The following is a 55923-nucleotide window of genomic DNA, read 5'->3' as shown; positions in this document are numbered from 1 at the left end:
TCTCCTCATTGAGAAGAGGCAACCGTCACCCGCAGGAGATCGCAAGGCAAGTGAAGTTGCCGTGACGACCTTGCCCTTTCGCAAATCCCAGGGAGATCTCGGCTATCACGCCGTGGGGCCTGGCACGCTTTGCGGATTGACGACATCGTCGACGTCCAGCGCCAGTGGCTCACCTGTGGTGAGGAACGACGACAGCGCCGCTTCGAACGGCGCCGGATCGAGACCGCGTGCGGCGAGCCAAGCGGGCTCGTAATAGGTCTGACGATAGCGCTCGCCGGAATCGCAGATCAGCGTCACCAGTGATCCCGTGACGTTCGCCTGGCGCATCTCCGAGGCGAGCCGGCACAGCGCCAGGAAGTTGGTGCCGGTGGAGCCGCCGACCGGACGACGCAGCCGGCGCGACAGCACGTTCATCGCCGCGATCGTCGCCGCATCCGGGATCTTCATCATGCGGTCGACCACGCCGGGCACGAAGGACGGCTCGCAGCGGGGACGACCGACGCCTTCGATCAGCGACGGGCGGTCGCAGACACGCGAGCGGTCCTGCGTGCGGAAGCAGTCGAAGAAGGCGGAATGCTCGACATCGGCGACGCACAGCCGCGTCGGATATTGCCGATAGCGTAGATAACGTCCGATGGTGGCCGAGGTGCCGCCGGTGCCGGCGCCCATCACGATCCAGTCCGGCAGCGGGCGCGGCTCGCCCTGCAACTGCGTGAAGATCGATTCGGCGATGTTGTTGTTGCCGCGCCAGTCGGTGGCGCGCTCGGCGAAGGTGAACTGGTCCATGTAATGGCCGTCGAGCCGGGCGGCGAGCGCGGCGGCTTCCGCATAGAGCGCGCGGCCATCGTCGATCAAATGGCAATTGCCGCCATAATGCTCGATCGCGGCGATCTTCTCCGCCGACGTCGTGCGCGGCATCACGGCATAGAAGGGCACGCCGATCATCTCTGCGAAATAGGCCTCCGACACCGCCGTCGATCCCGACGAGGCCTCGACCACGGGCGTGCCTTCGCGGATGTGGCCGTTGCAGAGCGCGTACAGAAACAGCGAGCGCGCGAGGCGATGCTTCAGGCTGCCGGTCGGATGCGTGGACTCATCCTTCAGATAGATGTCGATGCCCGATAGCGCCGGCACGATCAGCCGGATCAGATGCGTGTCGGCGGTGCGGCACTGGTCGGCCTCGATCGCGGCCACGGCCTCGTCGACCCAGCCGCGCCGATAGGCCGGCCCGGCCGGATTGTGCTGGCGGAAGGGGAATGTCTGCATCGCATGAATCTCTCATGACACGGATCGCGCATCAAGTGCGCTGAATAACGCTCCTGCTCGAAACTCCAGCGGCGAGGCTCGCGTGTGGTGCGCTAGGCAAGTGAAGCTTCCGGGACGGCCGAGGTGGCTTGGCAGAACGACTGCGATATGCTGACATTGCCGTGATGCTGGGGGGCTCACGGAATGAAATTTGAAGCCTGGATCGCGACGCTGGGCCTACTCTGCGCAACAGTCGGACCAGCATGTGCGATGCAGTTCGATCGAACGGTCCCCTCCGGAGCGATGGTCAGAATGCATCACTACCGCTCGTGGGGACCGAACTGCGAGGGCAATGGCGGCGTGGTGAGGCTGCTGACCAAGCCGCAGCACGGCAAGCTGACGACGCGCACCGTGGACTCGCGCATCGAGATCAACCGCTTCGCCCGCGGCGGCGGCACGCCGTGCACCGGACGGCCGATCAAGGCCTTTGAGGTCAATTACCGATCGAATCCGGGCTACCACGGCCCGGATAGTTTCACCATCGAGATGATCACCGGCAGGGGCAGCCGCGACGTCGATACCTATTCGATCACCGTCCAATAGCGGCACGCCAGCTCAAAATTCCAGCGGCGCATTGTCGACGACTTCCTTCATCACGAAGAAGGTGCGGGTCTGGCGCACGCCGGGGAGCGCAATCAGCTGCTCGCCGTGGATGCGGTTGAAATCCTCCATGTCGCCGACGCGGATCTTGAGGAAGTAGTCGAAGTCGCCAGCGACGAGGTGGCAGTCGAGCACGAATTTCAGTTTTGCGACGGCCTGCTCGAAGGTGGCAAAGCTCTCCGGCGTCGAGCGGTCGAGCACGACCCCGACCATCACCAGCGTGCCTTTTGCCACTTTCTTCGGCGCGACCATGGCGCGGACAGTGGCGATGAAGCCGTCCTCGAACAGGCGCTGGGTGCGACGATGGCAGGTGGCGGGGCTGATCGCCACCGTTTCGGCCAGCTCGGCGTTGCTGAGCCGACCATTATTCTGAAGCAATCTCAAGATCTTAAGGTCGGTGCGATCGAGCCGGGCAGCCATGAAAGAAGCTTTCATAGATACGTGATGTTCCGGAAGGAATATTAGCAGTATGCACCAATCCTGCAAGAAACTACGCAATATAGGTGCAATATTCGAGAGCACATTTTCCCGACGCGATGCTAGGCAGCTGGCAACACCAACGCCAATCGGGATGATCCATGAAGCTGGACAAATTTCCGCGCTATCCGTTGACCTTCGGCCCGACGCCCATCGAGAAGCTGGAGCGGCTGTCAAAACATCTCGGCGGCAATGTCGAGATCTATGCCAAGCGCGAGGACTGCAATTCCGGTCTCGCCTATGGCGGCAACAAGCTGCGCAAGCTCGAATACATCATTCCCGATGCGATCGCCTCCAATGCCGATACGCTGGTCTCGATCGGCGGCGTGCAATCCAACCACACCCGCATGATCGCGGCCGTCGCGGCCAAGCTCGGCATGAAGTGCCGCCTGGTGCAGGAAGCCTGGGTGCCGCACGAGGACGCGGTCTATGACCGCGTCGGCAACATCATGCTCTCGCGCATCATGGGCGCCGACGTGCGCCTGGTCGACGATGGCTTCGACATCGGCATCCGCAAGAGCTGGGAGCAGGCGATCGAGGAAGTAAAGGCCGCAGGCGGCAAGCCCTACGCCATTCCCGCCGGCGCCTCCGTGCACAAATATGGCGGCCTCGGCTATGTCGGCTTCGCCGAGGAGGTGCGCAAGCAGGAAGCCGAACTCGGCTTCAAGTTCGACTACATCATCGTCTGCACCGTCACCGGCTCCACCCACGCCGGCATGCTGGTCGGGTTTGCGGCGGACGGCCGTGCGCGAAAGGTGATCGGCATCGACGGCTCGTTCACGCCGGCGCAGACGAAAGCACAGGTGCTCTCGATCGCGCAGAACACGGCCAAGCTGGTCGAGCTCGGCAAGGAGATCGTCGCGGACGACGTCGTGCTGATCGAGGATTACGCCTATCCCGCCTATGGCGTGCCGTCGGAAGAGACCAAGGAGGCCATCCGCCTCACCGCGCGCCTCGAAGCCATGATCACCGACCCCGTCTACGAGGGCAAGTCGATGCAGGGCCTGATCGATCTCACGAAGAAGGGCTATTTCGAGAAGGGCGCGAAGATCCTCTACGCCCATCTCGGCGGCGCGCCGGCGCTAAACGGCTACGGCTACGCGTTCCGGAACGGCTAGCTCCTCTGTCGTCCCGGGGCGCGACGAAGTCGCGAGCCCCGGGACCCATAGCCCCAGGAAGATGTTTGGCGAAGACTCGTGGTGACTAGCTTGCCGTAGCCACATCCGCTTGTGGTTATGGATTCCGGGCTCGCCACTTCGTCGCGCCCCGGGATGACGGCGGAGTTTTCGTGGCGCGCCCTACCTCGTCCTCACGATCTGCAGCAGCTCGTCGCCGTAATGCTCGAGCTTCTTGTCGCCGATCCCCGGCACGTTGCGAAGCTCGTCCAGCGTCGTCGGCCAGGCCCGGACGATGCCGTCGATCGTTGCATCGTGCAGCACCACATAGGCCGGCACGCCGCGTTCGCGCGCGACCTCTGAGCGCCAGGCGCGCAGGCGCGCGCGCAATTCAGGGTCGACGTCGCCTTGCGGCGCGCTGGCCGCGGGCGCGAGGTCGCCGCGTCGCGACTTCGTGCGGCTGGCACGAACACGCGTGCCGGGCGCCTCCTCGCGCAGCCAGACCTCGGTCTCGCCGCGCAGCACCCCGCGCGAGGACTCCGTCAGCTTCAGCGCGCCGTAGGCTTCGCTGTCGCTCTGCAAATGGCCCATTGCCACCAATTGCCGCAGCACCGTGCGCCACTGCTTCTCGTTGAGCTCGCGGCCAACGCCGAACACCGACAGCTTGTCGTGACCGAACTGCGTGACCTTCTCGGTCAGGCGTCCGATCAGCACGTCGATCAAATGCATGGCGCCAAAGCGTTGCCCGGTGCGATAGACGCAGGACAACAGCTTCTGCGCCAGCACCTTGCCGTCGCGCATCTTCGGCGGCGTCAGGCAATTGTCGCAATTGCCGCAGCTCTCGCCCATCACGATCTCGCCGAAATAAGCGAGCAGGCGCCGGCGCCGGCAATGCGGCGTCTCGGCGAGGCCGACCAGCGCGTCGAGCTTGCCGATCGAGACCCGCTTGAAATCCTCCGATCCCGCCGACTCGTCGATCATGCGGCGCTGCTGCACGATGTCGGAGAGGCCATAGGCCATCCATGCCGCCGACGGCTTGCCGTCACGGCCGGCGCGCCCGGTCTCCTGGTAATAGGCCTCGATGCTCTTGGGCAGGTCGAGATGGGCCACGAAGCGCACGTCGGGTTTGTCGATGCCCATGCCGAAGGCGATGGTCGCGACGATGACGATGCCGTCCTCGTTGAGGAAGCGGTCCTGGTTGCGCGAGCGAACGCTGCCGTCGAGCCCGGCGTGGTAGGGCAGCGCTGCAATGCCGGCCTCGGCAAGCGCGGCGGCGACCTCCTCGACGCGGTTGCGCGACAGGCAATAGACCACGCCCGCATCGCCCATGTGGCGCTCGCGGATGAATTCCTTCAGCTGCGACACCGCGTTGCGCTTGTCGACGATCTCGTAGCGGATGTTGGGCCGATCGAAGCTGGAGACGAACTGCGGCGCGCCCGTCAGCTGAAGCCGCTCGACGATCTCCTTGCGCGTCAGCTCATCGGCGGTCGCGGTCAGCGCGATGCGCGGCACGTCGGGAAAGCGCTCGGCGATGACGGAAAGGCCGACATATTCAGGCCGGAAGTCGTGGCCCCATTGCGAGACGCAATGCGCCTCGTCGATCGCAAACAACGCCACCTTCGCCTGCGCCAGCAGCGACAGGCAGCGCGGCGTGACCAGCCGTTCCGGTGCGACATAGAGCAGGTCGAGATCGCCGGCGAGCAGGCGGCGTTCGATGTCGGACGCCTCCTGCGGCGTCAGCGACGAGTTCAGCGCGGCGGCATTGACGCCGGCCTCGATCAGGCCTGCGACCTGGTCGCGCATCAAGGCGATCAACGGCGAGACCACGATGCCGCAGCCTTCGCGCAGCAGGGATGGAAGCTGATAGCACAGCGATTTGCCGCCGCCGGTCGGCATCAACACCAGGCAATTACCGCCGTCGGTGACGTGGCGGATGATCTCGCCCTGCGCGCCGCGAAATCCCGGCAGGCCGAACACCGAATGCAGCACCGACAGCGCGTCGCGGCCGTTGGTCGGCGCAGGCAGCGGGGCGTTGGACGGAGCAGACATGGGCGGAGCAGATCAGGCCGTGAGATTCGTCACAAGGCCAGTCGCACGCTGGTGTGGCTGTGGCAAGACTGTTTGCGGGGCAACGCTGCTTGTTCTCCCTCTCCCCGTTCTTACGGGGTGAGGGGCCTCTCTCCGCGCATGAGAATGCCGATGGGCCTGTACCCCCTCACCCGGATCGCAAGAGCGATCCGACCTCTCCCCGCAAGCGGGGAGAGGTGAGAAAGCTACGCCCCGATCCGTCGCAGCGCTTCTGCGACGGTCACGATCGGCATGTTGCGCTTGGCGGCGGCTTCGAGCGCGTGACGCATCAGATGCGGCGTGCAGCCATAGGGGCTCGGCCTGTCGGTGACGTCGTGGCCGTAGAAGATCAGCCAGCCGCCGCTCGCGACCGCCTCGTCGAAATAGCGATCGACCCCCGCCTTGTCGATCTCGCAATCGACCAAAGGCGAGGCGCGCAGAAATTGGAGGTCGATGATGCCGCTATTGACGCCGGGAAGAATGCCGCGCGCGGAACGGAAGGCTTTTGCCAGCTGCGGCTTGCGCCACACCGAGGCGATGCCATAGGGATAGGCGAAATTCTGCAGCGTGATCGAGGCATCGATGCCGTGGAGATGGCTGCGGTTTCGTTCGATCTCGCGCGCCATCGCGGCCTCGTCGAGCGTGGCCGAGCTCTGATGCGAGAAGGTGTGGCAGGCGATCTCGTGCCCGGCGCGGTGGAGCCGGACGATGGCGTCATCCGACAGGCCATGCCAATGCTCCGACGGCTGACCGATCAGGCTGCCGGCGAGGTAATAGGTGCCGCGGCCGCCATGTTGCTCCAGAAGGTCGGCGCCCTCGCCTGCGGCGCTATCGGGGGCGTCGTCGAACGTGAAGCTCACCATCGGCGCGTGCGCAGGCAGCCGGTGCGGCGCGGCGCGGAAATGCCGGGCCAGCCGATTGATCATGCGTCCCTGGAGTGCCGACCACACGACTGCGATTCCCGTGATGCCTTCTTGCTCTACTGAAACATTCGTGCGCTGGTCGAGACAAGCCTAACGCCCGGGTAATCCTAACGCCGAACCAAGACCGCTTCGGCTAGCGCACCGACATCGGCGCGTCGGCGTCCGCGCCGAGATAGCGCAACCAATTGCGGAAGAGCACCGCCGCCGCCTCGCCAGCGCCGATATCGCCGCGCAGGTTCAGCGCGGGCAGCTCGTTGCTGAGCGCCGGATGGCGCTGGTGTGCCGCCTTCCTCTCGAAGCGAGCCAGCTTCTCTTCCGTTGCTGCGTCAAAATAACTCACCGGCAGGTGCGGATAGTTCTCCCGCTCGCGCGCGAGATAGCGACCGATGTCACGCAGATATTCGCGCTGGAGCGACAGCGCGTCATATTCGGGGTGGCCCTGGAAGAACACGAAGCGGCTGGCATATTGGCGAACGAAGACGTCGACGCCGGCCTCCTCCGAGCGGGTCAGCACCTGATAACCGGCCTGCACAAGGTCGCTCTCGGCGATCTCGTTCAGACGTGAATGCGAGACCTTGAGCGGCGCAGGCGCAAACCGCGTCAGTGAATCGTCCGCCACGACGTCGCAATCGAAAATGCCGTGACATTTGGCCGGCAGCCGCTGCCGTTCAATGCCGTCGAGGTGCAGCACCGCGGCATGGGCGGCAAGGCAGGACCAGATCGTCGAACGCGTGTTGGCCTTGGCCCAGTCGATCAGGTTGGTGAGGTCGCGCCAGTACGGCTCCCGGTCGAGCTCGGGCGCGATCGGCTCTGCGCCTGTTACGATCAGCCCGTCGAATTTGCCGCGCTCGAGATCGGAAAGGTTGGAATATTCGCTTTCGACATGCCACTTCGCTTCCGGCGACCGCTTCACGCTGGGAAGCGAGAAGCAGTGGAAACGGATACGCCGCGAGCCTGCTGCGGCCTGAAGCAGCTTCATGAACTGCCGCTCGGTCGCCTTCAACGCGGCATCCGGCATGTTGTTGACGAGGCCGATGGTGAGCTCGGGGCCGACATCGCGCGCGAGCTCGTGCGCGGCCGGCACCAGCGTCGGGCCCGCGATGACCTGATCCTTGTCGATCAAGATCGTCATGGACGGCGCCGCCTACTCCGCAGCCTCGCGGCGCGCCGACGGGCAGGCCTTTTCCAGCGCCTGGTCGATATCCGCGATGATGTCGGAGACATGCTCGATGCCGATCGACAGACGGATGGTCTCCGGCAGCACGCCGGCGGCGCGCTGCTGCTCCGCCGACATCTGGCGATGGGTGGTCGACGCCGGGTGGCAGGCGAGCGATTTGGCATCGCCGATATTGACGAGGCGCGTGATCAGCTTCAGCGCGTCGTAAAACGTCTTGCCGGCCTCCATGCCGCCCTCGATGCCGAAGGTGAACAGCGAGGAGGCGTTGCCATTCAAGTATTTCTGCACCAGGGGAAAATAGGGGCTGTCCGGAAAACCGGTGTAGTTGACCCAGGCCACGCGCGGATCGACGCGGAGGAATTCGGCGACCCTGCGGGCGTTCTCGACATGGCGCTCCATGCGCAGCGCCACGGTCTCGATGCCCTGGAGCAGCAGGAAGGCGTTGAACGGCGACAGCACCGAGCCCATGGTGCGCTGATAGACGCTGCGCGCGCGCTCGATATAGGCGGTCTTGCCGAAGCGCTCGGCATAGACCAGGCCGTGATAGGAGGCGTCGGGCTTGTTGTAGGCCGGGAAGCGGTTGGCGTGCTTGGCCCAGGGGAAGTTTCCGGAATCGACGATGGCGCCGCCGAGCGTAGTGCCGTGACCGCCCAAGAACTTGGTCAGGGAATGCACGGCGATGTCGGCGCCGTAGTCGAACGGCTTGAAGAGGATCGGGGTTGCGACGGTGTTGTCGACGATTAGCGGCACACCATGCGCGTGGGCAATTCTCGCCAGCGCCTCGATGTCGCAGACATTGCCAGCGGGATTACCGATGGTCTCGGCGAACACGGCGCGGGTGTTCTCGTCGATCAGCTTCTCGACCGCCTCGGGCTGGTCGCTCTCGGCGAAACGGCCGGTGATGCCCTGGCGCGGCAGGATGTGGGAGAGCAGCGTGTGCGTGGTGCCGTAGAGCTGCGGCACCGAGACGATGTTGCCGCCGTGATCGGCGACGTTGACGAAGGCGAAATGCAGCGCCGCCTGCCCGGTCGCGACCGCGAGCGCGCCGACGCCGCCTTCGAGCTGCGCGATGCGCTTCTCGAGCACCGCGCTGGTCGGATTGGCGATGCGGCTGTAGCGAAAGCCCTCGGCCTCGAGATTGAACAGGGCTGCGCCATGATCGGCGCTGTCGAAGGCGTAGGCCGCGGTCTGGTAGATCGGAACGGCCACTGCGTGCGTGGTGGCTTCAGGCTCGTAGCCGGCGTGAATAGCGATCGTCTCGTTGCGCATCGTGCCACCTCCGCGTGGGGCGGGCCGCACTTATTGGCCTAGAATGAGGCATGTGCGTTGTCCGCCGTCCCTCTGTTAGAGGCGGGTGGTAAAGCGGACAATAATTCGCCTAGAGATCGAGGAAGTAACCCTAATGCTTGCTCGCGAAATGGCTGGAAACCGGGTTAAAGCCGATTAACGAACGCACGGCGCCACCCTCGCCCACGAGGACGAGGGGCCGCCGTCAGCGCTGCGATAGCTCGCAGCGTCAGCCCATCTGCTCCCACAGCCGATGGGTGAGCGCGCCGACGCGCTTCTCGATCGCAGCTGCGGCGTCGAGGGCGAGATCCTCGCGATAGCGTCCGGCAATCAGCTGCACGCCGATCGGCTTGCCGTCATGCAGCGCCACCGGCACCACCGCGCCGGGCAGGCCCAGCACGTTGATGGCGGAGATGAAGCGGATCTCGCCCCAGAATATCTCGCGCACGCGCTCTGCGCTGACGGCGTCCTCGCGCGGGCCCGGCGTCGGCTTCACCGTGGTCGGCGCCAGCACGATCGGATAGTCCTCGAAGAACAATTGCCAGGCGCGGATGTGACCGTTGCGCGCGGCGGTGGCCTGCATCCAGGCCTTGAGATCGAGCACGTTGGCCTTGGCCTTCATGCCGCCCCAGGACTTGTGAAAATCCTCGGACGTGACCTTCAGCATGGCGGCCTCCTGCATCATCACGGTCTCGTTGGTGATGATGTCGCACCAGGTCTGCCAGACCCCGTTGATGTCGGGCACCTCGACCTCGCTGACGCGATAGCCGGACCGCTCGAGATGATCGGCAGCCTGACGCAGCGCCGCGGCGACAGACGGATCGACGTCCATGTCCTCGGGGATCTTTGCCAGCGCGACCTTGATCGGCCCCTTCGGCCGCTCGCCGACCAACGGCGCCGGTACCCACCAGGGATCGCGCGGATCGCGCCGGCTCATGACCTCCAGCGCGAGGCGGACGTCGGCGACATGGCGTGCGAGCGGCCCCTGCGCCGACATCAGATGCGCCAGCATCGGCCGCTCCGACGTCGCGCTTCCGTTGAAGGCGGGGATGCGGCCCTACGTCGGCTTGATGGTGGCAACGCCGTTGCAATGCGCCGGCCAGCGCAGCGAGCCGCCGATGTCGTTGCCATGGGCGATGGTGCCGATGCCCGCGGCGACCGCCGAGCCCGCGCCGCCCGAGGAGCCGCCGCAGGTGATATCGGGATCCCAGGGGTTGAGCGTCAGCCCGTGCAGGGGATTGTCGGTGAAGCCGCGGAAGGAGAATTCGGGCGTGTTGGTGAGCCCGATGACGATCGCGCCTGATTTCTTCAGGTTGCGCACCACGGGCGCATCCGATGGCGCGATGAGGTCCTTGTTGGCGGGCACGCCGTTGAAATTCGGCCGGCCCTGGTAGTCGACATTTTCCTTGATGGTGATGGGTACGCCGTGCAGGAGACCGAGATCGCCGCCCTTGGCGCGCTGCTTGTCCGCCGCGTGCGCCGCCTTCAGCGCCTCCTCGCCGAGATCGACGACGACCGCATTCAGCCTGGGATTGACGGCGCGCATCCGGTCCAGATGGGCCTCGACGGTCTCCACGGCGGAGATCGCGCCGGCGCGGACCGCGGCCGCGGTCTCGACCGCGGACCATTGCCAGATCGGCCCCTTGGGTCGGCGGACCGCGGCTGGCTTGCGCGGTGCCGCCTTCTTGACTGTCGTCTTCGCGGTTTTCGCAATGGCGCGCTTTCGGGCGGTGCTCGCCTTGCTCGCGGTCCTGCTTACCTGCCTTGAAGCACTTTTCTTCTTGGTCGCCGTCTTCTTCGCCACGTCGCATCTCCAAAAAATTGCGCGGCGGAGGTTATGGAGGTCGCGCGACCGTGTACAGGCGCGTTTCTGCATGGCGCATTGTCGCGACGCTCTGTCGCAATTCGCAGCGTTCTGAGAGAGCTCCTACACCAACGGTGGATTGAGCCGCGCGAAACCCTCCTGGACGCGATAGGGATAGTACGGATAAGGCGGCATCACGAAGCTGACCTCATCGAGCCGCTTGATCTGGTCCGCGCTCAGCGACCAGCCGACGGCGCCGAGATTGTCGCGCAGCTGCGCTTCGTCGCGTGCCCCGATGATCACGGAGGAGACCGTGGGACGCGACAGCAGCCAGGCAATCGCGACCTGCGGCACGGTACGACCGGCCTCAGCGGCAATCGCATCCAGCACGTCAACGACGGCATAGAGGCGCGCATCGTCCACGGGCGGACCGAACTGTGCGGTGGCATGCAGGCGGCTTCCTTGCGGCAGCGGCTGGCCGCGCCGGATCTTTCCGGTGAGCCGGCCCCAGCCCAGCGGGCTCCAGACCAGAGCGCCGACGCCCTGATCGCGCGCGAGCGGCATCAGCTCCCATTCATAGTCGCGCCCGAGCAGCGAGTAATAGACCTGGTGCGCGACATAGCGCGGCCAGCCATGCCGGTCCGCGATGGCGAGCGACTTCATCAGCTGCCAGCCGGCGAAATTCGAGACGCCGATATAGCGTAGCTTGCCGGCGCGCACGAGCGTATCGAGCGTGGACAGCACCTCCTCGATCGGCGTGAACGCGTCGAAGGCGTGGAGCTGAAGCAGGTCGACGTGGTCGGTGCCGAGCCGTCGTAGCGCCGCATCGACCGAGGCCAGCAGCCGCTGCCGCGACGAGCCGGCATCGAGCGGACCGTCGCCAATCGGCAGGCTCATCTTGGTCGAGATCAGCACCTTGTCGCGGCGCCCCTTGATCGCAGCACCGAGGATCTCCTCCGAGGCGCCGTTCGAATAGACATCGGCGCTGTCGAACAGATTGACGCCGGCATCGAGGCAGATGTCGACCAGCCTGCGCGCCTCCTCGATGCCGCTGCGGCCCCAGGCGGAAAACAACGGACCCTGGCCGCCGAACGTGCCGGTGCCGAAACTGAGGACGGGCACTTTGAGCCCGGAAGCGCCGAGGTTGCGGTATTCCATGATCGCTCTCCTATTCCGCCGGGCACGCCGCGACTGCGGTCGCCGTGCGATCAAGCTGGAGGCTCCACAGCGCCAGAACGAGGCCGATGGCGGTGACGCCGGCTGCGACCAGCGGCAGCGCCGAGAGGCCGAGGCCGCGGTCGATGGTGACGCCGCCGGCCCAGGCGCCGAGCGCGTTGCCGAGATTGAACGCGGCGATGTTGAGGCTGGAGGCGAGCGTCCGGCCGCTGGGACCGGCAGCCTCCAATACGCGGAGCTGAAGCGGTGCGACGGTTGCGAAGGCGGCGACGCCGAGCAGCAGGATCAGCACGACGCTGATGATCTTGACCGACAGCAGCGCCGCAAGGCCAAGCAGCACGATGGCAAGCGCGGCCAGTGTGCCGATCAGGGCGCGCGCAAGGCCGCGATCGGCGAGCTTGCCGCCGGCGACATTGCCGATCGCAAGCCCAACGCCGAACACCAGCAGGATCGGCGACACGGCGGCCTCCGAAAAACCGGTGAAGCGCGTCAGGATCGGCTGGATATAGGTGAAGACGACGAACAGTCCGGCGAAGCCGAACACGGTCATGGCAAGACCGAGCAGCACCTGCGGACGGCCGAGCACGGCCACTTCCTCGGCAAGCGAGATCGGCTTGTCGTCGTTGCCGACATGGCCCGGCACGAGCGCAGCGACGACCGCGAATGCGATCAGGCCGATGACAGTCACCGCCCAGAACGCTGCGCGCCAGCCGAGCATCAGGCCGAACCAGGCGCCGAAGGGCACGCCCAGCAGCGTCGCGACCGTCAGGCCGATGAACATGGTGGAGATCGCAGACGCACGCTTGTCCTCAGCGACGAGGCTGGTGGCCACTACCGAGCCCACGCCGAAGAACGTGCCGTGTGCGAGCGAGGTCAGCACGCGCGCGGCCATCAGCCATTCGTAAGTGGGCGCGAGCGCGCAAGCCGCATTGCCGAGCGTGAAGATGGCCATCAGCGCCAGCAGCACGGTTTTCCGCGGCATCCGCCGCGTCGCCAGCGTCAGCACCGGCGCGCCGACGAACACGCCGAGCGCGTAGCCGGAGATGAGCAGGCCCGCGACGGGCACCGAGACGTGCATGTCGGCGGCGACCTGCAGCAGCAGGCCCATGATGATGAATTCGGTGGTGCCGATGCCGAAGGCACCGGCGGTGAGCGCGAGGACGGCGGGAGGCATGCGTTGCTCCAAGGGATGAGACGAGCCACGCAGATAGCGGCGCTGCCGCCAAACCATTAGAATGTCCGCAATCCAATCATTTGTGACGTGAATTCAACATGGCCCGTTTCGACACCAACCGCTCGGCCGAGATGGAGGTCTTCGTCCGCGTCGTGGACCTCGGCGGCTTCACCCAGGCCGCGCGAAAGCTGCGCCTGACGCCATCGGGCGTCAGCAAGCTGATCTCGCGTCTGGAGGCGCGCCTCGGCGCGCGGCTCGTCAACCGCACCACGCGCAAGCTGACGCTGACGGCGGAAGGCCAGGCCTTCTACGAGCGCTCGTTGCGCATTCTCGCCGAGATGGAGGAGGCCGAGCGCGAGGCGGCCTCAGGCGCGGCGCCGCGCGGCCGCCTCACGGTCAATTGCAACATTCCCTTCGGCATGCTGCATGTGATGCCGTTGATCCCGCGCTTTCTGAAGCAGCATCCCGACGTCACGCTCGATCTCGTGCTGACCGATACGGTGATCGACCTGATGCAGGAGCGCGCCGATGTCGCCATCCGCGTCGGTCCGCTGCGCGCCTCGCGTCTGGTCGCGCGAAAGCTCGGCACCAGCCGCATGGTGGTGGTCGGCGCGCCGGATTACCTCGCCCGTTGCGGCACGCCGAAGATTCCGGCCGACCTCGCCGACCACCGCGGCATCGGTTGGACCTTTCCGCGCAGCATCCGCGGCTGGCCGTTCAGGCGTGGCGACCACGCCGAGGAGGCCCTGCCCCCGCCCGTCGCACGCGCCAGCGACGGCGAAGCCGCCCGCCGCCTCTGCCTCGGCGGCGCCGGTCTCGCGCGCCTCGCGCTCTTCCACATCGGCCCCGATATCGAATCCGGCCGCCTCGTCCCGGTGCTGCAAAGCTACAATCCCGGCGACCGCGAAGACATCCACGCCGTCTATGTTGGCCACACCGCGCCACTCCCGGCACGCGTGCGCGCGTTCATCGATTTCCTCGCCGAGCACGTGCGCGTGAGCGACCCCGCATTGAAGCGGGCCGCGGATGGGAAGTGGAAGCTGGTGGGGTGAGGCGCGATGGCGGAGCGAGCGTCAGCCAATCCAGATTGGCGATCATGTTCCGTGTGGCTGGACCGTTGAGGACACGCCGCCGGAGCTTGCGCGAGGGCGCAGAAATCGCGAAAATCCCGGCTGTTTCAGAACTCGCCAGGGGAATTCCACACACATGCAGTTCGATGACGTCATCCTCGGTCGCCGGAGCATCCGCGGCTACAAGCCGGATCCGGTGCCCAAGGAACTGATTGCGGAAATCATTGGATTGGCGATGCGCGCTCCGTCGTCGATGAACACCCAGCCCTGGAATTTCTATGTCATCACCGGCGAACCACTTGATCGGATCCGCGCCGGCAATACCGAACGGATGCTGGCGGGCATCCCGCAGTCGCGCGAGTTCCGCACGGGCCAGGCCTTTGCAGGCAAGCACCGCGACAGGCAGGTCGGCGTCGCCAAGCAATTATTCTCCGCAATGGGAATCGAGCGCGACAACATGGAGAAGCGCCAGGACTGGGTCCTGCGCGGCTTCCGTCAGTTCGACGCGCCCGTCTGCGTGATCATCACCTATGACCGCGTGCTCGACGGTAGCGACGATACGCCCTTCGACTGCGGCGCCGTGGCGACCGCCCTGGTCAATGCCGCGTGGTCCCGCGGGCTCGGCGCCGTGATCAACAGCCAGGGCATCATGCAATCCCCCGTGGTGCGCGAGCACGCAGGGATCGCCGACGATCAGGTCATCATGAAAAGCATCGCGCTGGGCTGGCCGGATGAAACTTTTCCGGCGAATGCCGTGGTGTCGGAGCGGAAGTCCGTCGAGGAAGCGACGGTGTTCGTCGGGTTCGAGACTTAGCGGCGCGGGCCGGAAGGGCTGGAGGCACAGCAGTGATCCGCGCCATGGTCCGACGTGTCCTTGTGCTGGCGGCGGCTTTTGCCGCCGCCTTGACTCCGGTCATGTGTCTTGGCGAAAGCAGCAAGCCGTTGCCGGCGAAGGCGACGCGGGAACTACCTGATGAGCTGCTCTCGCTGCTCGAGCAGAAAAGGATGCCGAAGTATTCACCTATCCTCGTGCGTCTTTTCAAGGAGGAGGCCGAGCTCGAGGTCTGGAAACAGGACACGACCGGCCGTTTCCAGATCCTCAAGTCCTATCCGATCTGCCGGTGGTCGGGCGATCTCGGGCCGAAATTGCACGAGGGCGACCGACAAGCTCCGGAAGGATTCTATACGATTACACCTGAGTTGATGAACCCCAACTCCAACTTCTATCTTTCGATCAACCTCGGCTTCCCCAACACGTTCGACAAGGCGCACAAGCGCAATGGCAGCTTCCTCATGATCCACGGCGACTGCTGGTCGAGCGGTTGCTATGCCATGACCGACGAACAGATCGGCGAAATCTATGCGCTGGCGCGCGACACATTCCTCGGCGGCCGCCCGTCGTTCCAGGTCCAGGCCTATCCGTTCCGCCTGACACCGGCAAATCTGGCGCGGCATCGAAACAGTCCCAATCTCGCGTTCTGGAAAATGCTCAAGGTCGGCAACGATCATTTCGAGACGACGCGAATCGAACCGAAGGTGGATGTGTGCGACCGCCGCTACGTCTTCGATGCGCAAGGTCCACCGAATTCGCCGTCGCCTCCAGTGTTCAACCCTACCGAAAAATGTCCCCCCTTCGCCGTCAATCCGGACATCGCGCGGCGGGCCCTGGAGAAGAGGCGCGCCGACGAGCTCGAATACGCGCGATTGCTTGAAGATGATTTGCCGGCCGCCCCGATATACAGCGGACTGGACGGAGGAATGAACAAGGTGTTCCTCACACGGTTTCCGGGCAGAGTGACGCTCGCGAAAGTCATGCCGTATGCATCCTACCTGCCGCAATTGCCACCGATTCCCTGGATCGACAGGGATGGCTCGTTGACGAGCAGATGGTTTGGCAGCTTGTTGGACCAGCCGCCGGAATGTAATCCAACACGTATCGGCTTCCCGTCAGGTCGGTGCTGAACACTCGTGCGGCGTCCGCGATGGATCATCAGCAGACGATGGCTGGCATCGACATTCCGTCCCAGCGAATGCGGTGGCGTCGGAGCCGAGGTCTGTCGAGAAAGCTACGGTGTTCCTCGGATCTGGGTTGGATGGGTCTGCCGTAATATGATGGGGTAACGCGGATGACGTCGAAAAGGCCCTTTGACGGCTTCGACTTCGAAGGCTTCTGGGACGACTGTCCGTATTCCCTGGAGAACTATGTCGAGCCTCCACCAAGCGACGAGCTGATCGCCTCCATTGAAGAGGAGATGGGCGGGTATCGGCTGCCGGCCACCTATGTCGATCTCGCGCGCCGCCACAACGGCGGTATGGTCAAGCGCAACTGCCACCCGATGAAGGAGCGTACAGGCTGGGCGGAGGACCACGTGGCAATCGAGGGCCTCTACGCCATCGGCCGCACGTCCAAATATTCACTCGGCGGTGAGCTCGGCGCCAAGTTCATGATCGAGGAATGGGGCTACCCGCCGATTGGCATCGGCATCGCCGACACGCCGGCCGGAGGCCACGAGCTGATTATGCTGGACTACCGGACCTGCGGAAAGCGCGGCGAGCCGCAGGTCGTGTACGTCGACCAAGAGGCTGACTACAGCATCGCCGTCATCGCGCCGGACTTCGAGACCTTCATTCGAGGCTTGGTCGAGGAGTCCGAGTACGACACCGCTGATGAGGATCGGGCTGCTGCGATCGCAACCGTCGAGCAGGGAACGTTATCGCCGATCGTGGTGCGAGCTTTGGCCGCCGTCGGCGACCGTCTGCCGCACGGCGAGCGAATGTTGCGCACCTTGGCCCGGCAGATCGTGGACGAGAAAGGCTTCTTTGCCCTGCACGACGACGAGCGCTCGCACCTGATGTATGGGCTGATGTTCTGGCTCTATTCGAGCCTTTGTACGGCCAGATCCTTCGAGGCTTTCGTGGGCCGTCCCGAGACCGGCACCTCCTACGACTCGCCATGTTTCGAGCTGATGATCGCTTTCGACCTCGTCGCCGAACCTTACGGCTTCAACACGCGCGGGTACGCCGAGGGCTTTGTGAGGGACTGGTGGGACTCGTGCGTCGCCCGCGGCGACATCGTCAAGATGGCGGAAGGCTACCGTCTGGCCCCCGAGGCCGAGGCGGCCCTGCTCGGCCGCTTGGCGACGTTTGCTGGCGCGCAAGGCAAATAAGCCGGCGCGATTGATTCGAGCCGGTGGCGGAGGGAGAGAAACCGAGTTCGAACATTCTCCAATCGACTAAACCACGCCCGTCTCAGAAACTTATGAAGTTTCAATAACTTAGATTTTGGCGTCGAAGGGCACTCCGCTTAACTGCCTGCGCCAAGCGAACCGGCCGTCGGAACGAATTCCGGAACTCGCCCAGTTCTGTCGTGGACACGTCCCCTTCTAGGGCGAGCAGACAAGATCGCGCTGCTCGCCGACGGCGGCTTTTGACCCATCTGCGACATTACCCCTCCGGTACTCCTGCCAATCGCATGCCCTCATAAATGCGCTCACGTTTGGCGAGGTAAGCTGGATTATCGGTCGACGGGCTGGCGCGGAAGCGGCGGATGCTGAAATTAGGTTGAAGCGCGAGCCCCGCTTGCGCAGCGGCCCGCGCGTCATCGACTGCTCCAAGCAGTGCTAGGGCAGCGGCGAGCCCAAGATGCGCAAACGGATAATTTCGGTTGGCGTCGATGCTCCTGCGGAGCCAACAGACGGCTTCCCTATCGGCACTAAGTTGCAACTTAGCGAAACCGACATACTGCATCCACATGAAGGCATGAATGTCGCGGGGAGACAGGCGGAGTGCCTCTAAGACATGCGCCTCAGTGTCCCCGCCGCGACCGAGGAAAATCTTGGCTTGACCGATTAACCCGTGCGCATGGGCCAGATTTCGGTCCAACGCCAAAGCGTGTTGTAGTTCGTCAATGCCCTCGGACACGCGGTTCGTGAAAATTTTTGCTGTTCCCAAATGTAAGTGAGCCAAGGCGTGGTTCGGCGCGAGGGTCAGGACATGCATAACGGCCACTTCCGCTATGGTCAGGTACTTTATCCGATTGTCGGTCATGTAGCCGGCACCAACAATGCCATCAACATGCGCTAAGCCCAGACGCGCTTCGATATTGCCGGGATCAAGCGTCAGGGCGCGCTCGAAAAAGTGGCGCGCCTGCAAGATATATTCGGGAGTCAACCCCATATTGAGCTTAGCTCTGCCCTGGAAGTACAACTCCATTGAATTGGGATGCGCCGAACGTTGTGCTCTCACGGCCTCGGCTGCGACGAGCTGCGCATCTAAGGAGTTAGCTAGCCTAGATATGATCTCGTCCTGCATATCGAACAGATCGGTGACGGGTTTGTCAAAGCGGTCCGCCCATAAATGCGTGCCGGTTTCAGCGTCTACCAGCTGCACGTTGACGCGAAGTCGGCTTTCGTGGCGCTGTACGGAGCCTTCTAGCACATACCGGATGTTCAACTCGCGACCGATTTGCTTGAGGTCAGCCGCTTTGCCCTTGTAGGTGAATGCGGTGTGTCGCCCGATCACCAATGAGCCGCTGATCCGCGACAAGTCCGTAGTGAGGCTTTCCGTCACACCATCGACGAAATAGTCGTGCTCTGGGTCGCCGCTGAGGTTGGCGAAGGGCAACACAACGATGGAGAGGCGAGGCGGTGAAAGCGACCTTTGTGCCGTGCCGTCGTTCTGCGCCGCCGAACGTGCCGACGCAGTTTCGGGCCTCTGCCCTTCGTGCACTACGCCAACGAAGCGAAAGCCTTTGCGCGGCAACGTTTTGATTAGGCACTGCTTGTCACCATCGTCACCGATTGCGGCGCGAGCGGCATTCAAGCGGGTCGTCAACGCGGCATCTGAGACTATGCGTCCGTTCCAAACCGCGCTGATGACATCGTCCTTGCTGACGACGCGCTCCCTGTGCCGGATCAAATAGTCTAGTAGATCGAAGACCTGCGGCGTGATGGAAACAGGGATGGTTCCGCGATGTAGCTCGCGACGGTCAGTATCGAATGCGTACTCCTCGAAGAAATAGCGCATCTGACGATCCCTTAGGGCCTTCGATTTTCAGGCTTTAACGCCCTCGAACGCAAAGAATAAGCCGCTGGTAAGGAAAATGTAAGCCGGATGTCAGGCGCGGTGGCTCGTCGTACATCATGTTCGTCCTGTGAAAAGTAAACAGGACACACGGCAATGAGCACAGTCCAAGAGATCACCAAGTTGCAGCACAGAGCAACTATCGACCGGCCGGTCTATAGTCCGCTCGAAGCATATTGGAAGGCATTTCAGGAGTGGCGCAAACGCCGGAGGCTGCAAACGGAATTATGCCGCCTGACGGACCGCGAGCTGATGGATATTGGCACGACGCGAGGCGAGATTGACTACGTCGTGTCGAACAGAGATATCGACCCGCGAGGCATACGAGCCGAATGGGTCCAATGCCTGCCAACAGTGGACGGCCAAATCCACCCACATTGGGACAAGCACCTCTCAGAAACACGCGTCAAACCTCGCTAGTGCAATGCGCGGAAACCATCGCGGTCTGCTACGCAAGCCGTTATGGCTGCTTCTGGCCCGTAGCGGCCCAGCCGAATACTCCTTGGGCCGTCGGCTGTCAGGCGTGGAGCGGAAACTGATCGCGGCGGTACGGACCGCCGATTTTGACCCAAAGCGGCCAAAAGCCCTGAGCGGCTGGCGAGGCTTTGCATTTCGAGCAAAAGCGTGTGAGTTTCTGGCGCATTTCGAACCACTAGCTAGGCCGGGCGCAGAGATGGCCACGCGCAGGGCATTGATCATCGGAGGCTCGGTCGGCGGGTTGTTCGCCGCGCATATGCTCGGCCGGATCGGCTGGCAAGTCGATGTCTTCGAGCGCGCTGACGAGGACCTCGCCGGCCGCGGCGCCGGCATAGGCACACACCCGGCACTACACGAGGTCATGCGCCGGCTCCGGCTTGCCTTCGACGACGCCCTTAGCGTGGCGACCCGCACCTACGTCTGCTGGGATAACTCCGATCGGCTGATCCACGAGGTGCACCTTCAACGTAAGATGAGCGCATGGGCACCCCTTTATCGGACGCTGCGCGATAATCTGCGCGGGCCCAGATATCACCGCGGTATGGAGTGCATCGACGTGCGCTCCGAAGCGGGTAGCGCAACGGCCCACTTCGCCGATGGCAGCGAGGCGCGCGGGGACCTCCTGATCGCCGCGGACGGTTTGCGCTCCGCAGTGCGCGCGCGCCTGCTGCCTGAGCTGCAACCGGCCTACGCCGGCTACGTCGCCTGGCGCGCCCTCATGCGAGAAAGCGAGGCGGCGCGCGCCGCCCGCGACATCCTGGAGAGGGACTTTCTGTTCTGCGTGCCGGGGGGGTCGCTAGCGCTATGCTATGCTGTGCCGGCGCGCGACGGCGACTTGCGCGTCGGCCACCGCGACTACAATTGTGTTTGGTACCGGCCCGCGGACGAGGCCCAGCTGGCGGAGCTGTGCACCGACACTAGTGGAAAATGCCACGGCACCTCGATCCCGCCGCCCCTGATCCGGCCCGAGGTCGTCGCTGACTTTCGCCGATCGGCCCGAGCCGAGTTGGCCTCGCCCATGGCCGACGTCGTCACCCGTGGCGACCAGCCGTTCTTCCAGGCCATCTACGATCTGGCCTCTCCGCGCCTGGTGTTCGGCCGGGTGGCGCTCTTGGGCGATGCCGCCTTCGTTGCGCGCCCGCACGTCGGTGCCGGTGTCACCAAGGCGGCGCTCGATGCGACCTGCCTGGCCACGGCCATCGTCGGACATGGGGGCGACCTAGAGGCCGCGCTGGCCCGCTACGGCAGCGAGCGGCAGCGGTTCGGTGACTGGATCGTCGGACGCGGACGCGACCTCGGCGCTTCGATCGGCATGCGCGTCGGCGGGCGCGCCGGACTTGATCGCGAGGAGCTCGACCGTCGCGCTGCCGCCGCAGTGAGCGCCTACGCCGCCAATGCCGACGAGCTGTCGCGACTTGCCGTCGATGGCAACATCCCGAGCAGTGGGTAAGCGCTGCCGGAGGCGAGCCCCATGATCCCTCGCCAGACCCCTTCATTTTTGTGGCGCGTGCTCGCGGCTGCTTATGGCCCGGAGCCGTCTTTAAGGGCAGCGCAGAGCGCGTCTGCTCTGCCTCCAAAGTCAGACGTCGACTTGTTCAGCTATCGCGAGGGCGTCGTCGACCTCAATGCCTAGATATCGAACGGTGCTCTCGATCTTAGTATGCCCCAGAAGGAGCTGTACAGCTCGCAGGTTGCCGGTTCGTCGATAGATCAAGGTCGCCTTGGTCCGGCGAAGGGAATGCGTGCCGAACAGATGTGGGTCCAATCCAACGTCAGCGAGCCAGCGGGATAGGAGGCGGGCATACTGGCTGGTGGTCATATGTCCACTTAGACTTCGGCCAGTGAACAGGTATTCTCCTGACTTCTTGCCCGTAACCCGCAGGTAATCGTCGATCGCCTGCCGGGTCGATTCAGTCAATTCAAATTTGACTGGCGGCCGGTCTTCTTTTGACGGACGGTCGCGCGGTCGGCCGAATATCCGCCTGGCGCAATGTCATCGACTTTCAAGGCTACGACGTCGCAGCCGCGCAGCTTGCTATCGACGGCGACGTTGAAGAGTGCGAGATCGCGCATTCGGCCTTCGACCTGGAGCTTGGTTCGTATTGACCAGACGTGCTTCGGACGGAGTGGCGGCTTTGCGCCGACATCTTCCCCTTGTTCCAGGGAACGTGCTTCGAGACGGCGGTGATTGTGCTTGGGGTAATGGTCATGTTGACCTCCCCAGCTAGTGAGGCTGGTCATTTTGAGCCCAAAGCCCTTTCCAATCCGGCGTCCGCTTCTGGACGGTTGGAGACGTACTTGCGTCCAATTCGAGCGATGGAAGGACCGATTTTGACCCACAGCGGACTCCAATCCATCGAACTGCCCCTTTGCAAAGCTGGCTGAGCACTTTGGTGTGCTCGCTGGTGAGGTTCAAAAAGCAATCGCGCGGGCCTTCATCCTAGGGAATGGCCGAGCCTGCGGGGGTGGAACGATTTGCCTATTGCCAAGTTTTCCCGACACCCTTCCCCAAAGGGTAGCGGCTGTCTTTCCCCAAGGGCAGCCCAAGGCCCGGCTTCACCGCCCTGAAGCTTGGGCCTTTTTCTTTAGACGGCGCCGTGCGCCCGGTCCAAAATCCTCCCATTGCCCCCAGAAAAGTTGGTCCTTACGCAAAGCCGAACTCCACCCCGAAGTTAAAGAGTAAGTGAATTTTGCTTCGTCCTAACTCGGTATGTATCCTTTGATACCTTGCCCGCCCTTGGCGCCTTGCTAGTATTTCCCCAAAGTGGGGTGGGGCATGGAACGGCTGAAGAAAGCACTAGATCATCTCGAAGTTCCGGACTGTCCGAATTGCCGCATCTCAATGAGGTGGTTTCGCTCGGAGCTACTGCGAGACACTTCGGAACCGCTAGTCGCGCACCTTTTCGTTTGCCCTAACTGCAAGCGGGCTCAACGAACCGACACAAAATTTACGCCGATTCGTGTCCCGCCTGACAAACTTTCGGCCCCGTTCCGCGTCCTGAGGGGTGGACGGTAAGATGGCCTCAGGGGGCGATTTCGAATGTCGCCTGTTCGCCCGTGGCCGACCTTCACCCGAAATGCCCAACGTCCACTATCCGAAGATGACCCGAACAGAACGATGTGAGCGGGCCAAGGCAGCCTTTCACCCGAAGCGGACGTTTGACCGTCGGATGATGGTCGATTGCACAACTCACAGCTTTCGGGCAATGATCTCCACAGGGGTGATCCGGCCATCAGAGATGCCTTCGCTCATATTGCGGACCATTTCAGGCCGTCGCGCGCCCATCAGCGTATGTACGCCGAGCGCTACCGGCCCTGCGGCCACCTGCGCCCGCTGCCGCGCAAAGTATTCAAGCGCAACGTCGCGTCGCTGACGATCTGACATGAGTTCGAACCCCGCAGTGGAAAGCGCGTCACGGTATTGACTAGGTGACGTGACCGCATCCGCATCCGGTGTGCTTGCCCACGGCACCGGGTAGGACAACGCACCGTTGCCCGTTCGCATCACGTCGTAGATGGCGAAGCGTGCGCATGCGCGCAGGACCCGCCCGACCTCTGCGAAGAGCGCGCTCTTGTCAGCGATGTTCATCCCGACATGCAGCATGTAAGCGGCAGAGAAAGACCCGTTTGCGAAGGGCAACGACAGAGCATTACCCTGTTGCAATGACACGCAATCATGGAGCTGAAGCCATTCGGAGAGCACGTTGCCGGCTTCGATGTAGTCGCGCGTGAGATCGATGCCGGTCACATGACACCCATAGCGGGCCGCGATATGGCGCGCGGGTCCGCCAAGACCGCAGCCGATATCGAGTACGCGATCATCCGGGGTGAGGCCGAGCTGCTGTGCCAAATCGGCGGTTGCGGCACGGCCGCCGATATGAAACTCGTCCACCGGCGCGAGGTCCTCTGCCGTCACCGTGCCCTCGGTCTTTCCGATGCGGGCAAGGCCCTCGCGAATGGCGGCGGTCAGATCTCCGCGCGCGTAATGGTCGGCAACAGGCGATCGCATGATCATCGCACCTTGATGCCGGCTTCTTGGATCACCTTTGCCCAACGGGTTGCCTCCACCCTGATGTGTTCAGCACACTCATCCGGCGTGTCTCCGACCGGGCGATAACCGAGCGCGGCCATGCGGTCTTTGATATCAGGCAGAACAACAAGCCTGGCGATCTCGCGCTGGAGCAGCGCGACGATGTCCTTCGGGGTGCCGGCGGGGACGAGCACCGCCGTCCAGATGTCGGCCGCGAAATCAGGATAGCCGGCCTGCGCGATGATCGGCACCCCGGGGAGCGCATCCGCTGGGGTCGTTGACGTGATGGCAAGGGCGCGCAGCGCGCCTTCTCTTACGTGCTGCACTGCAGGAGGCAACGCGCCGAACGAAATCGGCGTATGGCCTGCAAGGGTCGATTGAATCGCCTGGCCTCCGCTGGAGAACGGGACGTGTACCATGTCGAGCTTCAACGAGAGCCGGAACAGCTCGCCCAACAGGTGAGGCGGCGTGCCCGTTCCAGGCGATGCGTAGCTGTATTTACCTGGCGTATCCTTGATGGCGTTGATCAATTCGGTAACGGTCGCCGCCGGAACCGAGGGATGCACCGTTAGAACGGTGGGGGCGGTGGCCGCCAGCGTCACGGCATCGAAGCTTTTCACGGGATCATAAGGCACGCTATCGAACAGCGCCGGATTGGCCGCATAGCTGGGTGCCACCGTTAGGATCGTGTAGCCGTCCGCCGAAGCGCGTGAAGCCTGACCGGTACCGACATTGCCGCCAGCGCCGCCGATGTTCTCGATATAGAATTGCTGGCCGAGTCTGTCCGAGAGGCCCTGGGCGATGAGACGCGCCGCGATATCATTGGGGCCGCCAGCAGCGAACGGCACGATGATCCGCACTGGCTTGACCGGATAGGCGGCCGCTCTGCCGAGACACGGCGACACGACAGCGGCGGCAGTCGCAAAGGATGCGCTCAGGAGCTTTCTGCGGCTCAGGATCATCGGTCCACACCTCCTAATGGCTGTAAGCACTATTTTTCATAGCGCCGGACGGTCCTGCGAGCCATAATATCGCAGAGGGGAAATCCATATGTTTTGGATATGGCTATGGAATTAAGGCACTTGCGCTACTTCATCGCCGTCGCCGAGGAAGGCCACATCACCAGGGCTGCCGAGCGGCTCGGAATGCAACAGCCGCCGTTGAGCCAACAGATCAAGGCGATCGAACGAGAGCTCGACGTGCAGCTGCTTCGTCGCAAGGCTCGCGGCGTGGAACTGACCGACGCGGGCTCGAATTTTCTCGACGATGCTCGCGCCACCCTTGCGCAGCTTGAGAGAGCCGTTGAATCGACGCGGCGCACGGCGCGGGGCGAACTGGGGCGTATATGCGTCGGTGTGACTTCGACGTCATCATTTCATCCGCTTGTTGCGCGTTCGATCCGGGCGTTCAGCAGGACTTGCCCGAAGGTATCACTCACCCTGGAGGAATCGCTGAGCAATGAACTGCTGGACGGTTTGCGCAACGAGCGAATGGATGTTGCGTTCATTCGCACAGCACCCGCTGATGCACATGGACTCGCAATCCAGCGGCTGCTCGACGAACCAATGGTGGTTGCCCTCCCGGCCGATCATCAACTCGCGAAAGTCGCGAGGGATAGCGCGATTCCGCTAAAACGCCTTGCACCCGAGACCTTCATCCTATATGGCCCGCCCGGCACGGGCATGTATGATACTATCATCGCTGCATGCAGCGCCGCAGGCTTCAATCCCAACGTTGGCAATCTAGGTGCATCAACGCAGCACGGGCCTCGTATCGGTTCGACGCTGAGCCTCGTTGCGGCCGGTCTCGGGATTACCTTTGTGCCGTCGTCCCTTCAGCGAATGAACATCGAAGGTGTTGCCTATCGGCGGGTCAGCACGTCCATACCACCAACCGCACGCTTAAGTCTGGCAACGCGCCGCGGCGATCCCTCAGCAACCGTGAGACAGTTTCTTACCCTGGTGAGAAACGCCGCGAAAGTGGTCTAGAGCAACGCGGAACGATATCTGCCACTGGCCTGGAGGCGAAGCTTCGATCCTCAGAGCCCATGTGGGGTTTAGGCCCAACTGCGAAGTTGCGCCGCGTCTGAAAGAGGTCCGCCCCTCGCACCAAAGCGGACCAGATTTGCTCAGCCTGAGTCCTTCGTGTTTTGACCCAACTTGGACATTGCCCTAGCCCAAGAGCAGGCCCTGTGCTCCACTTAGGTGCCGTTGTTGGCTGAACGGGAAGGAGATTTGCATGTGAACCCTGTTGATCAGTATCTTTTAGAACTTTTCAACGGTTTCGCGCACCGCTCCCCGATCTTTGATTCGGCGCTAATTTTCTTGGCCGACCAAGCCGTGTTCAAGGGGGCTCTCGTGACATCGCTTTTGTGGTTGGCTTGGTTCCAGCGTGACCCGGACCAGAAGCTGCGCCGGGAGCTGGTTATTTCAACACTTGCGGCGACAGTCGCGGCACTCTTGCTGACAAAGATCACCAGGTCTGTCGTTCCCTTTCGACTACGGCCGATCCATGATCCCGCGGTCACCTTCACGTTGCCCTATAACGTCACGAGTGATTCTTTGTGGAATTGGAGCTCCTTCCCGAGCGACACCGCCGCTTTTGCTATTGCGTTGTCCGTTGGGGTGCACTTGATATGGCGCCGATGGGGCTGGCTCGTGATCTTGTACGGCCTTGTCGTAATTTGCATGCCGCGCATCTACCTCGGCTATCATTATCCGTCGGACGTTGTGGTCGGCGCCCTTATAGGCACTCTCGCCACTCTCACGGTGTGCCGGAAAGAAATCCGGATACCGCTAAGCCGCAGGCTCATACTTTGGAGCGACGACCATCCAGGTGTGTTTTATTGCGCGTTCTTCCTTTTTACATACGAAATTGCAGCAGTGTTCGAGAACACACGGCAAATTCTAACCGCTGTCTGGAAGATGTCCCACGACGCGCTCTAAATCTCCGTCCGTGTTCGGTGGCCCCGCCCGCGCGCATATTCTCGCCTACGGACGGGGGACTTCACTCCGCGGACCAGCCCGACTTCCGCTGTTGGCCCGTGGCCGACCTTAACCCGAAGCGCCGCAACGTCCGCTATCCGTAGATGACCCGAACAGAACGACCTGAGCGGGCCAAGACAGCCTTTGACCCATGCAGACGTGGGGGATATTCGGCCAAAATCACTTCTTTAGAAGACATTTTAGAGATTGGTGGGAGCTTCCTTCCATGCAGGACCGATCCTCTCAGCGGCGTCGTATTCTTAAGGCCGGGCAAATCTTGTTTGGCTCATCGGCTGTTGATTGCACCGTTCGCGATATCTCCGCGACCGGTGCCCGCATCCAAGCGCACGGCCCGCTTTGGTTCCCAGACAAATTCGTGCTCGCGATAACCTCGGATGGCACTTCGAGACGCTGCCATATTCTTTGGCGAAAGGACGGTCAGATCGGGGTCGTTTTCGACGAGTAAGGTTCGCCTCTAGGAGGGCCATTCCCTTGAGCCGTTCCCCATGCGGGACGACTCAGAGGCTTGATCTGGCTCAAGCGGCGCGCATCACCCCGCCGGAACATTGAGCCATGCCCGACCCCGACAAACAGACCGAGGATAAGGAAACCAGGACGTCCCGGCTGGAGGAGGCGCGGCGCATCATTGAGGAGTACGCCGCCGAGCTCAGGGAGATCATCAGACAGCTTCGCCGCAAGATGAATTAAGACCGCCTCCACTGGCTTGAGCTTGCATATCTTGATGGACCGTCCTTGATGCGGTCCGATGGCTGCGTTGGCAACGACAGCTTTCAAAGTATCTCGGTCGGCGTTGCATCCGACCACGCTCGCAGCTACTGGTAAAGTCAATTCGCGCTGTAGTTGGATTTTTATGCGCGCAGTCGCGATCTTGAGTTGTTTCACGAAGTATTGCCGAAACAGAAGGCTAATAGAATACATCTTAGGTAAGTGGCCCTGTTGCTTCTTGAGACGACAAAGTCAGCGATCGCAATTCCGGCGCTTCGGGAGCGATCAACGGGCTAGTACACACTGGTGGCGAAAATTTTCAAACCGACGGGGGCAACGATGCCCGCTATATTCGATCTGCTTTATCGCGAATACTGCCGCGCCCGTCTCGCTGAAATGCGGAAACAGCTCCTGACTGCCGGACAAGATCCTGAAGGCCTAGAAGCCGATTACGATCGTGCTGATCAGGATAGAGTTGGCAGGACGGACACGCAGCACGAGATTGGTTGCGTCGTGCTAAATTGAAGCGAACTGTCCCAAACCTTTCATTTCGGTTTTGAGGGCTCGCCCGTGACGAAGCATATTTCAAGTCGCGGAGTGACCGCGGTCCTTGTAGTCGCCATATCTGTGGTGACAATCACGCTTGCAGAGACACCGTTGGGAGAGTCCATTGTCGCGGGCATCGCTGCTTCTATTCCGGGCCCGTTCCATCTTGCAACGGCAACGACACTTGCAGGTACAGTGCCTAGCAAACCGCAGCTCGCCCACGCGCCAACAGGTTGCCGGCTTCGATCTGCTCCACTGCAGTGGAAGGTCGACTGGCTTTTGGGGCCGCCTGCGACTCCCGGTGAAATCGTTTGAAGACTCATGCCGTCGGCGAATGTCTGCTCCCGACTTCTTACATCCTGAGTTCTCGCGCCCGAGTCCGCAAGCGCTGTCAGGCTCATGTAAGGATGGAGCCTCTTAGGAATATTGCAGATGATAGTCGGCGTGCCGCGCAAGCACTGATTGCAAACCTTCGTATGTAGACGTGGGGTCTTTTTCTTCGTGCCTTGCTCGCTCTGATCGGTGATATTACCAGAGGCATAGTAGAGGGGCGAGGATGATTACGGCAGCTCGGGAGGCCGTCGACCTGCTAATTCAGGCCACGGGCAGCTGGCAGTTCGATGATGCACTTAACGGATTGCGTGATCGAGAGTGGATGGCACTGCGATTTCTTGCGCGTGCAAACAGGTTCTCGCGGACCCCTTCCGCGTTAGCCCAGTTCGTAGGGACAACTCGGCCCACCGCTTCTCAGACTGTCAAGCGTCTCGAAGACAAGGGCTACCTTCGGCGCCGAAGTTCCGATCAAGACAAGCGCTCGGTGATTCTTGATGTAACCCAGCTAGGAGAAAAAACCCTCTTAAGCGATCCTATCACACAACTGGTCCATGCCATTGCTACGCTTGAACTTGGCGCAAACAAATTCCGCGATTTGCTTCGAGAGATGTTGAAGCAACTCGACGCGCGCGGTGGTCGTCACCATGCAGATACTTGCAGAAAATGCATCTTCTTGACCGAGGCGGACCCCAACCGCGCAAGCAGAATACAGACTCAGTATATGTGCAGATTCTTCCGGGCCAATCTTGCCGACTCCGAAATCGATCTTCTGTGTTTCAACTTCGAACAATAGTAAGCGGCGCCCTCTCAGCCTAGTTATCCCACTTCCGCTTCTGGCCCTTAGCCGAACAACGCTGAAACGTCGGATTGTCGGCTATCGGCAGAGCAGACCGGACCCGGTGTCGTGCTCACTTCGACGGCTGCTTGTGACCCCTTAGCAGACGTTGGCCCTCGGATGATCTACCCCTCTAATTATTGCCTGGGGATGAGGTCACGACCTTGCCCCAGCGAGGTACCTCGTTTGCGACAAATTCGCCGAGAGCCGCCGGTGTCCTCCTTGCGGCATCGGGAATGACAAATCCGATGTCGAGAAGTCGCTTGCGCGTCCCTTCGTCATCCAGTGCTTTGTTCAAGGCGTTGTTTAGCTTGGATTGTATTTCAGGCGTCAAATTCTTGGGGGCGAAGATCGCATTCCAGGTCGAGACGACGAATTGGGGGAGACCGCTTTCCACGGTCGTCGGAATGTTAGGGATGACGTCGGCGCGGTGCGGACTCGCGATGGCGATCGCCTTCAGGGTTCCGCTCTGGATCTGGGAGATGGCGCCGCTCAACGAAATACAACTGAAATCAACTTGGCCGCCCATCAGGTCGTTCATCGCTGGTGCGCCGCCGCGATAAGGGATGCGGCCTGTTTGGATGCCAAGCATTGATTGCAATAGCGTGCAGAAGAGATGGGTAGGCGCTCCGACGCCGACATGAGCTTCATTGACCTTATCGCGCTTTACTCTGAGATACGCGATGAACTCGGCGAGGCTGTTCGCAGGGAAGTCTTTTCGAGTGACGATGACAGCAGGTACTTCGGCTGCGAGACCGATGGGCGCGAAGTCATTGATGGGATCGTATTTTAGGTCCGGATATTGTGCTGGGGCAGCGCCGTGCGTCCCCATGTTACCCATGATGATCGTATACCCATCAGGTGCCGCACGGGCAGCGCGCGTTGCTGCCGTGGTGCCTGCAGCACCGGGCTCGTTGTCAATGATTATGGGCCGGCCCAGCGTCTTTGACATGTGCTCGGCCAGGATGCGAGACAGGGTGTCGTTCGATCCGCCGGCCGCATAGGGAACTATGAGGGTAATCGCTCTCGCCGGATAGTCGGCCCGAGCCGCTCCGGGGAGAAGGGCGAGGCTTGCAAAGAAAAGCGCGAGAAGGCGGCTCATGCGGTATCCTTTCCTCGCTTAAGACTTTCTTTGGTAGGCTAACCTAAGCGCGGTCTTTTAGCTATGAGATGGAAGGGTCGAACCTTATACCTACTGGGGTATGTCATCCCCACATTGGCAATCGCCTAAGAGCGGCTGCGCAGACTAACCCGTGAGAGAACAGACCTGCTCGGCTTCACGGCCATGACTTAGTTCCGATGACAATGCATGTCTGCTATTGGCCCATCTGCGAAGCCGCGCTGGGTCTCACAGAGGTCCGCTTATCGCAGCAGAGCGGACCAGATTTGCTCAACCTGAGTTCTTCGCGTTTTGACCCAGAGCAGACGCGGCGGCCATTATCCGCTCGCACCTATGCCATCATAGCCTCCACAACGCTCACAGCCGAACTAGTCGAGACGACCCGCGTGAGTCTGAAACCACCCTTGCTCAAGAGTGTCTCGTATTCGACCTCTGTTCGCTCCTGACCTCCAACACTGACGAGCATACTCATATCGAGGATTTTGCCCGGATGCGGAGTGTCTCCGAGGGGTAGCACCATTTCAACAAGGAGCAGCCGACCGTCCGCTTTCATTGCCTTGCGAACATTCCCAAGGATAGTCAGGCATCGGTCCTCGTCCCAATCGTGGATGATGTGAAAAAGAATGTAAGCGTTGGCGCCGATGGGAACGCTCTTAAAGAAGTCGCCGGGCTCGATCGTCACCCTGTGGCTCACGCCTCTGGCCTTCAGTAAATTCGGTGCATCCGTCACAACGTGCGGCTGGTCGAACAAGATCCCCCGCGGCCCAGCATGATGGGAGAGGACGGCCGCCAACATGTTGCCGGTCGCACCGCCGACGTCAACAATGGTATCGAAAACGGAAAAATCATAAGCCATGGCGACAGCTGCGGGCTCCTGACTGTTTAGACCGACCATCATCTCGCTAAATAGCGATGCTTCCTCGGGATGATGGGCCAGGTAGTCAAAAAACGCGGCGCCATGCGCCTTTTCAAAGCCGGGGCGGCCCGTCTCAATAGAATAGAGGACCTGATCCCAACCACTTTGTGACGACGGATTGCCGGAAAAAATTACGGATGCTCGTGCCGAGCCGGGCGCGCCGGTCTTCAGCGCAGCGCCTAATGCAGTCAAAGCAAAACGTTGCTCTGTGCGCTCGGTAAGAACGCCCAGGCTCGCCAGGGTACGCATGAGTCTGTGCAATGAAGACGCATGCACCTGCAGGAGTCCGGCAAGTTCTGCCGCGCTTTTCGGTGCGGCAGCTAGTTGATCTGCCAACCCCAACTTGGCCGCTGCGTAAACCGTCCTCGCGACGACGTGGGCGCGCCCCATCTGAATTAATTGAATGTGCGGCGGAACTTCGTCTGGCTTGATGTCTGCCATAATGGCTCCCCCCAAAATGAGCAGCATACAAGACAATCGAGGAGCAGGCCACTTTCCGCTTATGGCCCGTTGCCGACCTGTGCTCGAAGAGCCGAAACGTCTGCCTGCAGGAGACGAGTCGACCAAGGTGAAGCAGCCCCCCAAGGGCAGCTTCTGACCCGAAGCGGGCTTTGAGGCCTAGCCGCTCCCCGCTTCTTTGTGGTTGAATGACCGAGCAAAACGAAGGCGATGCGACATGGACAAGCTCAGCTTTCACGATCCGCTTTTTCGTACCTATGCGATCGCTGCCTCCATCATGGTTCTCAAAGCTCTCATGATGTCGTGGTTGACGGTTGTTCGAATGATGCAAGTAAGAGGCGGATTTCGCTCACCCGAGGACATCAAGAAGACCATCCTCAACCCACATCCAAACTCAGAACAACTAGCACCAAATGAATATGTGGACCGCATCCGGCGAATTCAGCTGAACGATCTCGAAAATTTGCCGTTTTTCCTAGTCGCTGGATTCCTCTTCATCTTGACCGAGCCATCAATAGCGCTCACGCAATGGCTGCTGTACGGTTACGCGGTCTCGCGGCTATTGCATTTTGCCGCATATTTCACGGCAATGACTCACGATACGCGCGCAACACTCTGGACGGTGGGTTCTCTAATTCTAATCTTTATGACTTGCTGGACGCTGATTGTTGCTTTGCGTCAATGATGTCGGCAGCCACTGGGCCCGTCGCATGTAAGTTCGTATCCAACGAGGCATGGGCAGAGGCATCCGCCCGAGGTCCGTTCACCGCTCCTCAACGGACATCCTGCGATAGCATAGCGCGTTGGGCTCCGTTCCTTTGGCACTCTCAAGGGATTGACTGCCAAACTAGTAAGGAACAACCTATTTTACGTCGTCACCCCGCGACCTGCCTTCAATGCTAACACGAGAAGAACATCTTACACGGAGCAAGGAAGCTGCGCTCGCGCTTCTAAGCGCCGGCCGTATGCGCGAGGCGGTTTCTTCGATAATGACGGATATCGTCAAGAGCCGAAGCAGCGCATTGCCTCATGAAATCCATGCATTTGGCATCTGTGCTGCCGCGGCTGGCGACACAAGTGCGGTGCGAGAGTACATCGAAGGCTTTATCTGATATCTGTCGGATCTATGTCTGCCTTTGGCCCGTTGCTACCTATGCTCAGGGCGCGCTTCCGGAAGGTGAGCCGACCAAGGTAGCGCAGGCTGCCGAGGGCAGCCTTTGACCCGAAGCCGACCTTTCGACCTTGCGTTGATGTCGGTATCGGCTCACAATTTTATACTTACAAAAAGGAGAATTACGATGAAAAGGCTTTTCGTCACCATTGCACTCGGCTTCATCCTGTCGGGGACCGCATTTGGTCAGGAGAAGTCGGCTAAAGATGCGATTGTCGGCGCATGGTCCTTAGTGTCTGTTACCAGTGAGATGGACGACGGCAAAAAAGGAGAGCCGTTCGGTCCCTCCCCAAAGGGGATAATCATATTTTCGAACGACGGCCACTTCTCGCTATTTCAATCAAGTGCAGAAATCCCGAAGATTGCGGCCAACGACCGTGCCAAAGCCACGCCCGAAGAAGCTCTGAGTATCGTCGCATCAAGCATCGCGTATTACGGCACCTACTCCATTGACGAGCAGACTAAGGTGATGGTGGTCAACCTTGCCGCCAGTACTTACGCGAACGTTGCGGCTATTCCCAATCAGAAGAGAACCATCACGCTGCTATCCTCCGACGAACTCAAATTCGATAATCCCCGAACGCCGAACGGCATGACGCTTCGAACCGCGTGGAAGCGCGCAGCAGCGCCCTAACAATCGACTTCCGCTTGTGGCCCATCGCCCGTTAGTGCGTCGCGGCGAGATGTCCGGAGTCGGGCGTAAACCGGAAGCGTCCGACCGCTGGTCAAAACCTTTTGACCGCTGGTCAAAACGGCCCTTTTGACCCTGGCTGTGTGAAAAGCCACGAGTCAGCTAGGATTCCTCCGTTTCCTGATGGGGGATACGGATGGGACGCTTCGTTGAAGGCGCGGACAGATCCCAGCTGACGCTCTTGCCGGAATGTCTGGAGGATTGGGTAGACGACGACAACCCGGTCCATGTGATCGATGTGTTTGTCGAGGCGCTCGACCTGCATGGAATGGGATTTGAGGGTGTGATCGCCAAGGAGACGGGCCGGCCTTCCTATCATCCAGCAGTCCTTCTGAAGCTTTACATCTACGGTTATCTCAATCGGGTGCAATCCAGTCGCCGCCTGGAACGTGAGGCGTGCCGCAATATCGAGGTGATGTGGCTGATCGGCCGCCTGGCTCCCGATCATAAGACGATCGCCGATTTCCGGAGGGACAATGGTGCGGCGCTTCGGAGGGTTTGTGCGAAGTTCGTTGCGCTATGCCGGCAAATGGGCCTGTTGCAGACCCCAAGCGTCGCAATCGACGGCAGCAAGTTCAAGGCAGTGAACAATCGCGATCGCAACTTCACGCATGCCAAGATGGCGAGGCGGATGGCGCAGATCGAGGAAAGCGTCGGTCGATATCTGCGTCAACTGGATAGCGCCGATCGGCAGGAGCCATCGGAAGCGATCAGCATCAAGACGACGAGGATCAAGGAAAAGGTTGCTCGGCTGAAGCAGGAGATGAGCCGCCTGGAAGTGCTCGATGCGCAGATGCGCAACACGCCGGATCAACAGATATCGCTGACCGATCCGGATGCCCGTTCGATGGCCACCAGCGGACGCGGATCGGGTGTCGTCGGCTACAATGTCCAGGTCGCGGTGGACACCGAACACCATCTGATTGTTACGCATGAGGTCATAAACGTCGGCAACGACCGTGGGCAGCTTGCTCGGATGTCGAAGCAGGCCAAAGAAGTGCTCGAAGTGGACAAACTCGAGGCGGTCGCCGACCGTGGCTACTTCGACGGAGAGGAGATATTGGCCTGCGAAGAGGCTGGCGTTGCAGTCACGCTGCCCAAGCCGATGACGTCGAACGCCAAGGCGGAGGGTCGGTTCGGCAAACAGGACTTCGCCTACCTGCCTGATGAGGACGTCTACCGTTGCCCGTCCGGCCAGGTGCTGCCCTATCGCTATACCAACATCGAGCATGGAATGACGCTGCGCCGTTACTGGTCGACAGCAGCGTGCCAAGGCTGCGCAATCAAGAGCCAATGTACGCCGTCCAAGGAGCGCCGCATCACACGCTGGGAGCATGAGCATGTGGTCGAGGAGGTCCAGAGACGGCTCGATTCCGACCCCGACGCCATGCGGAGGCGGCGCGAGACGGTCGAGCATCCCTTCGGCACGATCAAGGCCCGTATGGGGGCGACCCACTTCCTGATGAAGCGCCTACGGAACGTCGCCGCCGAAATGGCGCTGCACGTTCTCGCCTATAACCTCACACGGGTGATGAACATCGTCGGCAAACCGCGCCTGATTGCAGCCATCCGCGCCGCCTGAAGCCCGGAAAGTGCGTCCAAAAGCGCAATACCGCGTCGCGATACCTACTTTGGCCGGTCATTGGACGATCCGACGCGAGAACATCGGCCGCCTGCAATGATTGCGACCGCGGTCGCGTGCCGACCTATCTGTTTGCACACAACCAAGACCCATAGCAGAAGGAGTGTGGCATCCCAGATGCAACGAAAGCACATACGGGCCCGGTACGATATGCTAAGTTCGATAGCGTGCGACTTTTCTGTGAGGTTCGCTGGGACGAGAATATGCGCCGACGCGATTTCATTGCTGCATTTGCGAGCGCTACGGTCTGCCCGATTGCGGCGATAGCCCAGCAGCCCAAGAAAGTCGCGCGGATAGGTTTCCTGGTCACGGGGGCTCTTGAGTCTCCGGAGGCGCGGGCAACTCTTAAAGCTTTCTACCAAGGTTTACGCGAACACGGCTATGTCGAGGGTCAGAACGCGATCGTAGAAGTCAGAGCAGCGGACTCGAAGATCGAACGTTTCCAAGCGTTGGCCCGCGAACTTGTCGGTCTCAATCCCGACGTCATCGTGGCCTCCAACTCGGTGGCCGGCCGTGCCGTACAGCGAACAACTACCACTATCCCGATTGTTGTTGCGGTAATGGGCGATCCCGTTGGTGACGGGCTTGTCGCTAGTCTCGCGAGACCCGGTGGTAATACCACGGGACTGACCTTCCTTGGCCCGCAACTAGTTCCTAAGCGTTTCGCTCTACTCAAGGAAGCGCTTCCCATGATTGTCAGGGTCGCAGCGTTGTGGCATCCCGGCGCGTATGGCGCGCGCACCATGAACGACATGATGAATGACGCAGAAAGGGCGGCACAGACCTTGGGCTTGCAGCTTCGTTTGTCCGCCGCGCGGGGGCCGGACGAATTGGATAAGGCGTTCTCCGCGATTGCAGATGAAGGAGCTGACGCCCTCATCGTATTTCCCAGCCCGATGCTTTTCGCCGAACGAAAACGCATTGTTGATTTCGCCGCAAAGCTCCGGCTGCCGCTGATCGCAATGGGCAGGGAGTTTGTGGAATTGGGTGGTCTAATGTCCTATGGAGCGGATATCACCGACTTCTTCCGGTTAAGCGGCGACTATGTGGACAAAATTCTCAAAGGTGCCAAGCCCGCCGACTTGCCGGTTGAGCAACCAACTAAGTTTGAACTGCTCATCAATCTTAAGACCGCGAGACTGCTCGGCATGGAGATTCCAGCTTCGTTGCTCGCTCGCGTCGACCAAGTGATCGAGTGATGTTGCGCTGCATGAGTCCGCAAATGGCCCGTTGCTGCCATGCTCGGTTGCCGGTTGGACCGGAGTTGGCGGTGAACCAGAGGTAGCCAGCCATCGGTTCAGGGTCTCAGGTTGACCCTGAGCAGAAGCTATCAGCATTCTTCGGTATGCGGGAACCTTGCCGTTCGTCAGCTTTCCATGGCCTTGTGAAGCAGCCGTTCGATCTCATCGCGCCATTTCGGATTGCGCGCCTTGAGAGGAGCAAGAATCGCGATGGGGTGAGCGGAAACCTGACGGGCGGCGGTCAGGCATTGTCGGGCCTCGTTCGCCCGCCCGCTCGCGGAAGCGCATATTGCCATGACTTGGAGCGTGAGGTTCGATGCCGGCCGGATCTTCAGGGCCTGCGTCGCAGCTTCGACGGCGCGTTCGATCTCACCCGTGAATAGGTGTGCAAGCGCGAGCAAGTCGAACCAGACGAAATTGTGAGGATCGTGTATATTCAGTCGCAGCCCATGCTTCAGTGCTGACTTCGCCTCCTCGGCCTTGCCAAGATAGAGAGTAGCCATGCCGCAGACGAGATGGGCGAGCGCGAAGCTCGGGCTGAGAGCGATCGCTCGCTCAGCGGCCCGCTCGGCCTGATTCAGCCGGTTCGCGCCGCAGCTTGTGATCGCCAGGCCATAATGGGCGTAAGGGTTCTTCTCGTCGAGGCTGATCGCGGTCAGCGCCGCGCTGAGACCTTCCTGGCAAATGGCCTCGGGCTCCCGGCTCCAACCCCACAGCGCAATCCCGCCCGACACGCGAGCGAGCCAAATGTGCGGATCGGGCGACCGCGGCTCCAGCTTCGCCGCCGCGCGGAAGAGATCGCGCGCCTGCACATGTGTATCCGGCGCGACATGGTGGAAATACCAAATACCGCGCCGTATGAGATCCCAGGCGGTCATATCGCCCGCACACGCGGCGCTCACACGCGACTCTCTCTTGAGCAGCTCCGGTTCGATTGCGCCGACTACGCTGTCGGCAATGTCGTCTTGGATCGCGAAGATGTCGGCAAGGTCGCGCTCGTAGCGCTCCGCCCAGATGTGGCTGCCACTCGCGGCATCGATGAGCTGCGCGGTGATCCGGACGCGCGTTCCAGCCTGGCGGTGGCTTCCTTCTAACACGTAGCGCACGCCGAGCCGGCTCGCGATCTCCCGTACATCGATCTTGCAATCGCGGAAGGCGAAGCTCGACTGGCGCGCGACAACGAAGAACCAGCGAAAGCGTGTCAGTGCCGTGATGATGTCGTCAGCAATGGCGTCGCCAAAAGACTGCTGGTCGTGAGTGCCAGACAGATTTGCGAACGGCAGCACCGCGATCGACGGCTGCTCGCCACACGGATCGCCTGCAGCTTGCCCTGCAGTTGCACTCGCGGGTGGCATAGCACCTTCGTACTGGACCGCGACCGCAGGGCCGGCGAAGCGGTAGCCGCGGCGTGGCAGCGTCTCGATCCAGGTCTCGCCGCCTGCCTCTTCGGCCAGGACCCGACGCAGCGCGGCTATCTGCACCGGGAGATTGCTCTCCTCGACCGAAAGCCCCCTCCACGCCGCAGCTATCAGCGCGTCCTTGGAGACGGGCGCCCCCGCGTGGTGTACGAGCACGCGCAACAAGGCGACAGGCCGGCGTCCGAGCCCAGTTACTTCGGTGCCGCGGAACAAGACCTCCGAATCCGCATCAAGGCGAAACTGCCCAAATCGGTAGTTCGTCGCCATCACCCGCTCGTTTCAAAACCATTTCTGAAACTTTTTAGCGCCATTTCATGACTTCTGGCCGCAAAGCGCTGACCCTGTGCCAACCGCGTTCGCTTAACCAAGGAGCACCGCCGTGAGCAGCATGAAGGATCGTATCCATAAGACCAAGGATCGGCTAGGTGGATTCTTGTGCCTGATCCCGTCCGCCGTGGTGACACAGGCTATCGCCGCAGCGGGTGCGGACTGGCTTGTGATTGATCAGGAGCATGCGCCGACCGGTATGGAGAATCTACATGCGATGATCGCGGCGACTGCCGGCACCGCCTGCTCGCCATGGGTGCGCGTTTCCAAACCCGACGAAGCATTTGTGAAACCCGCGCTCGATGCCGGCGCCGAGGGCATCATGTTTCCGCTAGTGCGGACCGCCGCGGAGGCCGCCGATTGTGTCGCCCTGACGCGCTTTGCGCCGCACGGGCGGCGCGGCTGGGGCCCCTTCATTGCGCACTCGCGCTGGGGTGTCGAGTTGCACGATTATCTGCCCAAGCGCGGGCCCGAGATCGTTTGCGGCCTTCTGATCGAGACCAAGGCCGCCGTCGACAACATCGAGGACATTTGTGAAGTCGAGGGTATCGATTACATGATCATCGCAACGTTTGACCTCTCGACTGAACTCGGCGTGCCAGGCAAGTTTGACGCGCCAATCCTGCTCGACGCAGTCCACCACGTGGAGCAGGCGGTGCTGAAGACTGGCATCGCACTTGGCGCGGCCGCGCTCACGAGGGAACAGACGCAAGGCAATCTTCGTCGCGGCCATCGCATTCTCGTCCATGGGTTCGACGTGCTAATGCTCAAGCAGCACGTGCGGCAGGCGGCCGAATGGGCGCGCGCCTAGAGGACTGTCGCGGTGGCGGACCCAAACAGGCGAACCTCAGCTCGTGGCCCATCGGCGAAGTTGCGCCTCGGCGGTCGGTAGTCCGCTCCTTGAGCCAAAGCGAACCAGATTTGATCAACATGAGTTCTTCGCGTTTTGGACCCCAAGCCGACATTGGTCGGCGAGGGCGCCCAAAATTGAAAAAAGGCCGCTGGCAATATGTCCAGCGGCCTCCGCGCTTAAAGTGGTTTGCCGCCGGGTGGCGCCCGGACTAGAGATCGATGCTAACAGCGATGTTACGGCCCTGTAGTTCGGCAATCTTCAACCCGTCAGCCATCACCTGCGCGAACTCCGGGTCCTTTGCCACGGCCTCCTGCACTTTGCCGTAGACCTCCCAATTGGCGTAGCGCGTCGTAACCAGCAACTCTCCTGCCCAATGGCCAGTGTGGAAACGGGACAGCCGAAGAAATTCGGCGCCGTGTTTTTCGAAGATTTTCTTCGCCCGCCCCACAACCTTGGTCATTTCCTCGGGCTTGTCGGTTTTGAAGCGAGTGAATTGAACGATCGGCATGGGACTACCTCCTTAGCGATGTAAAATGTCCAAGAGGCATGTATCGAGTGACCTTCGGGAGCGAACTCCAATGCAATCTCGATGAAGGTTTGTCTTCATCGATTGATTTTGGTTCATGGTTCGCAAGAGATGATCGAGAGTAAAGGCATTTTGCTGCACTGCATAAGTCCGAAAATGGCCCGTTGCTGCCATGCTCGGTTGCCGGTTGGAAGTCCGGAGTTGGCGGTGAACCAGACGTAGCCAGCCATCGGTTCAAGGTCTCAGGTTGACCCAAGGCAGACATCGGCGCTGTGCTGCACAACACAGTTCTTCCCATACTAAGGTGCGGTCCTTGATTTGAAAGACTGAAGCCATGAGACGACGGGAGTTCATCACGCTTGTTGGAGGCGCGGCAGTGACGTGGCCGCGCGGGGCATGGGCGCAGCAACCTGGAATGGCCGTGGTCGGTTGGCTGCGGAGTGCCCCCTTTGTTGGTGCCGAACAGCACGTGGCCGCATTTCGGCAGGGGTTAAGTGACAAAGGCTTTATCGAAGGCCAAAACGTCACAGTGGAATACCGCTCCGCCGAGGGTCACCACGGCCGACTGGCTTCCTTGGCGACCGAACTAGTGCAACGGAAGGTCAATGCGATCTTTTGCGACAACATAGCCGCGTTAGCTGCGAAGGAGGCGACCGCGTCCATTCCGATTGTTTTTGCAGGTGGAGGTGATGCGGTTAAGGAGGGCCTTGTCGCGAGCCTTAACCGCCCAGGAGGAAATGTCACCGGCGTGAACTTCTTCACCGGCGCCATCGGGACGAAGAGACTGGCGTTGCTACATCAGATCGCACCCAACGCGACGAAAATCGCCGTTCTTCTCCAACCAAACACGCCACAGACGGACGCGGAGCGACAAGAGCTTGAGGCCGCTGCGGAGAGTACGGGACAGCCGCTATTGGTGATGCAAGTAAACGATGTTCAGGAAATCGAGAGCGCGATTACAGCACTCGTGGAGCGCGGCGCAGGAGCGCTCCTCGTAGGCTCCGGTCCCTTCTTGTATTCGAATCGAAATATCATTATTGAGCTGGCCTCTCGCCATGCTCTTCCCTCAAGTTATACGGCAAGGCAGGCTGCTGAAGACGGTGGACTTATCAGCTATGGAACCGATCTGACTGATGCCCTTCGTCAGGGAGGGAATTATGTGGGCCGAGTTCTGAACGGCGAGAAAGCGGCCGACCTGCCGGTAATGCGATCTACCAAGTTTGAGCTGGTGATTAATCTGAAAACGGCCAAGGCGCTCGGGCTCCAAATTTCACCCGATGTACTTGCCCTTGCCGACGAGGTCATCGAGTAGGCGAAAGCCATGACGCGATTGCTCACGTCGGCTCGTGGCCCATCCCTGCCATATCCCACGGCCGAGAATATGTCGGCTGCCAGAGGTAGGCCGGACGTAACTTGAATCGAGCCAAACCGACGCGATTGACCCTACGCGGTCCTCGAATCTAAAGGATTCGTTGTGTTAGATGGTGCGCACCGCAATTTCTGAGATATCATCCGTTTGGGCGGGAAGTCTGGTACTCGAGGCATCTTTACTGTGTGCGGGGCAACAGCAGGAGGTGAGACCATGGCCACCAATGCTTTGTCGGATCTTACGCGGCTGATTAACGGTTATCAGATCTCGCAGGCTATTCACGTGGCGGCCCGGCTTGGCATAGCCGACCACCTTAGTCGCGGGCCCCTAGGCAGCAACGAACTTGCTCAACTCAGCGGATCGCATCCGAGGACACTTTATCGGCTCTTGAGGGCGCTGGCTTCAGTCGGTGTTTTCCATGAGGCCGAGAACAAAACGTTCTCGCTCACGCCGATGAGCGAGTGTCTTCGTTCCGACTCGCCGACTCCACTCGACGGCTGGGCCGCATATGTTGGCCGACCTTATGCCTGGCAGGCCTGGGGCCAACTTGAACACAGCGTCCGCACCGGCGAGAGTGCCTTTCGGCATCTCAACGGTCAGAGCGTATGGGAGTATCGCAGCACCCGCCCGGATGAGAACGCGATCTTCAACCGAGCCATGACGGCCAATTCACGCGGCGCGATCGAAGCTATTATCGCCGCCTACGATTTCAGCAGCTTTCGTCACGTCGCGGATATCGGGGGTGGTGAAGGCCAACTGCTGGCGGGAATTCTCGGAGCAAACAAGGGCCTGCGCGGAACGCTGTTCGATCAGCCGCACGTGGTTGGCAAGGCGGCCGAAGTTCTGAACCAACATGGTGTCGCCGACAGATGCGAAATCGTCGGAGGCAGCTTTTTTGAATCCATCCCGGAAGGGGCTGACGCCTATGTGATGCGGGCGATTATCCACGATTGGGACGATAAGGAAGCGATTTCTATCCTGAAGATATGCCGCCGCGCTATGACCGCTGATGCCAGATTACTCCTCATTGAACGTGTGGTGGACGCGCCGAACGAGGGGCCGATCTCGAAATTCAGCGACCTCAATATGCTCGTCATGCTCGGGGCGCTTGAACGGAGCTACGACGAGTATTCCGCGCTATGTCGAACGGCCGGATTTGAGATGCGCGGCACAGTTCGCGCAGGCTCGCACTTCCAGGTCATCGAGGCAGTTCCAACTTAGACTGAGCCAGTGCGGTCCTATCTTCACGGCCGCAGGGTCTGCATCCGATGCGCTTCCACAACCTGAGGTCTGGTTATGGCTCGAATGCGAAGTTCGGGCGGCGTCCTCAGTTGTCGGCTTATCGGGGTGGCCGGAGGCAATCGGCCGACCTTCCAAACGACGCTCACGACCCGTAGCAAAACTTCGTTGCGACGACTCGCTATAGTCTTGGGTTGCTGTTCATGATCAAATGTGACGTTTCAACCAGTACGCAGTTCGGGGCGAGGTATGAGACGACGGGAACTATTGGTCATTGCCATTCTTGGTGCAGTAAATCTTCCTCGGTCGCTTCGGGCTCAGCCTATAAAGGGAAAGATAGGTTATCTACATCCCGTTACGACAAATCGAAATCACATTACCTTCTCAGTGCTTCAGGCGGAGTGGCGTCGCCTCGGGTACGTTGAAGGGCAGACTGTTTTGACCCGTTCCGGCGAAGGCGAATTGCAACGACTTCCCGAGTTGGTCCGAGATTTGATCGGCAAAGGAGTCGGCGTTCTTATTGCCGTCGGAGCGCAAGCTGTCCGCGCCGCTTCTAGCGTGACCTCAAACATTCCAATAGTGGCTATCGATTTGGAGACTGACCCCATCCAAGCGGGACTAATTCGCAGTGTGGCGAGGCCCGGCGGTAACGTCACCGGGCTATTTCTGGATACGCCTGTCCTTGCCGCCAAGTGGATTCAGCTCATGCGCGAGACGGTTCCAGCTTTGGACCGTGTTGCTTTTGCCTGGCAACCATCTGCGGGGAGAAGCCAGCTAGACGTGGCGCTCCGCGTTGCCGAGAACTTGGGGGTCGAAACGAGTGTCCTGGAATTTAGCGTCAACGACGATTTCGTCAGCCTACTTTCGGCTATCGCAGGACCAAAACGCACCGGGATCATCCAGCTCTCGGGCCCTGGTATTACCCCTGTTGCAGAGAAATTTGTTGCCGCCGCCACGCAGAATAATCTGCCAACACTTTCGTTCCTCGGTGAAGCGGCAAGGCGCGGATTCTTGATGAGTTATGGCCCCAGCCAGAGAGACTATTTTCCTCGTGCGGTTCAACTGGCTGATCGAATATTGCGAGGCGAGAAAGCAGCTGACCTCCCGGTGGAGCGCCCCTCGAGGTTTGAGTTCATTGTGAATTTGAAAACAGCAAGAGCGCTGAATCTGACTGTGCCGCCGAGTCTACTGCTTCGGGCCGACGAGGTTATCGAATAAAGATCCGTTGCTGGGCCCGTAGCGGACATTTGTCGGAGAGCCCGCCAATTGTCTTTTTTGACTCCCTGACGACTTTCCCGCCTCAAAGCAGGCGTGGGTTCGTGGTCGTCTGTCCGTCAGGATCGTGCGGCGCGGTTTGACACTTCGAGCTGTAGGGGGTGATTCGCGTATTTAACGTTATGGCATATGTCGGCCGCTGACCGACCACGCCACGCACCCTGGTTTGCTTCGGATCAATTGCGTCGCAATACCCGCGTCGAATTGGCAGGACGGGAATGATGTCACTGCGGGAGCTCGACCAGGTGCGCCTGTAGATCACGAATCTGCCCCCAGACACTGTGTGCCGAACCCCAGCTGGGCACCCGCCTGACTGTAGGCGCCGATGCCGGAAGGATCGTGGTCGGAAGCGCCGGTGATGAGGCCACGTCCGAGACCCGCCTTCATCGCCACGTCGGACCCTCCGTCTAACAGCCACGGAGCCGTCAACGCTCCGGGCGTCCGAAGGGTCCGGACGATCGCGCACGCGCCCTTGTCTGGGATTTCGGTCGCAGCACGTTCGGGAAAAACAAGCAAATGTCCGCCGCAAATCGGAACCTCGCCATCATTCGCGGGTTCTCGCATGCCGCATCCTGCGGCCAGGAGATTTTCATGAAGAAGCTGATGCTGACGTGCGCGGCCGCTGCGCTGATCTCGACCGGCGCGATGGCGCAGTCCACGGTCGTCACCACAACCACCGGCACCGGCCACGCTGCCGCCGTGCAGATCGAGCCGGAATACCGCACGAACATTCGCACCTACGTCACCGAGCACAAGGTGCGGCCGGTTGAGACCCGCGAGAAGATCGTGGTCGGTCAGCCCGTGCCGCGCGAGGTCGAGCTCGAGGCGGTGCCCGCCGATTGGGGTCCTTCGCTCACCAAATACCGCTACGTCTACTCGGGCGAGCGCGTGATGCTGGTCGATCCGTCGACCCGCACGGTCGTCCAGGAAATCGACTAAGCCTTTGAGGCGGGTCGCCGAAGCGGCCCACCACCCAATCCGACCCGCCGAATTCCTCATTCCTTCCTCGCGAGCGGCCGCCCATGCCGATCATCCGATACTTCGTCTTCGTCGGCGCCCTGCTGCTGGCGCTCCTCTTCGCTGCCGACCTATACCTGCCGGCCCCTGTCGAGCGCGCGGGCCCGTCGGATCCGGACAGGACCATCATCCGGATCGCCTCGGCGAGGAGTCTTCCCGAGAAGATCGTGTTCGACACGCGCCCACGTGTCGATGTGCCGATGATCGCGCAGACCCATCCAATCCCTGAACAACCGCAGCAGCAGGTGCACGAAGCCATGGCCGCCATGCCTGCAGCACCTTCCGTGGAGGTCATGAAAGAAGCGCCGACTCGCGCCTCCGCAGCGGTCCGGCCGCATCCGAAGCGCTCGGCAAAGCTACAGAGAAGGATACCTGACAGACGTCTCGCCTTCGAGCGGGCCGATCCATTTGCAGGCGGATGGTAGTGATCAGTGCGGGGGCGCAAAAGGTGAAGGCCGCCCCTTTTTGGGATGCGGCCTTCGTTGACTTCGATGGGCCGCTCTCACCAGTGTCGATAGTGCCGATGCCAATGGTGCCGAACGACCGGATAGGAGCCGTGGTAATAGGCGTATGCCGGGCGGACGACGCGGCGATAGCGATATCCGTAGGAGACGGGCGCCGTGTAGTAGGTGGTGGTATAGCCGCCACCCCAGCGATACGGCTCATCGTAGTCGTAGGCGTAGGGGCCGCCATAATAGCCGGCACTGTAATAACCCGGGCCACCGTAATAACCGTAACCCGGTCCCCAGCCGTAAGCCGAGGAGGCGAGCCCGCCGATCACGGCACCCGCGACCAGACCACCGGCGATGCCTGGTCCCCATCCGCCTCGCCAGTGAGCTGCGGCCGGAGCCGTCGTTGCCACAGAGGCCAAGCCGAGGGCGCCGACCATCAGCGCCGACATTGCAATCTTCTTCATCGAGCATCCTTTCACGTGTTCGAACGCCCCTCCGACAACGGGAAAAAATGGCAATAGTTTCAGCTGGCCCAGCGGCGAGCGGGCAATGGATGCTCGCGCCGGGGCAGCTTCGCTCGAAGGCATCGAGCTTGGACCACAGCACGATGGCCTGAGCTGGGTTCAGTTCATGGTGCGTCGCGGAAGCGCTCGATGGGCGCATAGCCGCATGTCGTCACGTTAACACTGTTGAATTCGCCGCAAAGCGTTTTCGCAGTAAGCTCATCTCTTCTCGCGTTGGGGGGTTCCCATGTTCGATCCGGCCACGACCGCGCTTCTGCGCGCCGTATTCGACGAGGTCTGCGAAGACGTCTCGCGCTACCAAACCGGCGCACGCGCTCATGTGGCTTCAAGAATCCTGGAAGCGGCTACCAACGGCGACACCTCGCCCGAGAGGCTGAAGCAAGTGGGACGCGAGGCCCTCCAGGACGCGCCGACGACCTGGCGATAGGCGGAGGAAGGCGGGTTTGAACTTCCAGGTCACCGTGCTCAAGATCCTGGTGAGCTATCCCGACGGATTCGCCCTCATGGCGGACCTCAAGCGCGATATGGCGATTCTGGCGACGAGCGGGCGCGACTGGGCCGATCGGACCAAGCGCCTCGCCGCTCGCGTACCCGCTCTCGACATCTTCTCGCAAGGATTGGTCGAGCGCCTGAACGGCGGATGGCGCATCACGGAGAAGGGGCGCGCCGTGCTCGAATTCATGGAAGCGAAGCCCGGCGCGATGCCAACGGACAGCGCTGCGGCCGGAGCGGAGCCCTCCGATGAAGCCCCGGCGTCCCCACCTCTGCTCGCCAGGCGCTCCGGCCGGAGCCAACGTCTGCAGCGCCGCCGCGCGGCACGCGCGTGAGCACGCGCCAAAGCGAGCTGATGCGCGCTACTCCGGTCGACTACGGTGACCGGGAAAGAACGGAAACTTTGCCCAACGCTTCGAGTTGCCAGCGACTGAATTGGTCGCGGGAGCGTGTAGATGGTCGACGAAGTGGTTCTGAAGAACGCCACCGAGACAGCGTGGTCTGTCTACCGGGCGCGCCACCCCGACGTCGACCCGCAGGACAGCAGGCGCTGCCTTCTCGAGCGCCATCTGCAAAGGAGAGCAGAGGAGCGCGAGAGCGACACCGAAGAACTCGCCGGCTTCGGGATTGCGTACCTGCAGCGGTCTTCCAGAGCGGATGTTGGGGACCATTAAGATGCTCGTCGCGCGCGTAGCCCGCGGAAGCACAAGGCCCTCTTGGACGCTCCTCGCAATTTCATTTCTCATCTCCGCGGTAGTCGTGATCGGCTTGCGGGTCGTGTTCGGGGGCTGATCGATGCGGATCGCCCAGCTTGCCCCCTTGGCCGAGAGCGTTCCTCCGAAGCTGTATGGTGGCACGGAGCGGGTGATCGCCTGGCTGGTGGACGAGTTGGTTGAACTCGGGCACGACGTCACCCTGTTCGCAAGCGGCGACTCCGGCACGAAGGCCAAGCTCCAGGCGGTGTGGCCGCGCGCGCTGCGCCTGGGTCGGCGGGGGGTCGACCCGAACGCGGCCTGCTCGCTGCTGATCGAGGCCGTCGCCGGACGTGCGCACGAATTCGACGTCATTCATTCCCACGTCGACTGGCTACCGCTGCCGGTGTTGAGCAGGACCGGCGTGCCGTTTCTGACGACGATGCACGGCCGGCTGGATCTTCCCGGCTTGCCCGACGTGATGGGGGCCTTCGCCGAGGCCCCTTTCGTCTCCATCTCCGACAACCAGCGCCGTCCGCTTCCGGGCGCCAACTGGATCGCGACGATTCAGCATGGTTTGCCAAAGGACCTGTTTCGCCCCTCCTACGAATCCGGGTCATATCTCGCTTTTCTCGGGCGGCTGACCGCGGAGAAGGGGCCTGAAGCCGCGATACGCATCGCACGCGCCGTCCGGATGCCACTCCGGATCGCGGCTAAGATACCCCGGGCCGAGACGGCTTACTTCAAGAAGAAGCTCGAGCCCGAGATCGACGGCGAGGGGATTCAGCTTGTCGGCGAGGTGGACGACATCCGGAAGCAAGCATTCCTCGCCGGGGCCGCCGCCTTGCTGTTTCCGATCGACTGGCCGGAGCCGTTCGGCCTCGTCATGATCGAGGCGATGGCGTGCGGGACGCCCGTGATCGCCTATCGCTCCGGATCGGTGCCGGAAGTCGTGGAGGACGGCGTCACAGGTTTCATCGTCGACGGCGAGGCGGAGGCGATCGAAGCAGTCAAGGAAGCCGTTCGACTGGACAGAAGCAAGGTCCGCGCCCGATTCGAAGAGCGCTTCGCAGCGGACCGCATGGCGCGAGAGTACGAAAGCCGGTATCGCGAGCTGATCGCAAGACGTAGCGCCTGAGTTGGGCGCACGACGAAGCCTTGCCGCCGCTCCATCCAGCGACGGATCGGGAACAAGTGGAACTCCCAGGCGTTGGGGCGCGGCATCAGACTGGATGCTGGCTGTTTGGAGGAGATGATCGATGAAAAGGATTCTTGCCGTCGCCCTGCTTGGCACTGCCCTGATCGGCGGCGCGGCCTTCGCGCAATCCACCCAACCGGCGGATCGCGCCGCGCCGGCTGTAACCACTCACACGACGGACGCGAAGATGGCCTTCAAGGGCAACTGGCGCGCCTCGAAGCTCATGGGTTTGAACGTCTACAACGAGAACAACGAGAAGCTCGGCGACATCAACGAGCTGCTCGTCGACAAGAGCGGCAAGATCAACGCGGTGGTCATCGGAATCGGCGGCTTCCTGGGAATGGGCGAGCACGACATCGCCGTTTCCATGGACAAGCTGAAGTTCGTCGAAGAGCCTGTCCGGACAAGCTCGACCAGCACCACTACCACTACTGCGCGCGACACGACCACCGGCGCGGCTTCGACCAACACCACGACCCGCACCGCCAACGATTGGGTCCCCGACCACGCCGTCATGAGCGGCAACAAGGAGCAGTTGAAGGCGCTCCCGCAGTTCAAGTATTCGGACTACAACTAAGCGGATGTACCGTTCTCGGCATAGAGGGCCTCCATCGGAGGCCCTTTTCCTTTGGGGGCTCGATGACGTCGGCCAAACAAAAACGGCCCGTCCGGGTGCCGGACGGGCCGTTCGCGCGCGAAAGCCAACAGCTTAGTGCATATGAACCAGGAAATAGCCGACGCCGCCAACAACGAGGACGGCAGGAACGGCCCACAGAATCAGTACGGGCATTCTCCAATTGCTGTCAGTAGTTTCGCGGGCCTCTTCGGCCCGCGAATGTCGCTTACTGCTCGGTGCAAACCTTGGTGGTCTTCACGGCGGACTCGGCTTCCGTCTTGGTCTTGTAGACGCCGTCGCCCACGACCGTGGTGGTGGTCGTCGTCGGCTTGGTGTCGACCACGGTGCACTTCTTGGTGGTCGCGTCGCGGACGATGTAGAACTCGGCGGCGCTGGCGGCCTGGGTGCCGAGGGCGAAAGCGGCGAGCGCACCGCACACGATCAGCTTCTTCATGATGTCCTCCTCAGAGTTGGCAAGTAGTCACTGCCAACAAGAATTCGTTGTCGAAGTTCCGGTTGTTCCGTTTCTCGAGCCGTCGTGCCATTTCGCTACAGCAGTGATCCTCCGGCTTCCGGAAGATTCGATCCCCGTTGCCAAGTTTTCCCGAAACGGAACCGAAAGCGACATTTCGGGTTATTCGACGTTCGCATTCGGGAGATTTTACATGAACAAGCGTTTATTCTTGGCAACAACCGCTGCAGTCGCGATCGCGACCTCGGCCTTCGCTCAATCTTCGCCGAGCTCGTCGAGCTCCAATCCCACCGCTACCCAGCGTCAGGATTCATCATCGACCTCGACGCCATCGTCGTCCGCGTCCTCCCCGACGAACAACACCTCGTCCGGATCCTCGCAGATCAGTCCTTCGACGAACTCCGCCCAGACACAGTCTCCGCCGTCGACGGGGCAGACTGCTGCGGGACAGTCCAATTCCGGCAGCGGCACCGCGCAGGCGCCGTCCTCGAATAATTCGACCAACCAGGCTCAGACCAACCAGCCGTCCGGCCAGGCCACGACGCCTTCCAACCAGGCGCAGACCAACTCGCCGTCGAGCACGAACAATCAGACGCAGAGCGCCAACCCGTCGTCCTCAAGCAATCAGGCGCAGTCGCCCTCGGGTAGCGACTCGACCAATACGGCGCAGCAGCCGAACAATCAGCAGAACACGGCGGATCGTTCGTCGAACACCAACGTGAACGCGTCGGTGAACCTCAACGATCAGCAGCGGACCCGCATCAGCGCGTCGATTTCGCACCTGAACGTGCAGCCGCTCACCAACGTGAACTTCTCCTTGTCGGTGGGCACCGTCGTCCCGCGCGACGTCCGCCTGCAGCCGCTGCCGGCCGAGGTCGTCGAGATCGTGCCGCAGTACCGCGGTTACAACTTCGTCCTGGTGAAGGACGAGATCGTCATCGTCGAGCCATCGACCTACAAGATCGTGACAGTCCTGCCCTACTCCGGCCGTTCGACGGCCGGCGCACCGGCGCGGACGGAGCAGCGCAAGGCGACGTTCACTGACCGCGATCGCGAAGTCGTCCGCAAGCACGCCAAGGCGCGTCCGGTCGAGCGCGAGAAGCGGGTGACCACGGGCAGCTCGGTCCGGACCGAAATCCGGACCGGAGAGCGCGTGCCGGAGGGCGTCGAGATCGAGGCGTTCCCGGAAGAGGTGTACCGGGATGCTCCGACCCTGCGCGAGTACCGGTACATCAACCGGGACAGCCGCACCTACATCGTCGAACCCCGTGAGCGTCGCATCATCGAAGAGATCGACTGATCTCGCCAAGGAAGGAGAGCATCCATGAAGACCATCGCACTCGGACTGTTCGCCGCGTCCCTTCTGGGGTCGGCAGCGATCGCCGCCCCGCTCAACCCGACCGCCCTCGGCTCGACCGAGATTTCCTCCAACACGGAGCAAGTCCGGCTCGTCTGCAACGAGTATGGCCGCTGCTACCGGACCCGCGGCCCTCGCTATGTTCAGCGCTACTACAGCGGGGACGACGGGTACGTGGTTCGCCGGAGCTACGGCTACTATGGCGGGCCCGGCTACTACGATCGCGGCTACAGCTACTATGGCGGTGGCCCGAGCATCGGTTTCAGCTTCGGCACCCGAAGCTGGTGAACCAGGCAAAGGGCCGCTCTTCGAGCGGCCCTTTCGCTGGCAATCTTGGGCGAACCAATGTCAGCTCTTGCAAACTGATAGTACAGACAGAGCAATTGCTGGCGCGACTCGAAGCCCACCCCGGTCCCAATGAGCGAATTGAAATTCAGGCGCTGCTCGCCAAGATTGAAACCGCTCTCAAGCTACTGGGGCCGCAGGGCGCTCCTTTGACCAGCGGAGAATAGCGAGACTCACCCCAGGGTTTGAGGCGACGACGATGATGCGATTAGTTGCTAACTTGACGGCGGGTTGTCTAACCCTCGCCTATGCCGGTTACGCCGAGGCCCGCTCCTATCCGATACAGGCCTTCGACGGTGCGTGGCACCTGATCTTCGAGACGCGGTCCGGGTCTTGCGATCCAAGCTACCATTTCGACGTGAACATCTCGAATGGCAACATCTCTCATCCAAACCTTGTCAGATTTCGGGGGCGCGTATCGAGAACTGGCGCAGTGCGCGCTTCAGTAACCGTTCAGGACAAGCATGCCTCGGGCGCCGGCAGATTGGCGCCGACAAGTGGAACGGGATCTTGGAGTGGCTATTCCGGCGCTACCAGGTGCAGCGGTGTCTGGAAGGCGACCAAGGTCTAGGAGAGTTGTTGCTTCCACTGGAAAAGGCCCCTTCGATGCTCCACTTTTCTGCGCGCCGCTCCGCCTCAACCACGAGGGCGCGAAGCCTTTCCAATTCCGATAATTGAGACGTGAGCTGTTCCAGACGGTCATGCAGCACAGCGGCGTCAACCGCGAGACCATGGTGTTCACGCATGTCGTGTAACCCCCAACCAAGCTTTGGAGTAAACTTGGATCGTGGCCCGCCGGTGGACCAATCGGGAAAATGATGCAATCTCGACTGAAATCCGCCGACGTTGTTCCAGCATCAACATATGTGAATCGTATGTTGCCTTGCCCGAATTTAATTGGCGGATTCATCAGGTGCAGCGCGAACATGCAGCTAGGTCAGCGTCGTTACGTGGGGCAGCGCGACCGCAGGGGCGTCACTCTCGCTGAGACCTGGTTCCAAGAGGCACCACCTTTTCCGGCTCAATAAAGTCCGAACTTGAGTTCTGCTGCTTGATCAACAGTTCAAGCTCAAGGGCCTCAATTGCAAGTTCCTCTGCCAAACGTCCGAACAGATCTCGCCTCCCCGCGTCACTCGTCCGCCTGCTCATGAGGGCGAGCTCTGCAGCATCGGCGCGGAGCTTCTCGAACCTTTCCCTGAGATCCTTCATGGCATTTGGCTCAGGTTCCTAACCACCTCGCCACCCGCGGGGGTAGCGACAAGGACAACGACAAGAACACGCCACAGGTTCATCGTTCGTTGCTACTTATCTGGCGACGGCCCGTATCAAGACGAACCCCACGAACGCAGCGGGATCAGTAGAGGTCGCCTGCCGCGCCTCCCATCTCAACCCCGCGCAAGACGCTCGGCGTCCAGGATTCCGGCGTCCAGGATTCCGCCGCTGCCGGCGCGGACGGATATGTTCAGCGACCGTTCACGGAAGCTCAGCTCGCGAGAAAGGCCCCGGCTCCGGGGGCTAAGGGGGCTGTGAGCTGGGTCCAGTTCGGCGTTCACCTGTTGGGGCAGGGGCACCGGGAAAACTTGGCACTCGCGCTTATCGTTCCCCAACGAGGTTTGGCGTTGCTCATTGGCGACGCTTTTCTGACTGTCCCCGCCTGGGTGCGGAAGTTAAAATTTGCCGCAAGAATGCAACGCTCCCACAGCACATCGGTGCTAGGCTACCCCGAGCCGGAGGGATGACAGTTGGCCATCTATCGAATACTTCAAAACTCACCTCTGGGGCCTGAAGAGATTGCACGGCTTTCGAGAGCCTACGAAGAGGCGCTCCGCAGGATCGGCGTGCAGGATCGCAACGACCCTCTGACCGAACTGATCGCCAAGAAGATCATCGAACTCGGTCAGACCGGCCTCAAGGATCCCGCCGAAATCTGCGGCCGGGCCGTCGAGGATTTAGGCCTGCCGAAAGGATAATTTCGGGCAAGCGCAGCACCGCGAGCCGTTTGACCTGGAGCACCCGCATCGGAGGAGGCGGGCCGGCACCTCTACTCTGAAGGATCGTGAGCGCGGTGCACGTAGCGCAGCGCCGTTCTTCTGGGGAACACACGCACGATCGTTCGGGCACACCCATTGGAAATGCGTGCGCTCGAAGGCGGTTCGAACCCAATCGCATTGGCTGAATGCGCTTTATCGACAGTTGGCCGACTGCCAGCATCGATGCCGCCCGACTGCAAAAACATCCTGCAGCGCAGCTACGGAACAATATTACATCCCAGGGATCCGCGGAACGAAACGGTTCGTCAGTCTTTCTCTGCCTTTGGGAGGTGCACATGACTTCTCAGACCATAGAAGGCGCCTGTGCGTTCGCTTGGCGGAGCTACTTGCTGCTTCACAACGGCATCAGCGAGAACGATACTCGACGTTCAGCCCTCTATCGCTACGTCGTTAATCTTCGCGATACCGGCGAAGATGATTTCGATCGCTTGCAAATAGCGGCGGTCGCTTACTTGAAAAAACTCGACGAATTGCATGACGACCGATCTGCGAGACTCGCGGTAGATCAAATTTTGGCCGAACGTCTAGAAGCACGCAGTGCACAACCCGTCACCTTAGCTTCAGGCAAGTAACACTAGAAGAAGGAGCGAGCGGCATGGCAGACAAATCCGCTAACTCAGACCGGTTCGCGCGCGAACCAAAAAGACGCATAACCGCAGCGACAGCAATCGGCATGAATGCCTTGAATCCAATCATGCGCTTTCAGGTCTCAATGCTGAGGATATGGGCCGATAGTATTGAGAGGTTCGCGGGCAATTACAAAAAGGAGTTGGAAGAAACCGCCGTAGAGGAACAGTCAGACAAGGAGCGCGCCGCGTAGATCAACGCCAATGGTCACATGAAGTCCGGCTCGTTCGGCGTGCGTTGCGCGGTGTGCAGGGTCAGAAGCGAACAACTCGGGTTGAGCAACTGGTCCGCTCTCAACGAGCGGACTATCGATCGGCGAAGCGCTAGTTTCGCCGATGGGCCAGCTGGCGACATTCGCAAAATGAAAAAGGCCGCCAACTGAAGCCCTAGTATTGGTTCCCAATTCGTTCGGGCGCTCTCTGTGAGTGCCTGGCGTCAATCTTCTGGTCCGACCTGCTAATCGCAACGCCGAAACCTAGCGTTTCCCAGCAACAGAATGATTCAGGAACCGAATTTACGTTCCGAGCATAAGTACAAAAATGGAAACGGGCGACAAAGAGGCCTCAGCACCGGGCTGACTCGCAGCTGAGGCCTTGTGTCGGCATCACGGTGTCGAGGCGTGATTCCGAGGATCAACTTACAACAATTGCCCTTCGTTCCGGTAGGCCCCAGCTCGCGGGGCAATTGGGGGGCATTGAGCTGGGGCCTGTCGGGTCACCCTTGGGGAAGGGCGTCGGGAAAACTTGGCAATTGCGCGAATGTTCCTGTCCTATTTGCGAGGTGGAATACGTCCGCCCTCCGTTCCAACGCTGGAACAAAGGACGCTATGTGCACTTTGTTACATGGAACAGAGGGGGAAGATGTGGTGACAGAGCTTCCGATCATTCTGGTGATCGAAGACGACGATGCGATCCAAGCTATCGTTGAAGATGCCCTCACTGAGGGAGGGTTTCAGATCGCGACGGTAAAGACGGGCGAGGAAGCCGTGACCCTTCTAAAGGGCGGTCTCATGCCCTACCGAGCTCTAGTCACCGACGTCAACTTGCTAGGGCGTCTCGACGGTTGGGAAGTCGCAAGAGCGGCGAGGGAGATCGATCCGCATTTTCCCGTGGTTTACATGACCGGCGGCGCCGCGGATAAGTGGCCTGTACTTGGTGTCCCAAACAGCATTCTGCTTCAAAAGCCATTTGCGCCAGCGCAAGTCGTTGCGGCTGTTTCCCAACTCTTGAATGCCGGCTCGCAGCAGACGGGTCCCGCCTGAGGTCAGCGATCTGTGCCTGCTTCGGTCCTCCTGATAGAAGATGAAGCCCTTATTCGAATGATGTTGGCCGACATGATCGAAGAGGCAGGTCATTCGGTGGTCGCGGAAGCGGGCGACGTCAAGAGAGGCGCCGCCCTCGCACGCGACGCTGAATTCGATCTCGCGATCTTGGACATCAACATCGGCGGCGACACCATCGAGCCAATCGCGTCGGCAATTGCTGATCGAGGCAAGCCTTTTTTCTTCATCAGTGGGTACGGATCGTCCGGCGTGCCTGATGCCTTTAGGGGCACTGCCGTCGTGAGGAAGCCCTGTTTGCTGGCAGAGCTGCAGTCTGCCATCGATACAGCGCTGTCGCAATTGGGACCGAACTAATAGATTGAAGCTCATCGCTGCGGTTGTGAGGGTTGCTATGATGTCCGCTGTGGGTCTTGGCTGTGTGAAAACGCCAGGGCGCTTGACGACGATAGAATAAGTAATTCGTTCAAGACCGCTTTAGCGGTCAACCTCGCAAGCGCATTCAACTTAGAGAACGAACTGAAGAATGTAATTCTAGCCGGCTTTCGATCTCTCGCGTTTTTACACAGCCAGGGTCACAAGCTGACCATGCGACGCGTCGGCGACAGGTCAGCAAAAGCCGGCCTGGTGAGCCGACTCAGGGGTGTGCGGCCATGCCTGGTAGGCACTGCCGCTCCCCCTCCTTGAATGTTTCCTTTCGAGACTCTGCTGCATCCAGTGGGCCGATCGCTTGGTCGCGGTCGGCCTTTCTTTGTTTCACGGGTCCCTCTGGCTTCCCGAGCAACCGCGGGTAATTCGCACCCCTTGGTCTCGCTAGCCGGAGCACTCCAAAAGTTAGGTTGACAGGGTTGACAAGGTTGACACCGGTTGACAGCGAACCTGCGCGACGCTTCCGACACTTGGGTGTCCTGAGCCAGCCCTTCCTGCGCGCGCGGGCGCGCGCTTAGGCAGTTTTGTGCAACGAAGTGTCGAAAGTGTCGAAACCGTCGGGAAGCCCCACTTTTCTCGAGCTTTTTTAGCCCCGACACTTCCTGGACGCTCGCATTTCCCGACACTTTCAACTGTCGTTCTCGGCCTCCTCACCCTCTAAATCGTCCTCAGCCGAGGCGCTAACCGCGAAGTCACCCACTGCCTTGGTGGCGACGATGTCCTTCCAATAGCGCTCCTCCCCTCGGGACTGCTCGTAGTCGCGCTCCTTCATCGCGCTGGTCAAACTCTTCTTTGTCCACGGCCGCTCCCCGTTCTTCCTGCTCCAAACGACAAACAGGTTATGGAGCTCTGCGTTAGACAAGCGCTGCCCCTCCGCCCGCATGGTGCATTCTTGGAGGAAGCGACCAAGGACGTCGCTGTCGCTGCGATACTCCTC

The 55923-nt window shown here is 61.1% G+C and carries 54 protein-coding genes and 3 pseudogenes (1 of these 57 only partly in view); 35 read left to right on the top strand and 22 right to left on the bottom strand.

What is annotated here, in order from left to right:
- Positions 1–105: 105 nt before the first annotated feature.
- Positions 106–1266 (bottom strand): PLP-dependent cysteine synthase family protein, encoded by a 1161-nt coding sequence (locus ACNJYD_RS03125; RefSeq protein ID WP_172788297.1) that lies wholly within the window; start codon positions 1264–1266, stop codon positions 106–108.
- A 291-nt stretch (positions 1267–1557) separates the two neighbouring features.
- On the opposite strand from ACNJYD_RS03125, the gene ACNJYD_RS03120 reads away from it, so the two are divergent.
- On the top strand, positions 1558–1848 hold the full coding sequence (locus tag ACNJYD_RS03120; RefSeq protein WP_260381704.1) for a hypothetical protein: 291 nt from the start codon (positions 1558–1560) through the stop codon (positions 1846–1848).
- 12 nt (positions 1849–1860) lie between these two features.
- On the opposite strand, the gene ACNJYD_RS03115 is transcribed toward ACNJYD_RS03120, so the two are convergent.
- A complete protein-coding gene (locus ACNJYD_RS03115) occupies positions 1861–2325 on the bottom strand; it encodes an Lrp/AsnC family transcriptional regulator (RefSeq protein WP_036014765.1) in 465 nt (154 codons plus the stop codon).
- A 158-nt stretch (positions 2326–2483) separates the two neighbouring features.
- On the opposite strand from ACNJYD_RS03115, the gene ACNJYD_RS03110 reads away from it, so the two are divergent.
- On the top strand, positions 2484–3500 hold the full coding sequence (locus tag ACNJYD_RS03110) for a 1-aminocyclopropane-1-carboxylate deaminase (RefSeq protein ID WP_172788295.1): 1017 nt from the start codon (positions 2484–2486) through the stop codon (positions 3498–3500).
- Positions 3501–3680: 180 nt separating this feature from the next.
- On the opposite strand, the gene recQ is transcribed toward ACNJYD_RS03110, so the two are convergent.
- The 7 genes and pseudogenes from recQ to ACNJYD_RS03075 form a co-directional block, all read right to left on the bottom strand.
- Positions 3681–5546 (bottom strand): DNA helicase RecQ, encoded by a 1866-nt coding sequence (gene recQ / locus ACNJYD_RS03105; protein WP_439365329.1) that lies wholly within the window; start codon positions 5544–5546, stop codon positions 3681–3683.
- Between the two features lie 224 nt (positions 5547–5770).
- Positions 5771–6514, bottom strand: coding sequence for a polysaccharide deacetylase family protein (locus ACNJYD_RS03100; protein WP_439365328.1), 744 nt, complete (start codon positions 6512–6514; stop codon positions 5771–5773).
- 106 nt (positions 6515–6620) lie between these two features.
- Positions 6621–7619, bottom strand: a complete 999-nt coding sequence (gene metA / locus ACNJYD_RS03095; RefSeq protein ID WP_439365327.1) for a homoserine O-succinyltransferase MetA — start codon at positions 7617–7619, stop codon at positions 6621–6623.
- 12 nt (positions 7620–7631) lie between these two features.
- Positions 7632–8933, bottom strand: coding sequence for an O-acetylhomoserine aminocarboxypropyltransferase/cysteine synthase family protein (locus tag ACNJYD_RS03090; RefSeq protein ID WP_439365326.1), 1302 nt, complete (start codon positions 8931–8933; stop codon positions 7632–7634).
- Between the two features lie 247 nt (positions 8934–9180).
- Positions 9181–10755, bottom strand: a pseudogene (locus tag ACNJYD_RS03085) (amidase family protein).
- Positions 10756–10878: 123 nt separating this feature from the next.
- Positions 10879–11913 carry an aldo/keto reductase gene (locus tag ACNJYD_RS03080; protein WP_439365325.1) on the bottom strand — a complete coding sequence of 345 codons (1035 nt, stop codon included), beginning with the start codon at positions 11911–11913 and terminating at the stop codon, positions 10879–10881.
- Positions 11914–11923: 10 nt separating this feature from the next.
- The gene (locus ACNJYD_RS03075) at positions 11924–13105 is read right to left on the bottom strand and encodes an MFS transporter (protein WP_439365324.1); all 1182 of its coding nucleotides are present in this window, start codon (positions 13103–13105) and stop codon (positions 11924–11926) included.
- 98 nt (positions 13106–13203) lie between these two features.
- Here ACNJYD_RS03075 and ACNJYD_RS03070 point away from each other — a divergent pair, with 98 nt between their 5' ends.
- The 4 genes from ACNJYD_RS03070 to ACNJYD_RS03055 all read left to right on the top strand — a co-directional run bounded on the left by ACNJYD_RS03070 (position 13204) and on the right by ACNJYD_RS03055 (position 17342).
- The gene (locus ACNJYD_RS03070) at positions 13204–14157 is read left to right on the top strand and encodes a LysR family transcriptional regulator (RefSeq protein ID WP_172788287.1); all 954 of its coding nucleotides are present in this window, start codon (positions 13204–13206) and stop codon (positions 14155–14157) included.
- Positions 14158–14311: 154 nt separating this feature from the next.
- Complete coding sequence (locus ACNJYD_RS03065; RefSeq protein ID WP_025032723.1) at positions 14312–14989, top strand: nitroreductase; 678 nt, start codon at positions 14312–14314, stop codon at positions 14987–14989.
- Positions 14990–15021: 32 nt separating this feature from the next.
- Positions 15022–16137 (top strand): L,D-transpeptidase family protein, encoded by a 1116-nt coding sequence (locus ACNJYD_RS03060; RefSeq protein ID WP_439365323.1) that lies wholly within the window; start codon positions 15022–15024, stop codon positions 16135–16137.
- 164 nt (positions 16138–16301) lie between these two features.
- Positions 16302–17342, top strand: coding sequence for an SMI1/KNR4 family protein (locus ACNJYD_RS03055; RefSeq protein ID WP_439365322.1), 1041 nt, complete (start codon positions 16302–16304; stop codon positions 17340–17342).
- A gap of 277 nt (positions 17343–17619) precedes the next feature.
- Here ACNJYD_RS03055 and ACNJYD_RS03050 read toward each other — a convergent pair whose 3' ends face one another.
- On the bottom strand, positions 17620–19200 hold the full coding sequence (locus tag ACNJYD_RS03050; RefSeq protein WP_439365321.1) for a winged helix-turn-helix domain-containing tetratricopeptide repeat protein: 1581 nt from the start codon (positions 19198–19200) through the stop codon (positions 17620–17622).
- 153 nt (positions 19201–19353) lie between these two features.
- Here ACNJYD_RS03050 and ACNJYD_RS03045 point away from each other — a divergent pair, with 153 nt between their 5' ends.
- Both ACNJYD_RS03045 and ACNJYD_RS03040 read left to right on the top strand, forming a co-directional pair.
- A complete protein-coding gene (locus ACNJYD_RS03045) occupies positions 19354–19677 on the top strand; it encodes a DUF1127 domain-containing protein (protein WP_439365320.1) in 324 nt (107 codons plus the stop codon).
- Positions 19678–19780: 103 nt separating this feature from the next.
- Positions 19781–21184: an FAD binding domain-containing protein gene (locus ACNJYD_RS03040; RefSeq protein WP_439365319.1), complete on the top strand. Its 1404-nt coding sequence runs from the start codon at positions 19781–19783 to the stop codon at positions 21182–21184.
- A 129-nt stretch (positions 21185–21313) separates the two neighbouring features.
- Here ACNJYD_RS03040 and ACNJYD_RS03035 read toward each other — a convergent pair.
- The 3 genes and pseudogenes from ACNJYD_RS03035 to ACNJYD_RS03025 form a co-directional block, all read right to left on the bottom strand.
- Positions 21314–21944: pseudogene (locus ACNJYD_RS03035) on the bottom strand (tyrosine-type recombinase/integrase).
- 980 nt (positions 21945–22924) lie between these two features.
- A complete protein-coding gene (locus tag ACNJYD_RS03030; RefSeq protein ID WP_439365318.1) occupies positions 22925–23788 on the bottom strand; it encodes a class I SAM-dependent methyltransferase in 864 nt (287 codons plus the stop codon).
- Complete coding sequence (locus tag ACNJYD_RS03025; RefSeq protein ID WP_439365317.1) at positions 23746–24726, bottom strand: Bug family tripartite tricarboxylate transporter substrate binding protein; 981 nt, start codon at positions 24724–24726, stop codon at positions 23746–23748. The genes ACNJYD_RS03030 and ACNJYD_RS03025 overlap by 43 nt, the downstream gene beginning before the upstream one ends.
- Before the next feature lie 120 nt (positions 24727–24846).
- On the opposite strand from ACNJYD_RS03025, the gene ACNJYD_RS03020 reads away from it, so the two are divergent.
- The 5 genes from ACNJYD_RS03020 (at position 24847) to ACNJYD_RS03000 (ending at position 29146) form a co-directional block, all read left to right on the top strand.
- On the top strand, positions 24847–25752 hold the full coding sequence (locus ACNJYD_RS03020) for a LysR family transcriptional regulator (protein ID WP_439365316.1): 906 nt from the start codon (positions 24847–24849) through the stop codon (positions 25750–25752).
- Positions 25753–26004: 252 nt separating this feature from the next.
- Positions 26005–26709, top strand: coding sequence for a phosphatase PAP2 family protein (locus tag ACNJYD_RS03015; protein ID WP_439365315.1), 705 nt, complete (start codon positions 26005–26007; stop codon positions 26707–26709).
- A gap of 190 nt (positions 26710–26899) precedes the next feature.
- On the top strand, positions 26900–27214 hold the full coding sequence (locus ACNJYD_RS03010) for a PilZ domain-containing protein (protein ID WP_439365314.1): 315 nt from the start codon (positions 26900–26902) through the stop codon (positions 27212–27214).
- Positions 27215–27321: 107 nt separating this feature from the next.
- Positions 27322–27456, top strand: coding sequence for a hypothetical protein (locus tag ACNJYD_RS03005; protein ID WP_439365313.1), 135 nt, complete (start codon positions 27322–27324; stop codon positions 27454–27456).
- A 1120-nt stretch (positions 27457–28576) separates the two neighbouring features.
- A complete protein-coding gene (locus tag ACNJYD_RS03000) occupies positions 28577–29146 on the top strand; it encodes a MarR family transcriptional regulator (RefSeq protein ID WP_439365312.1) in 570 nt (189 codons plus the stop codon).
- A 175-nt stretch (positions 29147–29321) separates the two neighbouring features.
- Here the strand turns inward: ACNJYD_RS03000 and ACNJYD_RS02995 are convergent, their stop codons facing one another.
- On the bottom strand, positions 29322–30290 hold the full coding sequence (locus ACNJYD_RS02995) for a Bug family tripartite tricarboxylate transporter substrate binding protein (RefSeq protein ID WP_439365311.1): 969 nt from the start codon (positions 30288–30290) through the stop codon (positions 29322–29324).
- A gap of 349 nt (positions 30291–30639) precedes the next feature.
- Positions 30640–31665 (bottom strand): methyltransferase, encoded by a 1026-nt coding sequence (locus ACNJYD_RS02990; protein ID WP_439365310.1) that lies wholly within the window; start codon positions 31663–31665, stop codon positions 30640–30642.
- A 235-nt stretch (positions 31666–31900) separates the two neighbouring features.
- Here ACNJYD_RS02990 and ACNJYD_RS02985 point away from each other — a divergent pair, with 235 nt between their 5' ends.
- The 4 genes from ACNJYD_RS02985 (at position 31901) to ACNJYD_RS02970 (ending at position 36386) form a co-directional block, all read left to right on the top strand.
- Positions 31901–32368 (top strand): MAPEG family protein, encoded by a 468-nt coding sequence (locus ACNJYD_RS02985; RefSeq protein ID WP_439365309.1) that lies wholly within the window; start codon positions 31901–31903, stop codon positions 32366–32368.
- Between the two features lie 613 nt (positions 32369–32981).
- On the top strand, positions 32982–33488 hold the full coding sequence (locus ACNJYD_RS02980; protein ID WP_439365308.1) for a lipocalin-like domain-containing protein: 507 nt from the start codon (positions 32982–32984) through the stop codon (positions 33486–33488).
- Between the two features lie 193 nt (positions 33489–33681).
- Positions 33682–35127 carry an IS1182 family transposase gene (locus ACNJYD_RS02975; protein WP_439365307.1) on the top strand — a complete coding sequence of 482 codons (1446 nt, stop codon included), beginning with the start codon at positions 33682–33684 and terminating at the stop codon, positions 35125–35127.
- A gap of 263 nt (positions 35128–35390) precedes the next feature.
- Positions 35391–36386, top strand: coding sequence for an ABC transporter substrate-binding protein (locus ACNJYD_RS02970; RefSeq protein WP_439365306.1), 996 nt, complete (start codon positions 35391–35393; stop codon positions 36384–36386).
- A 167-nt stretch (positions 36387–36553) separates the two neighbouring features.
- Here ACNJYD_RS02970 and ACNJYD_RS02965 read toward each other — a convergent pair whose 3' ends face one another.
- A complete protein-coding gene (locus ACNJYD_RS02965) occupies positions 36554–38113 on the bottom strand; it encodes a winged helix-turn-helix domain-containing tetratricopeptide repeat protein (protein ID WP_439365305.1) in 1560 nt (519 codons plus the stop codon).
- A 121-nt stretch (positions 38114–38234) separates the two neighbouring features.
- Between ACNJYD_RS02965 and ACNJYD_RS02960 the strand changes: the two genes are divergently transcribed.
- On the top strand, positions 38235–38984 hold the full coding sequence (locus tag ACNJYD_RS02960; protein ID WP_439367575.1) for an HpcH/HpaI aldolase family protein: 750 nt from the start codon (positions 38235–38237) through the stop codon (positions 38982–38984).
- 250 nt (positions 38985–39234) lie between these two features.
- On the opposite strand, the gene ACNJYD_RS02955 is transcribed toward ACNJYD_RS02960, so the two are convergent.
- A complete protein-coding gene (locus tag ACNJYD_RS02955) occupies positions 39235–39534 on the bottom strand; it encodes a hypothetical protein (RefSeq protein WP_018642713.1) in 300 nt (99 codons plus the stop codon).
- Between the two features lie 433 nt (positions 39535–39967).
- Between ACNJYD_RS02955 and ACNJYD_RS02950 the strand changes: the two genes are divergently transcribed.
- From ACNJYD_RS02950 to ACNJYD_RS02940, 3 genes are all read left to right on the top strand, one after another.
- Complete coding sequence (locus tag ACNJYD_RS02950) at positions 39968–40864, top strand: ABC transporter substrate-binding protein (protein WP_439365304.1); 897 nt, start codon at positions 39968–39970, stop codon at positions 40862–40864.
- A gap of 270 nt (positions 40865–41134) precedes the next feature.
- Positions 41135–42142: a methyltransferase gene (locus tag ACNJYD_RS02945; protein WP_439365303.1), complete on the top strand. Its 1008-nt coding sequence runs from the start codon at positions 41135–41137 to the stop codon at positions 42140–42142.
- Positions 42143–42598: 456 nt separating this feature from the next.
- On the top strand, positions 42599–43378 hold the full coding sequence (locus ACNJYD_RS02940; protein WP_439365302.1) for an ABC transporter substrate-binding protein: 780 nt from the start codon (positions 42599–42601) through the stop codon (positions 43376–43378).
- Between the two features lie 342 nt (positions 43379–43720).
- On the opposite strand, the pseudogene ACNJYD_RS02935 reads toward ACNJYD_RS02940, so the two are convergent.
- A pseudogene (locus ACNJYD_RS02935) lies at positions 43721–43864 on the bottom strand (divalent metal cation transporter); the annotation flags it as partial.
- A gap of 162 nt (positions 43865–44026) precedes the next feature.
- Here ACNJYD_RS02935 and ACNJYD_RS02930 point away from each other — a divergent pair.
- Both ACNJYD_RS02930 and ACNJYD_RS02925 read left to right on the top strand, forming a co-directional pair.
- Positions 44027–44374 carry a DUF1236 domain-containing protein gene (locus tag ACNJYD_RS02930; protein ID WP_439365301.1) on the top strand — a complete coding sequence of 116 codons (348 nt, stop codon included), beginning with the start codon at positions 44027–44029 and terminating at the stop codon, positions 44372–44374.
- A gap of 83 nt (positions 44375–44457) precedes the next feature.
- Positions 44458–44877 carry a hypothetical protein gene (locus ACNJYD_RS02925; protein ID WP_439365300.1) on the top strand — a complete coding sequence of 140 codons (420 nt, stop codon included), beginning with the start codon at positions 44458–44460 and terminating at the stop codon, positions 44875–44877.
- A 77-nt stretch (positions 44878–44954) separates the two neighbouring features.
- Here ACNJYD_RS02925 and ACNJYD_RS02920 read toward each other — a convergent pair whose 3' ends face one another.
- Positions 44955–45368 carry a hypothetical protein gene (locus tag ACNJYD_RS02920; RefSeq protein ID WP_439365299.1) on the bottom strand — a complete coding sequence of 138 codons (414 nt, stop codon included), beginning with the start codon at positions 45366–45368 and terminating at the stop codon, positions 44955–44957.
- 286 nt (positions 45369–45654) lie between these two features.
- Here ACNJYD_RS02920 and ACNJYD_RS02915 point away from each other — a divergent pair, with 286 nt between their 5' ends.
- From ACNJYD_RS02915 to ACNJYD_RS02895, 5 genes are all read left to right on the top strand, one after another.
- Positions 45655–45855 carry a hypothetical protein gene (locus ACNJYD_RS02915; protein WP_439365298.1) on the top strand — a complete coding sequence of 67 codons (201 nt, stop codon included), beginning with the start codon at positions 45655–45657 and terminating at the stop codon, positions 45853–45855.
- A 16-nt stretch (positions 45856–45871) separates the two neighbouring features.
- Entirely contained in the window at positions 45872–46255 is a 384-nt protein-coding gene (locus ACNJYD_RS02910; RefSeq protein ID WP_439365297.1) for a hypothetical protein, read from the top strand.
- 120 nt (positions 46256–46375) lie between these two features.
- Positions 46376–46594, top strand: coding sequence for a hypothetical protein (locus tag ACNJYD_RS02905; RefSeq protein ID WP_439365296.1), 219 nt, complete (start codon positions 46376–46378; stop codon positions 46592–46594).
- 121 nt (positions 46595–46715) lie between these two features.
- Positions 46716–47750: a glycosyltransferase family 4 protein gene (locus ACNJYD_RS02900; RefSeq protein ID WP_439365295.1), complete on the top strand. Its 1035-nt coding sequence runs from the start codon at positions 46716–46718 to the stop codon at positions 47748–47750.
- Between the two features lie 121 nt (positions 47751–47871).
- Positions 47872–48387, top strand: a complete 516-nt coding sequence (locus ACNJYD_RS02895) for a PRC-barrel domain-containing protein (RefSeq protein WP_439365294.1) — start codon at positions 47872–47874, stop codon at positions 48385–48387.
- 265 nt (positions 48388–48652) lie between these two features.
- Here ACNJYD_RS02895 and ACNJYD_RS02890 read toward each other — a convergent pair whose 3' ends face one another.
- Positions 48653–48880, bottom strand: coding sequence for a hypothetical protein (locus tag ACNJYD_RS02890; protein WP_038383553.1), 228 nt, complete (start codon positions 48878–48880; stop codon positions 48653–48655).
- Between the two features lie 211 nt (positions 48881–49091).
- Between ACNJYD_RS02890 and ACNJYD_RS02885 the strand changes: the two genes are divergently transcribed.
- Together ACNJYD_RS02885 and ACNJYD_RS02880 are read left to right on the top strand one after the other, a co-directional pair.
- A complete protein-coding gene (locus ACNJYD_RS02885; protein ID WP_439367574.1) occupies positions 49092–50198 on the top strand; it encodes a DUF1236 domain-containing protein in 1107 nt (368 codons plus the stop codon).
- Between the two features lie 24 nt (positions 50199–50222).
- Positions 50223–50543, top strand: coding sequence for a hypothetical protein (locus ACNJYD_RS02880; protein WP_439365293.1), 321 nt, complete (start codon positions 50223–50225; stop codon positions 50541–50543).
- A 1032-nt stretch (positions 50544–51575) separates the two neighbouring features.
- Here ACNJYD_RS02880 and ACNJYD_RS02875 read toward each other — a convergent pair.
- The gene (locus ACNJYD_RS02875) at positions 51576–51809 is read right to left on the bottom strand and encodes a hypothetical protein (protein ID WP_439365292.1); all 234 of its coding nucleotides are present in this window, start codon (positions 51807–51809) and stop codon (positions 51576–51578) included.
- A gap of 533 nt (positions 51810–52342) precedes the next feature.
- Here ACNJYD_RS02875 and ACNJYD_RS02870 point away from each other — a divergent pair.
- From ACNJYD_RS02870 to ACNJYD_RS02850, 5 genes are all read left to right on the top strand, one after another.
- Complete coding sequence (locus ACNJYD_RS02870) at positions 52343–52570, top strand: hypothetical protein (protein ID WP_439365291.1); 228 nt, start codon at positions 52343–52345, stop codon at positions 52568–52570.
- Positions 52571–52926: 356 nt separating this feature from the next.
- The gene (locus tag ACNJYD_RS02865; protein WP_439365290.1) at positions 52927–53223 is read left to right on the top strand and encodes a hypothetical protein; all 297 of its coding nucleotides are present in this window, start codon (positions 52927–52929) and stop codon (positions 53221–53223) included.
- A 23-nt stretch (positions 53224–53246) separates the two neighbouring features.
- Entirely contained in the window at positions 53247–53471 is a 225-nt protein-coding gene (locus ACNJYD_RS02860; RefSeq protein ID WP_439365289.1) for a hypothetical protein, read from the top strand.
- 672 nt (positions 53472–54143) lie between these two features.
- Positions 54144–54539, top strand: coding sequence for a response regulator transcription factor (locus tag ACNJYD_RS02855; protein WP_439365288.1), 396 nt, complete (start codon positions 54144–54146; stop codon positions 54537–54539).
- A gap of 57 nt (positions 54540–54596) precedes the next feature.
- Positions 54597–54914: a response regulator gene (locus ACNJYD_RS02850; protein ID WP_439365287.1), complete on the top strand. Its 318-nt coding sequence runs from the start codon at positions 54597–54599 to the stop codon at positions 54912–54914.
- Between the two features lie 700 nt (positions 54915–55614).
- On the opposite strand, the gene ACNJYD_RS02845 is transcribed toward ACNJYD_RS02850, so the two are convergent.
- On the bottom strand, positions 55615–55923 hold the 3' end of the coding sequence (locus ACNJYD_RS02845) for a phage/plasmid primase, P4 family (RefSeq protein ID WP_439365286.1). Its footprint extends 2277 nt past the window's final position; 309 of the gene's 2586 nt are visible here — the last part of the coding sequence; its start codon lies off the right edge, out of view — the gene reads right to left on this strand; the stop codon is at positions 55615–55617.

Origin of the sequence: Bradyrhizobium sp. SPXBL-02 (genome assembly GCF_051853065.1) — a bacterium.
Lineage (GTDB): Bacteria > Pseudomonadota > Alphaproteobacteria > Rhizobiales > Xanthobacteraceae > Bradyrhizobium.
Note: the sequence above shows the minus strand (reverse complement) of the source record. Positions and strands in the feature narration are given on the sequence as shown.

What these genes read in the sequence shown, in the direction of transcription:
- ACNJYD_RS03125 (WP_172788297.1), bottom strand. Translation starts at nt 1,266, where the DNA reads ATGCAGACATTCCCCTTCCGCCAGCACAATCCGGCCGGGCCGGCCTAT.
- ACNJYD_RS03120 (WP_260381704.1), top strand. Translation starts at nt 1,558, where the DNA reads ATGCATCACTACCGCTCGTGGGGACCGAACTGCGAGGGCAATGGCGGC.
- ACNJYD_RS03115 (WP_036014765.1), bottom strand. Translation starts at nt 2,325, where the DNA reads ATGGCTGCCCGGCTCGATCGCACCGACCTTAAGATCTTGAGATTGCTT.
- ACNJYD_RS03110 (WP_172788295.1), top strand. Translation starts at nt 2,484, where the DNA reads ATGAAGCTGGACAAATTTCCGCGCTATCCGTTGACCTTCGGCCCGACG.
- recQ (WP_439365329.1), bottom strand. Translation starts at nt 5,546, where the DNA reads ATGTCTGCTCCGTCCAACGCCCCGCTGCCTGCGCCGACCAACGGCCGC.
- metA (WP_439365327.1), bottom strand. Translation starts at nt 7,619, where the DNA reads ATGACGATCTTGATCGACAAGGATCAGGTCATCGCGGGCCCGACGCTG.
- ACNJYD_RS03090 (WP_439365326.1), bottom strand. Translation starts at nt 8,933, where the DNA reads ATGCGCAACGAGACGATCGCTATTCACGCCGGCTACGAGCCTGAAGCC.
- ACNJYD_RS03080 (WP_439365325.1), bottom strand. Translation starts at nt 11,913, where the DNA reads ATGGAATACCGCAACCTCGGCGCTTCCGGGCTCAAAGTGCCCGTCCTC.
- ACNJYD_RS03075 (WP_439365324.1), bottom strand. Translation starts at nt 13,105, where the DNA reads ATGCCTCCCGCCGTCCTCGCGCTCACCGCCGGTGCCTTCGGCATCGGC.
- ACNJYD_RS03070 (WP_172788287.1), top strand. Translation starts at nt 13,204, where the DNA reads ATGGCCCGTTTCGACACCAACCGCTCGGCCGAGATGGAGGTCTTCGTC.
- ACNJYD_RS03065 (WP_025032723.1), top strand. Translation starts at nt 14,312, where the DNA reads ATGCAGTTCGATGACGTCATCCTCGGTCGCCGGAGCATCCGCGGCTAC.
- ACNJYD_RS03055 (WP_439365322.1), top strand. Translation starts at nt 16,302, where the DNA reads ATGACGTCGAAAAGGCCCTTTGACGGCTTCGACTTCGAAGGCTTCTGG.
- ACNJYD_RS03050 (WP_439365321.1), bottom strand. Translation starts at nt 19,200, where the DNA reads ATGCGCTATTTCTTCGAGGAGTACGCATTCGATACTGACCGTCGCGAG.
- ACNJYD_RS03045 (WP_439365320.1), top strand. Translation starts at nt 19,354, where the DNA reads ATGAGCACAGTCCAAGAGATCACCAAGTTGCAGCACAGAGCAACTATC.
- ACNJYD_RS03025 (WP_439365317.1), bottom strand. Translation starts at nt 24,726, where the DNA reads ATGATCCTGAGCCGCAGAAAGCTCCTGAGCGCATCCTTTGCGACTGCC.
- ACNJYD_RS03010 (WP_439365314.1), top strand. Translation starts at nt 26,900, where the DNA reads ATGCAGACGTGGGGGATATTCGGCCAAAATCACTTCTTTAGAAGACAT.
- ACNJYD_RS03005 (WP_439365313.1), top strand. Translation starts at nt 27,322, where the DNA reads ATGCCCGACCCCGACAAACAGACCGAGGATAAGGAAACCAGGACGTCC.
- ACNJYD_RS03000 (WP_439365312.1), top strand. Translation starts at nt 28,577, where the DNA reads ATGATTACGGCAGCTCGGGAGGCCGTCGACCTGCTAATTCAGGCCACG.
- ACNJYD_RS02995 (WP_439365311.1), bottom strand. Translation starts at nt 30,290, where the DNA reads ATGAGCCGCCTTCTCGCGCTTTTCTTTGCAAGCCTCGCCCTTCTCCCC.
- ACNJYD_RS02990 (WP_439365310.1), bottom strand. Translation starts at nt 31,665, where the DNA reads ATGGCAGACATCAAGCCAGACGAAGTTCCGCCGCACATTCAATTAATT.
- ACNJYD_RS02985 (WP_439365309.1), top strand. Translation starts at nt 31,901, where the DNA reads ATGGACAAGCTCAGCTTTCACGATCCGCTTTTTCGTACCTATGCGATC.
- ACNJYD_RS02980 (WP_439365308.1), top strand. Translation starts at nt 32,982, where the DNA reads ATGAAAAGGCTTTTCGTCACCATTGCACTCGGCTTCATCCTGTCGGGG.
- ACNJYD_RS02975 (WP_439365307.1), top strand. Translation starts at nt 33,682, where the DNA reads ATGGGACGCTTCGTTGAAGGCGCGGACAGATCCCAGCTGACGCTCTTG.
- ACNJYD_RS02970 (WP_439365306.1), top strand. Translation starts at nt 35,391, where the DNA reads ATGCGCCGACGCGATTTCATTGCTGCATTTGCGAGCGCTACGGTCTGC.
- ACNJYD_RS02965 (WP_439365305.1), bottom strand. Translation starts at nt 38,113, where the DNA reads ATGGCGACGAACTACCGATTTGGGCAGTTTCGCCTTGATGCGGATTCG.
- ACNJYD_RS02960 (WP_439367575.1), top strand. Translation starts at nt 38,235, where the DNA reads ATGAAGGATCGTATCCATAAGACCAAGGATCGGCTAGGTGGATTCTTG.
- ACNJYD_RS02955 (WP_018642713.1), bottom strand. Translation starts at nt 39,534, where the DNA reads ATGCCGATCGTTCAATTCACTCGCTTCAAAACCGACAAGCCCGAGGAA.
- ACNJYD_RS02950 (WP_439365304.1), top strand. Translation starts at nt 39,968, where the DNA reads ATGGCCGTGGTCGGTTGGCTGCGGAGTGCCCCCTTTGTTGGTGCCGAA.
- ACNJYD_RS02945 (WP_439365303.1), top strand. Translation starts at nt 41,135, where the DNA reads ATGGCCACCAATGCTTTGTCGGATCTTACGCGGCTGATTAACGGTTAT.
- ACNJYD_RS02930 (WP_439365301.1), top strand. Translation starts at nt 44,027, where the DNA reads ATGAAGAAGCTGATGCTGACGTGCGCGGCCGCTGCGCTGATCTCGACC.
- ACNJYD_RS02925 (WP_439365300.1), top strand. Translation starts at nt 44,458, where the DNA reads ATGCCGATCATCCGATACTTCGTCTTCGTCGGCGCCCTGCTGCTGGCG.
- ACNJYD_RS02920 (WP_439365299.1), bottom strand. Translation starts at nt 45,368, where the DNA reads ATGAAGAAGATTGCAATGTCGGCGCTGATGGTCGGCGCCCTCGGCTTG.
- ACNJYD_RS02915 (WP_439365298.1), top strand. Translation starts at nt 45,655, where the DNA reads ATGTTCGATCCGGCCACGACCGCGCTTCTGCGCGCCGTATTCGACGAG.
- ACNJYD_RS02905 (WP_439365296.1), top strand. Translation starts at nt 46,376, where the DNA reads ATGGTCGACGAAGTGGTTCTGAAGAACGCCACCGAGACAGCGTGGTCT.
- ACNJYD_RS02900 (WP_439365295.1), top strand. Translation starts at nt 46,716, where the DNA reads ATGCGGATCGCCCAGCTTGCCCCCTTGGCCGAGAGCGTTCCTCCGAAG.
- ACNJYD_RS02895 (WP_439365294.1), top strand. Translation starts at nt 47,872, where the DNA reads ATGAAAAGGATTCTTGCCGTCGCCCTGCTTGGCACTGCCCTGATCGGC.
- ACNJYD_RS02890 (WP_038383553.1), bottom strand. Translation starts at nt 48,880, where the DNA reads ATGAAGAAGCTGATCGTGTGCGGTGCGCTCGCCGCTTTCGCCCTCGGC.
- ACNJYD_RS02885 (WP_439367574.1), top strand. Translation starts at nt 49,092, where the DNA reads ATGAACAAGCGTTTATTCTTGGCAACAACCGCTGCAGTCGCGATCGCG.
- ACNJYD_RS02880 (WP_439365293.1), top strand. Translation starts at nt 50,223, where the DNA reads ATGAAGACCATCGCACTCGGACTGTTCGCCGCGTCCCTTCTGGGGTCG.
- ACNJYD_RS02875 (WP_439365292.1), bottom strand. Translation starts at nt 51,809, where the DNA reads ATGAAGGATCTCAGGGAAAGGTTCGAGAAGCTCCGCGCCGATGCTGCA.
- ACNJYD_RS02865 (WP_439365290.1), top strand. Translation starts at nt 52,927, where the DNA reads ATGACTTCTCAGACCATAGAAGGCGCCTGTGCGTTCGCTTGGCGGAGC.
- ACNJYD_RS02860 (WP_439365289.1), top strand. Translation starts at nt 53,247, where the DNA reads ATGGCAGACAAATCCGCTAACTCAGACCGGTTCGCGCGCGAACCAAAA.
- ACNJYD_RS02850 (WP_439365287.1), top strand. Translation starts at nt 54,597, where the DNA reads ATGATGTTGGCCGACATGATCGAAGAGGCAGGTCATTCGGTGGTCGCG.